The organism is Rhizobium sp. YS-1r (assembly GCF_000757525.1).
GTDB lineage: Bacteria > Pseudomonadota > Alphaproteobacteria > Rhizobiales > Rhizobiaceae > Neorhizobium > Neorhizobium petrolearium.
Map to the genome: position 1 here is coordinate 920,472 of NZ_JPYQ01000056.1, position 40,837 is coordinate 961,308.

Annotated in this window: 42 protein-coding genes and 1 tRNA gene (1 of these 43 running past the window's edge); 13 read left to right on the plus strand and 30 right to left on the minus strand. The window is 61.7% G+C overall.

What is annotated here, in order from left to right; translation table 11 throughout:
* A protein-coding gene (lepA, locus tag JL39_RS30130; protein WP_037159524.1) for a translation elongation factor 4 crosses the window boundary here: on the plus strand, positions 1-983 show its 3' portion. The gene continues 844 nt to the left of window position 1, outside the view; 983 of the gene's 1,827 nt are visible here — the last part of the coding sequence; its start codon lies off the left edge, out of view; it ends in the stop codon at positions 981-983.
* A 135-nt stretch (positions 984-1,118) separates the two neighbouring features.
* On the opposite strand, the gene JL39_RS30135 is transcribed toward lepA, so the two are convergent.
* Positions 1,119-2,189, minus strand: coding sequence for a class I SAM-dependent methyltransferase (locus JL39_RS30135; protein ID WP_037159527.1), 1,071 nt, complete (start codon positions 2,187-2,189; stop codon positions 1,119-1,121).
* Between the two features lie 292 nt (positions 2,190-2,481).
* On the opposite strand from JL39_RS30135, the gene JL39_RS30140 reads away from it, so the two are divergent.
* Together JL39_RS30140 and JL39_RS30145 are read left to right on the plus strand one after the other, a co-directional pair.
* Positions 2,482-2,709 carry a type II toxin-antitoxin system CcdA family antitoxin gene (locus JL39_RS30140; protein ID WP_037159530.1) on the plus strand — a complete coding sequence of 76 codons (228 nt, stop codon included), beginning with the start codon at positions 2,482-2,484 and terminating at the stop codon, positions 2,707-2,709.
* Positions 2,709-3,002 (plus strand): CcdB family protein, encoded by a 294-nt coding sequence (locus JL39_RS30145; RefSeq protein WP_037159533.1) that lies wholly within the window; start codon positions 2,709-2,711, stop codon positions 3,000-3,002. The genes JL39_RS30140 and JL39_RS30145 overlap by 1 nt, the downstream gene beginning before the upstream one ends.
* A 59-nt stretch (positions 3,003-3,061) precedes the next feature.
* Here JL39_RS30145 and JL39_RS30150 read toward each other — a convergent pair whose 3' ends face one another.
* From JL39_RS30150 to JL39_RS30195, 10 genes are all read right to left on the minus strand, one after another.
* Positions 3,062-3,460, minus strand: coding sequence for a RidA family protein (locus JL39_RS30150; protein WP_037159536.1), 399 nt, complete (start codon positions 3,458-3,460; stop codon positions 3,062-3,064).
* 937 nt (positions 3,461-4,397) lie between these two features.
* The gene (locus JL39_RS30155; RefSeq protein WP_037159539.1) at positions 4,398-5,189 is read right to left on the minus strand and encodes a crotonase/enoyl-CoA hydratase family protein; all 792 of its coding nucleotides are present in this window, start codon (positions 5,187-5,189) and stop codon (positions 4,398-4,400) included.
* Positions 5,189-6,046: a hydroxymethylglutaryl-CoA lyase gene (locus JL39_RS30160; protein WP_037159542.1), complete on the minus strand. Its 858-nt coding sequence runs from the start codon at positions 6,044-6,046 to the stop codon at positions 5,189-5,191. The genes JL39_RS30155 and JL39_RS30160 overlap by 1 nt, the downstream gene beginning before the upstream one ends.
* Positions 6,039-8,033 (minus strand): acetyl/propionyl/methylcrotonyl-CoA carboxylase subunit alpha, encoded by a 1,995-nt coding sequence (locus JL39_RS30165; protein WP_037159544.1) that lies wholly within the window; start codon positions 8,031-8,033, stop codon positions 6,039-6,041. Before JL39_RS30165 ends, JL39_RS30160 begins: the two co-directional genes overlap by 8 nt.
* A 327-nt stretch (positions 8,034-8,360) precedes the next feature.
* Positions 8,361-9,968: a carboxyl transferase domain-containing protein gene (locus JL39_RS30170; protein WP_037159547.1), complete on the minus strand. Its 1,608-nt coding sequence runs from the start codon at positions 9,966-9,968 to the stop codon at positions 8,361-8,363.
* Positions 9,968-11,116, minus strand: coding sequence for an isovaleryl-CoA dehydrogenase (locus JL39_RS30175; protein ID WP_200884027.1), 1,149 nt, complete (start codon positions 11,114-11,116; stop codon positions 9,968-9,970). Before JL39_RS30175 ends, JL39_RS30170 begins: the two co-directional genes overlap by 1 nt.
* 144 nt (positions 11,117-11,260) lie before the next feature.
* The gene (locus JL39_RS30180) at positions 11,261-11,629 is read right to left on the minus strand and encodes a hypothetical protein (RefSeq protein ID WP_037159553.1); all 369 of its coding nucleotides are present in this window, start codon (positions 11,627-11,629) and stop codon (positions 11,261-11,263) included.
* Between the two features lie 99 nt (positions 11,630-11,728).
* A complete protein-coding gene (locus JL39_RS30185) occupies positions 11,729-12,577 on the minus strand; it encodes an NlpC/P60 family protein (protein WP_037160123.1) in 849 nt (282 codons plus the stop codon).
* 6 nt (positions 12,578-12,583) lie between these two features.
* Positions 12,584-12,934 carry a MarR family winged helix-turn-helix transcriptional regulator gene (locus tag JL39_RS30190; RefSeq protein ID WP_037159557.1) on the minus strand — a complete coding sequence of 117 codons (351 nt, stop codon included), beginning with the start codon at positions 12,932-12,934 and terminating at the stop codon, positions 12,584-12,586.
* A gap of 68 nt (positions 12,935-13,002) precedes the next feature.
* Positions 13,003-14,397: a leucyl aminopeptidase family protein gene (locus JL39_RS30195; RefSeq protein ID WP_037159560.1), complete on the minus strand. Its 1,395-nt coding sequence runs from the start codon at positions 14,395-14,397 to the stop codon at positions 13,003-13,005.
* A gap of 150 nt (positions 14,398-14,547) precedes the next feature.
* On the opposite strand from JL39_RS30195, the gene JL39_RS30200 reads away from it, so the two are divergent.
* Positions 14,548-15,378 (plus strand): tetratricopeptide repeat protein, encoded by an 831-nt coding sequence (locus tag JL39_RS30200; RefSeq protein ID WP_037160126.1) that lies wholly within the window; start codon positions 14,548-14,550, stop codon positions 15,376-15,378.
* 21 nt (positions 15,379-15,399) lie between these two features.
* A complete protein-coding gene (locus JL39_RS30205; protein WP_320443045.1) occupies positions 15,400-16,002 on the plus strand; it encodes a dual specificity protein phosphatase family protein in 603 nt (200 codons plus the stop codon).
* Between the two features lie 364 nt (positions 16,003-16,366).
* Here JL39_RS30205 and JL39_RS30210 read toward each other — a convergent pair whose 3' ends face one another.
* The 9 genes from JL39_RS30210 to JL39_RS30250 form a co-directional block, all read right to left on the minus strand.
* A complete protein-coding gene (locus JL39_RS30210) occupies positions 16,367-17,344 on the minus strand; it encodes a type II secretion system F family protein (protein ID WP_037159563.1) in 978 nt (325 codons plus the stop codon).
* A gap of 9 nt (positions 17,345-17,353) precedes the next feature.
* Positions 17,354-18,367: a type II secretion system F family protein gene (locus tag JL39_RS30215; protein ID WP_037159567.1), complete on the minus strand. Its 1,014-nt coding sequence runs from the start codon at positions 18,365-18,367 to the stop codon at positions 17,354-17,356.
* 19 nt (positions 18,368-18,386) lie between these two features.
* The gene (locus tag JL39_RS30220; protein WP_037159570.1) at positions 18,387-19,886 is read right to left on the minus strand and encodes a CpaF family protein; all 1,500 of its coding nucleotides are present in this window, start codon (positions 19,884-19,886) and stop codon (positions 18,387-18,389) included.
* 3 nt (positions 19,887-19,889) lie between these two features.
* Positions 19,890-21,185: a hypothetical protein gene (locus tag JL39_RS30225; RefSeq protein WP_037159573.1), complete on the minus strand. Its 1,296-nt coding sequence runs from the start codon at positions 21,183-21,185 to the stop codon at positions 19,890-19,892.
* A gap of 21 nt (positions 21,186-21,206) precedes the next feature.
* On the minus strand, positions 21,207-21,932 hold the full coding sequence (locus JL39_RS30230) for a CpaD family pilus assembly protein (protein WP_081953034.1): 726 nt from the start codon (positions 21,930-21,932) through the stop codon (positions 21,207-21,209).
* Between the two features lie 6 nt (positions 21,933-21,938).
* Positions 21,939-23,492, minus strand: a complete 1,554-nt coding sequence (locus JL39_RS30235) for a type II and III secretion system protein family protein (protein WP_037159576.1) — start codon at positions 23,490-23,492, stop codon at positions 21,939-21,941.
* Between the two features lie 13 nt (positions 23,493-23,505).
* Positions 23,506-24,321, minus strand: a complete 816-nt coding sequence (gene cpaB / locus JL39_RS30240) for a Flp pilus assembly protein CpaB (protein WP_037160135.1) — start codon at positions 24,319-24,321, stop codon at positions 23,506-23,508.
* Between the two features lie 114 nt (positions 24,322-24,435).
* Positions 24,436-24,951 (minus strand): prepilin peptidase, encoded by a 516-nt coding sequence (locus JL39_RS30245; RefSeq protein ID WP_037160139.1) that lies wholly within the window; start codon positions 24,949-24,951, stop codon positions 24,436-24,438.
* Between the two features lie 124 nt (positions 24,952-25,075).
* Complete coding sequence (locus tag JL39_RS30250) at positions 25,076-25,264, minus strand: Flp family type IVb pilin (RefSeq protein ID WP_037159579.1); 189 nt, start codon at positions 25,262-25,264, stop codon at positions 25,076-25,078.
* Positions 25,265-25,665: 401 nt separating this feature from the next.
* On the opposite strand from JL39_RS30250, the gene JL39_RS30255 reads away from it, so the two are divergent.
* From JL39_RS30255 to JL39_RS30285, 7 genes are all read left to right on the plus strand, one after another.
* Positions 25,666-26,100, plus strand: coding sequence for a pilus assembly protein N-terminal domain-containing protein (locus tag JL39_RS30255; protein WP_081953035.1), 435 nt, complete (start codon positions 25,666-25,668; stop codon positions 26,098-26,100).
* A gap of 99 nt (positions 26,101-26,199) precedes the next feature.
* Positions 26,200-26,811: a TadE/TadG family type IV pilus assembly protein gene (locus JL39_RS30260; protein WP_037159583.1), complete on the plus strand. Its 612-nt coding sequence runs from the start codon at positions 26,200-26,202 to the stop codon at positions 26,809-26,811.
* Positions 26,811-27,407 carry a TadE/TadG family type IV pilus assembly protein gene (locus tag JL39_RS30265; RefSeq protein WP_052183186.1) on the plus strand — a complete coding sequence of 199 codons (597 nt, stop codon included), beginning with the start codon at positions 26,811-26,813 and terminating at the stop codon, positions 27,405-27,407. Before JL39_RS30260 ends, JL39_RS30265 begins: the two co-directional genes overlap by 1 nt.
* A gap of 108 nt (positions 27,408-27,515) precedes the next feature.
* Entirely contained in the window at positions 27,516-28,736 is a 1,221-nt protein-coding gene (locus JL39_RS30270) for a phosphopentomutase (protein ID WP_037159586.1), read from the plus strand.
* Positions 28,733-29,737: an adenosine deaminase gene (locus tag JL39_RS30275; RefSeq protein WP_037159590.1), complete on the plus strand. Its 1,005-nt coding sequence runs from the start codon at positions 28,733-28,735 to the stop codon at positions 29,735-29,737. Before JL39_RS30270 ends, JL39_RS30275 begins: the two co-directional genes overlap by 4 nt.
* Before the next feature lie 61 nt (positions 29,738-29,798).
* A complete protein-coding gene (upp, locus tag JL39_RS30280) occupies positions 29,799-30,428 on the plus strand; it encodes a uracil phosphoribosyltransferase (protein ID WP_037159594.1) in 630 nt (209 codons plus the stop codon).
* Positions 30,429-30,546: 118 nt separating this feature from the next.
* Positions 30,547-31,059: a TIGR02281 family clan AA aspartic protease gene (locus JL39_RS30285; RefSeq protein ID WP_037159597.1), complete on the plus strand. Its 513-nt coding sequence runs from the start codon at positions 30,547-30,549 to the stop codon at positions 31,057-31,059.
* Here the strand turns inward: JL39_RS30285 and deoA are convergent, their stop codons facing one another.
* The 9 genes from deoA to JL39_RS30330 all read right to left on the minus strand — a co-directional run bounded on the left by deoA (position 31,060) and on the right by JL39_RS30330 (position 39,797).
* Positions 31,060-32,370, minus strand: coding sequence for a thymidine phosphorylase (deoA, locus tag JL39_RS30290; protein ID WP_037159600.1), 1,311 nt, complete (start codon positions 32,368-32,370; stop codon positions 31,060-31,062). It lies immediately after the preceding gene.
* 10 nt (positions 32,371-32,380) lie between these two features.
* The gene (gene deoC / locus JL39_RS30295) at positions 32,381-33,151 is read right to left on the minus strand and encodes a deoxyribose-phosphate aldolase (RefSeq protein ID WP_037159603.1); all 771 of its coding nucleotides are present in this window, start codon (positions 33,149-33,151) and stop codon (positions 32,381-32,383) included.
* Between the two features lie 120 nt (positions 33,152-33,271).
* Complete coding sequence (locus tag JL39_RS30300) at positions 33,272-34,060, minus strand: purine-nucleoside phosphorylase (protein ID WP_037159606.1); 789 nt, start codon at positions 34,058-34,060, stop codon at positions 33,272-33,274.
* On the minus strand, positions 34,057-34,449 hold the full coding sequence (locus tag JL39_RS30305) for a cytidine deaminase (protein WP_037159609.1): 393 nt from the start codon (positions 34,447-34,449) through the stop codon (positions 34,057-34,059). Before JL39_RS30305 ends, JL39_RS30300 begins: the two co-directional genes overlap by 4 nt.
* 3 nt (positions 34,450-34,452) lie before the next feature.
* Entirely contained in the window at positions 34,453-35,424 is a 972-nt protein-coding gene (locus JL39_RS30310) for an ABC transporter permease (protein ID WP_037159611.1), read from the minus strand.
* A 15-nt stretch (positions 35,425-35,439) separates the two neighbouring features.
* Entirely contained in the window at positions 35,440-36,546 is a 1,107-nt protein-coding gene (locus JL39_RS30315) for an ABC transporter permease (RefSeq protein WP_037159614.1), read from the minus strand.
* Positions 36,547-36,622: 76 nt separating this feature from the next.
* Positions 36,623-38,146, minus strand: coding sequence for an ABC transporter ATP-binding protein (locus tag JL39_RS30320; RefSeq protein WP_037159617.1), 1,524 nt, complete (start codon positions 38,144-38,146; stop codon positions 36,623-36,625).
* A 74-nt stretch (positions 38,147-38,220) separates the two neighbouring features.
* Positions 38,221-39,213 carry a BMP family ABC transporter substrate-binding protein gene (locus JL39_RS30325; RefSeq protein WP_037159620.1) on the minus strand — a complete coding sequence of 331 codons (993 nt, stop codon included), beginning with the start codon at positions 39,211-39,213 and terminating at the stop codon, positions 38,221-38,223.
* Positions 39,214-39,470: 257 nt separating this feature from the next.
* Positions 39,471-39,797 carry a hypothetical protein gene (locus JL39_RS30330; protein WP_037159624.1) on the minus strand — a complete coding sequence of 109 codons (327 nt, stop codon included), beginning with the start codon at positions 39,795-39,797 and terminating at the stop codon, positions 39,471-39,473.
* Positions 39,798-40,020: 223 nt separating this feature from the next.
* Between JL39_RS30330 and JL39_RS30335 the strand changes: the two genes are divergently transcribed.
* A tRNA-Ser gene (locus tag JL39_RS30335) sits at positions 40,021-40,110 on the plus strand.
* 54 nt (positions 40,111-40,164) lie between these two features.
* Here the strand turns inward: JL39_RS30335 and JL39_RS30340 are convergent.
* Complete coding sequence (locus JL39_RS30340) at positions 40,165-40,494, minus strand: hypothetical protein (RefSeq protein ID WP_037159626.1); 330 nt, start codon at positions 40,492-40,494, stop codon at positions 40,165-40,167.
* Positions 40,495-40,837 lie beyond the last annotated feature (343 nt).

The window sequence follows — 40,837 nt, forward strand, 5'->3', positions numbered from 1 at the left end:
GCGACACGATCACCGAAGACAAGCGCCCGACCGCGCATGCGCTTCCCGGCTTCAAACCGGCCCAGCCGGTGGTCTTTTGCGGCCTCTTCCCGGTCGATGCAGCCGACTTCGAGGATCTGCGCGCCGCCATGGGCAAGCTCCGCCTCAACGACGCCTCCTTCTCCTTCGAGATGGAAAGTTCCGCCGCGCTCGGCTTCGGCTTCCGCTGCGGCTTTTTGGGCCTGCTCCACCTCGAAATCATCCAGGAGCGGCTGGAGCGCGAGTTCAACCTTGACCTCGTCGCGACCGCCCCTTCCGTCGTCTACCAGATGACACTGACAGACGGCACCGAGAAGGAACTGCACAACCCGGCCGACATGCCGGATGTAGTCAAGATCGACGAGATCCGCGAGCCGTGGATCAAGGCGACGATCATGACGCCGGACGACTATCTCGGCTCCATCCTGAAGCTCTGTCAGGATCGCCGCGGCATCCAGACCGAGCTCACCTATGTGGGCAGCCGCGCGATGATCACCTACGAACTGCCGCTCAACGAAGTGGTCTTCGATTTCTACGACCGGCTGAAGTCGATCTCGAAAGGCTACGCCTCCTTCGACTATACGATCATGGATTATCGGGCGGGCGACCTCGTGAAGATGTCGATCCTGGTCAACGGCGACCCGGTCGATGCGCTGTCCATGCTCGTCCACCGCACCGCCGCCGACCGGCGCGGCCGCGGCATGGTGGAGAAGCTGAAGGAGCTCATCCCGCCGCATATGTTCCAGATCCCGATCCAGGCGGCGATCGGCGGCAAGGTGATCGCCCGCGAGACGGTGCGCGCGCTGCGCAAGGACGTGACGGCCAAGTGCTACGGCGGCGACGCCACCCGCAAGCGCAAGCTTCTGGAAAAGCAGAAGGAAGGCAAAAAGCGCATGCGCCAGTTCGGCAAGGTCGAAATCCCGCAGGAAGCGTTCATCGCTGCGCTGAAGATGGGCGATGAGTGAATAGCAGCTTGAATCGCAGCCTGCCTCCGCCCTGCACTGGCCAGTCACTCTAAAACAGGCCCCGATCGTGGGCTGGCTCTCATAGATCGACACGGCACCGCATCGAAGGCCATCTCGACGGGCTTCGTCCAACAATCAATGTGTTTGTGTTCGCACCTCGAACACCATGTTGAACGGCGTTTCCGCCGCACGGCGGAAATGCGTAAACCCGGCGTCCAGCGCAACTTTCCTCAGTTTCATTTCGCCTGCCTGGGCGCCCAGTCCAAGCCCAACCTCCTGCGAAAGCGATGCCGGCGTGCAGATCATCGTCGATGCGCCATAATATACCCGGCCGACCGGATTGAGGTTGTCTTTCAGGCGATCATGGGCGAAGGGCTCGACAATCATCCATGTTCCATCTCGCGCGAGGGTATCCTTGACGTGCCGCCCGGCACCGACCGGATCACCCATGTCGTGGAGACAATCGAACATGGCCACCAGATCGTAATCGTGCCCGGGATATTCTCCCGCCGCACTCTGGCGGAAGGTGACCCGATCGGCGACGCCCGCGTCCTTTGCTGCGGCGGTTGCTCTTTCGACCGACGGTCCATGATAATCGAAACCGGTGAACCGGGACGCAGGGAAGGCCTGTGCCATCAGGATGGTCGATGCCCCGTGGCCACAGCCAACATCGGCGACATTGGCGCCCTTCTTCAGCTTTTCCTCGACGCCATCAAGAGACGGTATCCATTCGTTTACGAGATGAGCGTTGTAACCTGACCGGAAGAAGCGCTCCGTTCCCCGAAAGAGGCAGGTGCTGTGTTCATGCCAGCCAACGCCCTTGCCGGTACGGAAGGCTTCCGCAATCCTCGGTTCATCCATCCACACGGATTGTACGACCTCGAATGCACCCACGAAAAATGCCGGGCTGTTCTCCTCGGCAAAGATCATCGCCTGCTCCGGCGTCAGGCTGAACTGATCCGTCTCCTCGTGAAAGGTGACATAGCCCGCGGCAGCTTGCGCGCTGAGCCATTCTTGCATGTAGCGCTCTCTCACCTTTGTCTTCGCAGCGAGATCCGCAACGCTTCTCGGCGTGCCGTCGGCCATCGCCTTGAAGATCCCGATTTGATCGCCGAGAACCACAAGAGCACCCGACATCGATGCACCGATATCATTGACCAGGCGACCCACCAGCTGATCGAGCTTCTGCATATCCGGCTCACGCATGGGCACCTCCCAGGGCTCATGATGGGGGCGTGAACGGTAAGTCATCTCCTCCTATCGTTTCAATTCCACCATCCGGCGTATTATGGGCTCTGGATATCCGTCCAAAGGCGTAGCGTATCCTCCTTTTTGTCTAGGTTGAGGACAGTTTAACTGCCGCGTCCTCGACCTCTCCTGTGGCGCGTCGGCAGTGCCATACTCCGGTCATTCCTGATCTTGTCACCGGGAAGGCGCCGGCGACGCTTGCGATTTTCTGCGACCAAGGCATACTTCGCCTGAGCCATTGGAGGCACGCATGTCCACCGCCCGCAAAGCTGCCAGTCTTTCGCTTGATGCCTCGCTTCTGTCGGAAGCACGGGAGCTGAAGCTCGACGTCAGCCGGGCGGCCGAGGAGGGCCTTGCTCGCGCCGTCAAAGCCGAAAAGGAACGGCTTTGGAGGATCGAGAATGCGGAAGCGATAAAAGCCGCCAATGATTATGTCGAAAAGCACGGTCTGCCTCTGGCAAAATACCGGCAATTTTGATGGCCCGCTTCCACGTCTATCAATTCGGAAATGAGATAGCGCTGGATATACAGGCCAACCTTCTGGATGCGCTTCACACCCGCGTGGTGGTGCCGTTGGTTCCCGAAAGCGAAATGAAGCGCATTGCCGTTCGCCTCAACCCTCGCTTCGAGATCAACGGCGTAGACTATGTCATGATGACGGAATTCCTTGCCGCGGTTCCTGCCACCGAGCTCGGTGCCAGGATCGCCGATCTCTCCGCCCGAGCCGACGAGATTGTCGCCGCGACCGACTTCCTCTTTCAGGGCTTTTGATGCAAGAAACAGCAAGGCGGCGGCCAGCCTGATCTCTACCGGCCACCGCCCTGCCTCCGTCACTCGCCCTGCGGAATACGTGCAATCACCTTGATCTCGAAATCGAAGCCGGCCAGCCAGTTGACGCCCACGGCGGTCCAGTTCGGGTAAGGTTTTTCGGTAAACGTGGCGTCCTTCACGGCAAGAACCGCTTCGAACTGCTTTTCCGGATCGGTGTGGAAAGTGGTCACATCGACAATGTCGTCGAACGTGCAACCCGCAGCCTTCAGCACAGCGCGGAGGTTTTCGAAGGCAAGCTCGACCTGTTTCTTGAAATCCGGCTCGGGCGAGCCGTCCTCGCGGCTGCCGACCTGGCCCGAGACGAAGAGCAGATCGCCCGAACGGATCGCTGCCGAATATTTGTGGATCTCGTAGAGCGCCTGCCGGCCGGCGGGGAAGACTGCATCACGCTTGGTCATTTCATTCTCCTGTTGAACAGTGCGGGCCGGATCGCGATCCCGGTCCGCTTTGTCGGGCATCCAATTGCATACGTCCCGTATGTCAATCGATATAAGCCATACATCGCGTATGTCAATTAACATACGCGATGTATGTTTCCTTCTGCGGCCAGATAGGCAAGACCAGATGCCGCAAACGGCGGGAGCAGAACCGGCGCGCCGATCCGATCCTCCCCTTGAGGGGGAGATGCCCGGCAGGGCAGAAAGGGGGTGTGGCGAGGCAAATCAAGGCCTTGGAAAAAATCGGCAGGAAAAATCGCCTCCATTCATCCCCGCCCTCACGCCTCATGCCTACAATTCCCCCGTCCCGCATCGGATACGCTGGCAGGCGTGCCAGTGAGGCGGGGCCGGCGCCGGGTGTCAGGAAACGACGTAAGTCCTTGCATTCGGGGTTCGCGGAAAATGGTCTCCCTCCGGCGACGTGGGGGCGGATGAGACGCTGTCGGGCCGACGTCTCGTTTCGCTTCCTTGCATTATGCGCCGGGCGTGCCTGTGAGGCATTGGAGGGTGACGGGACAGCGCCATGCGGCGTCCGAGGGTTTTTCTAAACCCGGGCCGCGCGGCGCAGGTGGAAGACGTGCCTGGGGTAGTCATGGCCTGCGGCATTGTAAGTACAAGGGCGTGCATGACGCCTTCCTTTCAAGGAGGGACACGCCACCGTTCCCACAAACCCCGTCATCGCAGAGGGACCGGAGTCGCGGGCATAAACCGCCGAACGGGGCGCTGAGAGGTGCTACCCAAAACTAAAACTTAAGAGGCAGCTTTCAGCGCCCCGTCCGATCCTCGGGTCTCTCCTCGAGTTCAACCCGAGGATCGTTCGCCCGAGGATGACGAAAGAAAACCGACCATCACCAAGGGACGAGTCTGCCCGATGATATCGCCCGGCAGCAATCGGGTCTCACTTCGGTGCCCAGGGCATCGGACGTCTGTTCAGGAAGGCATCGATGCCGGCGCGGCCTTCATCGCTTTCCCAGCGGTCGGCGAGCAGGCCGATGCTGCAGGCAAGCGGATCGCCGGCGGTTCCCCTGGCAAGGCTCCGCACGAGGCTCTTGGCGCTGGAAACCGCGCCGGGCGCACAATCCAGAAAGGCCTCGACCTCCTCCTCGACCGGCACATCGAGTTCACCCGTGGGGTGGACAGCCGAGACGAGGCCGATCTCGCGGGCCATGACCGCGTCAAAACGGCGGGCGTTGAGGAAGAGATGGCGCGCATGGCCCTCGCCGATGCGGCGCACGACATAGGGGCCGATCGTCGCCGGGATCAGTCCGAGCCGCGTTTCGGTGAGCGCGAACTCGGCACCTTCCACAGTGATCACGATGTCGCAGACCGCCATCAGGCCGATGCCGCCGCCGAAAGCGTTGCCCTGCACCCGGCCGATCAACGGCTTTGGCAGCTCGTCCAGCGCCTTCAGCATCAGTGCCAGCGCCGTCGCGCCCTCGATCTTGCCCTGCCGGTCCTTCCGCGCCTGATCGCGCATCCATTGCAGATCTCCGCCGGCGCAGAAGGTCGGGCCGGAGGACGCCAGCACCACGACCCGCACCGCCTCGTCCGCCGCAAGCCTTGTCGCCGCATCGGCAAGTTCCGCGATCATCGCGGCGTTCATCGCATTGTGCTTGTCCGGGCGGTTCAGCGTCAGCATTGCTACGCCGCGCGCATCCGTCTCCAGCATCAGCGTGTCGTAGCCGCTCATCAGCGCGCTCCCCTCAAGCTGCGGGCAAAGGCTTCCGCCTCCGCCAGCCGGTCGCGATCGATCCCCGTCTCGAAGCCGAGAGCCACCAGATGATCGACCGTCTTGCCTGTCGCGACATTGCCTTCGGCGCCCGGCGCATACGGGCAGCCGCCGAGCCCGCCCGCCGCCGCATCGAAGACCCTGAGCCCCTTTTCGAGCGCGACCGTGATGTTGTCGATGGCGCGGCCGTTGGTGTCGTGGAAATGCCCTGCCAATTCCAGCGCCGGCAGCCGCTCCAGCACGGCGTCGAGCATGGCGGCGACACGTTCCGGCGTGCCCGTGCCGATCGTATCGCCGAGCGAGATTTCGCAGCAGCCGAGACGCCGCAACCGCTCGGCCACCTCCGCGACCTGCGCCGGCGGCGTCGGGCCGTCATAGGGGCAGTCGACGACGCAGGAGACGTAGCCGCGCACCGGAACGCCATCCGCCCCTGCCCTCCAGATCAGCGGCGCGAAACGCTCGAAGCTCTCGGCGATGCTGCAATTGATGTTCTTCCGGCTGAAGCCTTCCGAAGCGGAGGCGAAGACCGCGACTTCGTCCGCCCTCGCGGCAAGTGCTGCCTCGTAGCCGCGCAGGTTGGGCGTCAGCACGGTGTAGCGCGTGCCGGGCCGGCGGCTAATGCCGGCCATGACGTCCGCGCCATCCGCCATCTGCGGCACCCGGTCGGCGCGCACGAAGCTCGTCACCTCGATCCTCTCGAAACCGCAGGCGGAGAGCATGTCGACCAGCCGGATCTTGTCGGCGGCCGGGATGATCCGCTCTTCGTTCTGCAACCCGTCGCGCGGTCCGACTTCGTGGATGCGGACGAACTCAGCCATGGTCTGTCTCCGGGGGTGGCTCCAGCACCAGCAGGACCGCTGCTTCCAGCACCTGCTCGCCTTCCGCGACCAGCACTTCGGCAATCCTGCCGTCGCGGGGGGCGGAAAGCGCCAGTTCCATTTTCATCGCCTCCATCACCGCCAGCGTCTCTCCCCTGGAGACATCGGCTCCCACCGCCGCCCGCAGGAGCTTCACAAGTCCCGGCATGGGCGCGACGATCCGGTCGCCTGCCCCCGCCTCCTCCTGATCGCCGGCAAGCGGATCGACAAGACTGAAATGCCAGCTCTCGCCACCCTTGAAAACGGTGACGTCACGGTCGCCCCGGATCGCATGCAGCCGATGTTTTCGACCATCGGTTTCGGTGAGATACGCGTCGCCCGAACGGCCGGGATGCAGGTCGATGTCTCTGCCATCGACGGTCGCGGCATAGGCGCCCTCGCCTCTCCTGCTGAACGAGACCGCAACGTGATGCCCGCGATGGTCGAGCGTCACGAAATCGGCCGCTTCGGACCACAGGCGGAAACCTGGCAGTCTTGCCCAGGGATCATTGGGAGCGGCCGGCTCCAGGGCACCCGAAAGGCTGAGCGCGGCCAATGCGACGACCTCGGAAGGGGCAGGATGCGCCATCGTCAGTTCGGCCAGATGACGCTCGATCAGGCCGGTATCGGGATTGCCTTCCGCGAAATCCGGCTCGTTCGCCAGCCGGCGGAGAAAGGATGCATTGGTCGCGACACCGGTGGCGCGGACTTCGGCCAGGGCCGTCGAAAGCCGGGACAAGGCTGTGGCGCGATCCGGTCCGTGCGTGATCACCTTGGCGATCATCGGATCGTAGAAAGGCGAGATATGGTCGCCAGCGTGCACGCCGCTGTCGATGCGAGCCAGATCCTCCGGCAGATCGAGATGGGCCAGCATGCCGATGGCGGGCAAAAAACCGCGTTCGGCATCCTCGGCATAGAGCCGCGCCTCGAAGGCCCAGCCATCGATCGAAAGCTCGTCCTGCCGCTTCGGCAACGGCTCACCGGATACCACGCGCAACTGCCACTCGACCAGATCGACCCCGGTGATCGCCTCCGTCACCGGATGCTCGACCTGAAGCCGCGTGTTCATCTCCATGAACCAGAAGCCGTCGGGTTTCAGGCCCTCGGAACTGTCCGCGATGAACTCGATCGTGCCGGCGCCGGAATAGCCGATCGCTTGAGCCGCCTTGACCGCCGCCTCGCCCATGGTGCGGCGCATATCCTCCGGCATGCCGGGGGCCGGCGCTTCCTCGATGACCTTCTGGTGACGACGCTGGAGCGAGCAGTCGCGCTCGAAGAGATGCACGACATTGCCGTGGTCGTCGCCGAACACCTGAATCTCGATATGGCGCGGATGAGTAATGTATTTTTCGATGAGGCAGGAGGCATCCCCAAAGGCGGCCAGCGCCTCGCGCTGGGCAGACGCCAGGGCATCCCTGAAGGCCACCGCGGTTTCGACCCGTCGCATGCCCTTGCCGCCGCCGCCGGCGCGCGCCTTGATGAGGACGGGGAAGCCGATGCGCTCGGCCTCGCTCAACAGGAAATCCGGGTTCTGATCGGTCCCGTGATAACCCGGCACCACCGGCACGCTCGCCTGTTCCATTAGCGCCTTGGCGGCATCCTTCAGGCCCATGGCGCGGATGGCCGCGCCGGAAGGACCGATGAAGCGAAGGCCGGCAGCCGTGGCCGCTTCGGCGAAGTCCGGGTTCTCCGAGAGAAACCCGTAGCCGGGATGGATGGCATCGGCGCCGGCGCAAAAGGCCGCTTCGATGATCCTGTCGCCGCTCAGGTAACTTTCCGACGCAGGCGACGGGCCGATATGCACCGCCTCGCCGGCAAGCGCGACATGCAGCGCATCGCGATCGGCATCCGAATAGACGGCAACCGTCGCAACACCCAAACGATGGCAGGTGCGGATGATCCGACAGGCGATCTCGCCGCGATTGGCTATGAGGACCTTTTTCAGCATGGAGTGGTCCTCACGTATCGTCGCTGGATATCCTTTCCCTCAGCCTTTCTCCGCCGGAGCACCGCACTTGCATATGGGATATGGACGTTGCCGCGGTCTCCCTGCGATCTCCCCCCTTGAGGGGGAGATGTCACCGAAGGTGACAGAGGGGGGTAGCGGCGTTGCGGCGGAGCCAGATCTCGGTGAGTATGCCAAAATACCCCCCTCTGCCTTGCCGGGCATCTCCCCCTCAAGGGGGGAGATCGGTATGCCGCCACGGTTTCACTCCCCTCGTGAGGTCGACGGCGGCCAGGCCCGAAGAAGTTTGTGTAATCCGTCATCCGCGCCTCACATGCGGAACACGCCGAAGCGTGTGTCCTCGATCGGCGCGTTGAGCGCGGCGGAGAGGCTGAGAGCCAGGACTTGCCGCGTCTTCGCCGGATGGATGATGCCGTCGTCCCAAAGCCTTGCGGAGGCATAGAGCGGGTGGCTCTGCTCCTCGAACCGGTCGAGCACCGGCTGTTTGAACGCCGCCTCCTCTTCGGCACTCCACGACTTGCCGCCGCGTTCGATCGCCTCGCGCCTGACCGTCGCCAGCACGCCAGCCGCCTGCGGGCCGCCCATGACCGAGATGCGACTGTTCGGCCAAGTCCAGAGGAAACGCGGCGAATAGGCACGTCCCGCCATGCCGTAATTGCCGGCGCCGAAAGAGCCGCCGACCAGGATCGTTACCTTCGGGACCGATGTGGTGGCGACAGCGGTCACCAGTTTGGCGCCGTGCTTGGCGATGCCTTCCGCCTCATAGCGCCGCCCGACCATGAAGCCGGTGATGTTCTGCAGGAAGACGAGCGGGATTTTCCGCTGCGAGCAGAGTTCGATGAAATGCGCGCCCTTCTGCGCGCTTTCGGAGAAGAGCACGCCGTTGTTGGCCACGATGCCGACGGGAATTCCGAAGACGTGGGCGAAACCGCAGACCAGCGTCGTGCCGTACCGCGCCTTGAATTCATCGAAACGGGAGCCATCGACGATCCGGGCGATCACCTCACGGATGTCATAAGGCGTCGAAAGAGAGGCCGGTACGATCGCTGCAATCTCTTCCGGGTCATAGAGCGGATCCTCCGGCGTTGCGAGAACGACCGTTTCCGGCTTGCGGATATTCAGGCCGGCGACCGCGCGGCGGACCAGCGCCAGCGCATGGGCCTCATCGCGGGCGAGATGGTCCGCAACGCCGGAAAGCCTTGTATGGACATCGCCGCCACCGAGCTCTTCGGCGCTCACCTCCTCGCCCGTCGCCGCCTTCACCAGCGGCGGGCCGGCCAGGAAAATCGTGCCCTGGTCCCTGACGATGATCGCCTCGTCAGACATGGCCGGCACATAGGCTCCGCCCGCCGTACAGGAACCCATGACCGCGGCGATCTGGGCAATGCCCCTGGCCGACATGTGCGCCTGATTGTAGAAGATGCGGCCGAAATGATCCCGGTCCGGAAAGACCTCGTCCTGGTTCGGCAGGTTGGCGCCGCCGGAATCGACCAGATAGACGCAAGGCAGGCGATTTTCCTCGGCGATCTCCTGGGCGCGCAGATGCTTCTTCACTGTCATCGGATAGTAGGTGCCGCCCTTAACCGTCGCATCGTTGGCGACGATCATCACCTCGCGGCCCTCGACCCGGCCGATGCCGGTGACGATGCCGGCGGACGGACTGGCGCCGCCATAAAGCCCGTGCGCCGCGGTGGCGCCCACTTCGAGGAACGGCGAGCCGTGATCCAGAAGCCTTGCGATGCGCTCGCGCGGCAAAAGCTTGCCGCGTTTGACATGCCGCGCCCGCGCTTCCTCGCCGCCGCCTGCTTCGGCGAACACCACGGCCGCCTCGATCTCCACGAGTTTCGCATGCATGGCGGCGCGATTGGCTTCGGCCAGCTCGCTCCTCAAATTGACCTGCGAGCGAATGACGGCCATCAGGCGGTCTCCCTGAAGAGTTCGCGGCCGATCAGCATGCGGCGGATTTCGGACGTGCCGGCACCGATCTCCATCAGCTTGGCGTCGCGCAGCAGCCGGCCGGTCGGATTGTCGTTGATATAACCGTTGCCGCCGAGCACCTGGATTGCCTGGAGCGCCTGTTGCGTCGCCTGTTCCGAGGCATAAAGGCAGCAGGCGGCGGCATCCTGCCTCGTTACCTCGCCGCGATCGCAGGCGCCGGCGACCGCATAGACATAGGCGCGGGCGGAATTCATCGCCGTATACATGTCGGCGACCTTGGCCTGGATGAGCTGGAACTCGCCGATCGGCTGGCCGAACTGCTTTCGCTCATGGACATAGGGCATGACCACATCGAGACAGGCATGCATGATGCCGACACCGATGCCGGCGAGCACGACGCGCTCGTAATCGAGGCCGGACATGAGAACCCTGACGCCGCCGCCTTCCATGCCCATGACGTTTTCGGCCGGCACCTCGCAATCCTGGAACACCAGTTCGCAGGTATTGGAACCGCGCATGCCGAGCTTGTCGAGTTTCTGGGCGGTCGCGAACCCCTTGAAGCCTTTCTCGATGAGGAAAGCGGTAATCCCCTTCGGTCCCGCAGCCGGGTCGGTCTTGGCATAGACCACCAGCACATCCGCGTCCGGGCCGTTGGTGATCCACATCTTGCTGCCGTTCAGTACGTAACGGTCACCGCGCTTTTCCGCCCTGAGCTTCATGGACACGACGTCCGAGCCGGCGCCGGGCTCCGACATGGCGAGCGCGCCGACATGTTCGCCCGAGCAGAGTTTCGGCAGGTAGCGCGCCTTCTGCTCGGCATTGCCGTTGCGGTTGACCTGATTGACGCAGAGGTTGGAATGGGCGCCATAGCTGAGCGAAGTCGAGGCGGAAGCACGGGCGAGTTCCTCGACGGCCACGACATGGGCAAGATAGCCGAGGCCCGAGCCGCCGAAATCCGGATCGGCAGTGATGCCGAGCAGGCCGAGGCTCCCAAGTTGCGGCCAGAGATCGCGGGCGAATTCGTTGCTGCGATCGATCTCTTCGGCGCGCGGCGCCAGTTTCTCCTGCGCGAAACGATGAACCGTCTCGTGCACGGCCTCGACCTCCTCACCAAGGGCGAATTTCATGCTTGCGTGGAACACCTCGTCTCCTCCCGGTGCACCAAATTTACTATCAGAAGGTTGTGGGGCAGCCGCGAGACATCGTCAATGACCTCGCGAGAGATCGCAATATCCGGTCTTTTCCGAAGCGGGCTTTGAAAAAAGATTGCCCTATTCGGGCAGATGGCGCGGGTTCAGGCCCGGAACCCATTGGGTATTCGGCAGATCGGTTCCGGAAAAGGTCGCGCCGCCTTCCGTCCTGCAACGATAGATGCGGGTCGGTGCAACGTCGCCATAGAGGATGTCGTATCTGCCGCGCGGCCGATAGACATATTCGATATCGCTGGAGCAGGTGTAGGAATCACGCCTTACGCGCTCTTCTTCCGGCACCACGCCCGGAAGGTTCCTGAAATAGGTCGGCTGGCTCCTGCGGAACTCGTCGCGATCCGCGGCAAAGACATCCATGGGGAAAAGCGCGGCAACAAGCAGTGCCACGAACATCACGGCCGGCAATATCCACGCACCTTTGAGCATCATCATCCCACTCCTCATCCGCGGAACCCACGGATGAATCCAAGATATGGACGGCAAGGTTTTCATTCCATGGGACTGTTCCCACGTTTGCGTGATCATCGCCGGTTATCCCAAACGGCGATAGCCTGTCGGCTGTTCGTACAGCCAGCCGATACGCTTCACCGCCTCTTCGAAGCCTTCGCGGGCGACGCTCATTGTGTGGCCATTGGCGTGGAGAAGGGTTTGCTCGTTCTCCATGATGCCCACATGGCCCTTCCAGAAAACCAGGTCGCCGCGGCGAAGTTCCTCGCGGGTGATGGCCGAGCCGATCGAAACCTGCATGTCGGAATCGCGCGGTGCGGATTTTCCGACCATCATCAGGGATAGTTGCACCAGGGCCGAGCAATCGAGGCCGAAACCGGAACGGCCACCCCACAGATAGGGGGTCTCGATGAATTTTTCCGCCACCGCGACGTAATCGTCCCCCATGGTCTCGGCGACAGGCAGGCAATGACGTGCAATCACCGCCCCGCCGGTCGAAAGCACGAAATAACGGGTGCCACGGGTCTCCACCTCGCCGACCACCGTGATGCGACTGCCCATGGAGAGGGTTGCGGTCGGTGGCTTTCGCAATTCCGGCTCGGGATAAAGGAACGTTCGCTGGACGGCGATGCGATGGGTCGGCTCCTCCGGGCTGCCGAGCATCGTTTCCGGCAGGTAACCGACATAGCGGTCCTGATCCGCCTGAACCCAGGCAAAACCGCCAGCGCGGTCGAAAACCCGCACAGTTTCACCGAACAGAAGTTCGGTATCGATGCCGCGAGCAAGATCAGGTCCGGGACGCAGTTGCGCCACCGGCACTGCAATACGAGCCGGCTCGCCACGAACGAAATTCGCGGCCTCGACACTTCCTTTCAACGTCTCGTCGGCGAGATCGGTGCGGAAGGCATGCAGGCGTCTGTCGAGTATTTCCATCATTCTTCAAGCTCCAGGCTTGCGGCCTTCCCGGATGATCAGGTCACCCAGTTTTTCAAGAAACAGTGCACCAGCCACCGTGCGCTTGATGACGACGTTGCGGCGGTCGCGCTCGTCGCGTTCGCGGTCCACCAAGCCCATCTCGCCCATCGTATCCAGCGCGCGGGTAACGACTGGCTTGGTGACGCCCAGCGTGGCGGCGAGCCCGCGCACCGTATGCGGCGGCGGCACGAGGTAAATATGCAGCAGGATAGACATCTGGCGCAATGTCAGATCGCGCCCGTCATGCCGCACCTGCTCCAGCGAGACCCGGCGCCAGAGGCCCAAAGCTTCCGTCGCCGTCAGTTCAACCGGCATTTTCGCCCTCTGATCCAAATCCCGCGAATTTTAAAGCGAAGGTCTTACCGGTTCGTTTCGCTAGCGAATCATCTTGCCGCTATGCCGCGGATCACCTTGTAGAGTGCACGGATCGCGAAAGCTTCACCGCCGACGGGTACATGCGGCTTGTCGGCCAGAACCCAGGCATAGATATCGAAATGCGCCCAGCTCTTCGTAGCCGTGACGAACCGCTTCAGGAAAAGTGCCGCGGTAATGGCGCCAGCCATGCCGCCCGAAGGGGAGTTGGTGATATCGGCGGCGCGGGAGCGGATATCCTTGTCGTAGCCCATCCAGAGAGGCAGGCGCCACATGGGATCGGCTTCCTCCTTCGACGCCTCCATGAGCTTCGCCGAGAGCGCTTCGTCATCCGTGAAATAGGGCGCAAGCTCCGTGCCGAGCGCGACGCGGGCAGCCCCCGTCAGCGTAGACATGTCGATCATCAGGTCCGGCGGGTTCTCGTCCGCATAGGCGAGCGCATCGGCGAGGATGAGCCGGCCTTCGGCATCGGTATTGTCGATCTGCACGGTGACGCCCTTGCGGCTCCTGTAGATATCACCGGGACGGAAGGCATTGCCGGAAATGGAGTTCTCGACCGCCGGCACCAACACCTGCAGATCGATCTTCAGGCCGGCATCCATAATCATCAGGGCAAGGCCCATGACATTCGCCGCGCCGCCCATGTCCTTCTTCATCAGGGCCATGTTCGCGGCGCCCTTGATGTCGAGGCCGCCGGTATCGAAGCAGACGCCCTTGCCGACCAGCGTCACACGCGGATGGCCCTTTTCGCCCCAGCGCAGCTCGAGCAGCCGCGGCGGCGAGGCGCTGGCGCGACCGACCGTGTGGACCAGCGGAAAGTTCTGCTTCAAGAGGTCTTCGCCGACGATCGAGGTGACGGTTGCACCATAGTGCTCGCCAAGCGCCCGGAAAGCCGCTTCCAGCTCGGCCGGGCCCATTTCGTTCGTCGGGATGTTGACGAGGTCGCGGGCCAGGAAGACGCCCGCGAGCTGACGCTCGATATCGGCGGAATCGGCCGCTTCCGATACGGAAAACCGGACATCCTTCTGCTTGTCGGACTTGTAGCGGTTGAAGCCATAGGTGCCGAGACCATAGCCGAGAGCGAGATGATCCGCGGCCAGCGCCGTCGTCTCGACATGCCAGTCGCCGGGCGGAAGGAGTTTTGAAAGCTTGCCGGTCATGAAGGGCGCTTCCGTCGGATCACTGCCGAGGCCAAAGAAGGCACTGGCGACCTCCCCATCGCCACCCGGCACGAGAAGAAGCGCGCCAGCCTCCGCCTTGAAACCCGCCGCTTTCGCCCAGGCAAGCGCTGCGGGATTGAATTTCCCCGCTTCTAGATCTGCGGGCGTGACGGCATGAACCGGCTTTGTCACCGCGCCTTTCGCGCTGAAGGGAGACGGACGTTCGATATACTGATAGGGGGTCATGGGGCGAGCCTTCGGAAGCGTCTGGAATCGTTGGGTTTAACGGTCTGTTAGGGTTAACAGTTTATTGCTGGAGTGGAAATGCGCCATATGCCCGCCGCCGGATCGAAAAACGAAAAAGCGTCGGCACCGGACCACCACGAGACCCGCACGATGACCGCTCCTGCCGCCCCGACATTCCGCAAGACCTGCTTCGCCCGGACGGCCGCAATGGCACTTCTGGCGCTTTCGGTTGCAGGTTGTGCCACAAAGCCGGACGCGCGGACGACCGGCTCGATCCCGCAGATTTCCGCCGCATCGCTGGAAGGGATGAACGCAACGGAGCTTTCGAACACGGAGAAATCGATCGGCGCCGCCTATGTCCGTGATCCGAAAAACAAGGAGATCGGCCTCAGATACGCAACCGTGCTCGGCATGACGGGCAAGACCTCGCAGGCGCTTGCCGTGATGCAGCAGGTGGCGATCGCCCATCCGGCCGACCGCGACGTGCTTGCCGCCTACGGCAAGGCGCAGGCCGCCGCCGGCCAGCTCGAACAGGCACTCGCGACGATCAACCGGGCCCAGACGCCGGATCATCCCGACTGGAGACTCTATTCGGCGGAAGGCGCCGTGCTCGACCAGCTCGGCCGCTCGGAAGAGGCGCGCCAGAAATATCGTCTGGCGCTCGATGCACAGCCGAACGAGCCGAGCGTGATCTCCAATCTCGGCATGTCCTACGTGCTCTCCGGCGACCTCAGGACGGCCGAAACCTATATGCGCAACGCCGCCGGCCAACCAGCCGCCGACAGCCGGGTGCGCCAGAACCTTGCGCTCGTCGTCGGCCTGCAGGGCCGTTTTGCGGAAGCCGAAGAGATCGCCCGCCGGGAGCTCTCGCAACAGCAGGCGGATGCCAACGTCACCTACCTGCGCGCAATGCTTTCGCAGCGGAGTTCCTGGGCCAAGCTCGCCGACAAGGACAACAAGGCAAAAACCGCCACAAATTAATATTCAAGAACCATTCTAAAATTGCCGCAATCCATTACGATGGTCGTCGCCAAAGGGACGGTGGCCATGTGGAAATTCTTCAAGCGATCTGCAATGCTGTCTGCAGCAATCCTGCTGTCGACCGGCGCTTATCTCGGCATTCTCCAACTGACCGGCAACTTCCATGAAGTTCTGCCCGGGCAGCTCTATCGCTCGGCACAGCCCACGGCGAGCGCCCTCACCGACTATATCAAGCGGTACGGCATCAAGACCGTCCTCAATCTGCGGGGCTCCAGCCAAAGGGAATGGTACAAGGACGAGGTTGCCGCTACCGACCGTCTCGGCGTCCAGCATATCGATTTCCGCATGTCGGCCATGCGGCAGCTCTCTCCCGAGGAGAGCGAAAAGCTCATCGCCCTGCTGCACGATGCACCGAAGCCGATCCTGATCCATTGCCAGGGCGGCGCCGATCGCACCGGCCTCGCTTCCGTGATCTACCTGCAGCAGGTCGCCAATATCGATGAAGAAACAGCGGAATGGCAGCTCTCGCTTCTCTATGGCCATGTGGGCCTGCCCTTCCTCGGAGCCTATGCGATGGACGAGACCTGGGAAGGGCTTGAAAAGATCTTCGGCCTGCCGAGCTAGGATCAACACACCACACGGACAGGCAGCGAGACCCTGGCAATGCTCCGGCCGAGTCCCGCAGGCGATCATATTGGCAGGTCCTACCGATCTCTTCTGCCAACGCTCACGTGGCGCCGCCGTCAGAGAAGACGCGAGACCACGGTGACGATGCCGCCGATCAGGACGAGGTTTATGCAAAGCCTTGTCAGCATGAGTGATTCCTCCGAATTCGATGTCGCGTTCAACGGCTCTGGCCGATGGGACCGGGATTGCCGCGACCTGTGAGGACACTAGCAAGACGCTCCTGAATGCGTTCTGAAACCGGAATTCAGCTCATGTTCAGGCGACCCGGCAACCGGGATGCAGGGGCATAGGGCCGAAAGGGTCAGAATTTGTCGGCAACCTGGATGCCGGCAGGACCGAGAATGACAGCGATCAGCACCGGCAGGAAGAACAGGATCATCGGCACGGTGAGCTTCGGCGGCAGGGCCGCCGCCTTCTTCTCCGCCTCGTTCATGCGCTCGTCGCGGCCCTCCTGGGCGAGCACACGGAGCGCCTGGGCGATCGGCGTACCGTAGCGTTCCGCCTGAATGAGTGCCTGGGTGACAGACTTCACGATATCGAGCTGGGTACGCAGCCCAAGATTTTCCAAAGCGGTACGACGGTCCTGCAGGAAGGAGAGCTCGGCCATCGTCAGCACCATTTCCTCGGCAAGCGGCGGCGACTGCTGCGCCATTTCCTCTGCGACACGGCGCATGGCCGCTTCCATGGAAATCCCCGATTCGACGCAGATCAGCATCAGGTCGAGCGCATCCGGCCAGGCGCGCTTGATGGAATGCTGGCGTTTGTTCATGAGGTTGGTGACGTAGATGTTCGGTGCGTAGAAGCCGACATAGGCGAAGCCGATCGCCGCCAGCATGCGAATCGGGAACGGGCGTGAGGCAAGATTGCCAAGCACGAAGATCCAGATCACCGCTGCCGTCAGAAAGACGAAGGGCAGCAGGAAGCGCGCCACCAGGAAGATGTTGAGGGCATTCTGCGACCGGAGACCCGCGGCGCGCAGCTTGTTGACCGTGTTGTCATCGACCAGCGCCTTGCGCAGGTTGAAACGCTCGACGATCTGGCGGACGGATTGGTTGTTCTGTGCACGCAGCGACGTCTTCGATTGCTCGGCATTCATCCGGGCCCGCTCGCGGGCGCGGATCTGCTCTCGCTCGGTGGAAACGGCTTTCATGCGCTTTTCGAGATTTCCCTTTTCAAGGAACGGGCTCGCCAGCGTGTAGAGCGTCGCGAAAACCGCAACCGCCACGAGGACGGCCAGAAGCAGGGTCGGATCGGTCAGCGTGGTCGCAAGTCCCTTCATGGCCCCTCCTCAGATGTCGAAATTGATCATGTTGCGCATGACGAAAATGCCGATCGACATCCAGACACCGGAAAACAAGAGGATCAGGTGGCCGCGCGGATCCGTGAAGAGGATCGCGATATAGTCGGGCGACGTGAGATAGACGAGCAGCGCCACGATGAAGGGCAGCGCGCCGATGATGACCGCCGAGGCTTTCGCTTCCATGGAAAGGGCGCTGACCTTGGCCTTCATCTTCTTGCGGTCGCGCAGCACCCTCGAAAGATTGCCAAGCGCTTCGGACAAGTTGCCACCTGCCTGGCTCTGGATGGTGATGACGATGGAAAAGAAATTCACCTCCGGCAGCGGCATGGTCAACATCATGCGCGTGCAGGCTTCGGGAATGCTCAAACTCACCTGCTGGGATTCCACCACCCGGCGGAATTCCGCCTTCACCGGCTCCTGGCCGTCGGATGCGATCAGGCGCAGCGCATCGTTGAGCGGCAGGCCGGATTTGATCGAGCGCACCATGACATCAAGCGCATTCGGGAATTCGTCGAGGAACTTCCGCTGGCGGCGCTTGACCAGGTAGCCGATCACCCAGCGCGGCAGACCGACGGTCGAGACGAAAGCCGCTCCGATCGCCGCCAGCATGGGCAGGCCCGCTATCAGGGTCACCAGAAAGACGAAAACGCCGAAAAGGGCGCTGAACACATAGAAGCGCCCCACGGTCAGCGGCAGACCTGTCTGGGCGAGCCTGGATTTCAAGCTGCCATCGCCCAGCTTCCTGCTCTTCTCTTCCTGCTTCTTCTCGAGATCCTTCAGCGAATCCTGCACGGATTTGCGGCGCTTGGAGAGTTCCTGAACGCGATCGCGGGCCGCGTTGGCTTTGGCAAAGTCCGTCTCGGCGGCCTTGACCCGGCTCAGCCGCGTATCGGCCTTCTTTTCCACTTCCATGCGGGAGAACAGAAGGCCGTAACAGACCGCAGCCGCAGCGATCGCCACGAGGGCGATGATCGCTACGACAGTGATATCCAGCCCGAACATGGCGTGTTCTCCTCTGCCTTCAGTCCTTGGACCGTTCCATCGCGTCGAGCGCCGCGGCCAGGCGCTTTTCCTCATTGAAATAGCGGGCGCGATCCCAGAAATGCGGCTTGGCGATGCCCGTCGACACATGCTGGCCGATCAGCCGGCCATTCGCATCCTCACCCTCGATCTCGTAGCGCATCAGATCCTGGGTTACGATCACGTCGCCTTCCATGCCGATCACCTCGGTAATCTGGGTGATGCGGCGCGAACCGTCGCGGAGGCGGGCGGCCTGGATGATAACGTCGATCGAGCCGGTGATGATCTCGCGCACTGTCTTGGCTGGCAGCGAATAGCCGCCCATGGCGATCATCGATTCCATGCGGCTTAGACATTCGCGCGGCGTGTTGGCGTGGATCGTACCCATCGAACCGTCGTGACCGGTGTTCATCGCCTGCAGCAAGTCAAAGACTTCCGGTCCACGCACTTCGCCGACGATGATGCGTTCGGGACGCATGCGCAGGCAGTTCTTCACGAGGTCGCGCATGGTGATCTCGCCCTCGCCTTCGATGTTCGGCGGACGGGTTTCCAGACGCACCACATGCGGCTGCTGCAGCTGAAGTTCGGCCGTATCCTCGCAGGTGATGACCCGCTCTTCCTTGTCGATGTAGTTGGTGAGGCAGTTCAGAAGCGTCGTCTTGCCCGAGCCCGTGCCGCCGGAGATGACGATGTTGCAGCGAACCCGCCCGATGATCTGCAGCAGGACCGCGCCTTCCGGCGTGATCGCCCCGAACTTGACGAGCTGGTCGAGGTTCAGCTTGTCCTTCTTGAACTTGCGGATGGTGAGCGCCGGGCCGTCGATCGCAAGCGGCGGCGCGATGACGTTTACGCGCGAACCGTCCGGCAGGCGCGCGTCGCAGATCGGCGAGGATTCGTCGACACGACGGCCCACCTGGCTGACGATGCGCTGGCAGATCGACAGAAGCTGGGCGTTGTCGCGGAAGCGGATATCGGATTCGATCGTCTTGCCGCCGACTTCGATGAAGGTCTGGCCGGCACCGTTCACCATGATGTCGGCGATGTCGTCACGGGCGAGCAACGGCTCCAGCGGACCGTAGCCCAAAACGTCGTTGCAGATGTCCTCGAGCAGTTCCTCCTGCTCGGAAATCGACATCGCGAAATTCTTGATCGTGATGATGTCGTTGACGATGTCGCGGATTTCCTCGCGCGCACTCTCGGCATCCAGCTTGGCAAGCTGGGAAAGGTCGATCGTATCGATCAGCGCCGAAAAAACCTGGCTCTTCGTATCGTAATAGAGCTCGGTGCGAACCGGCTTCCTGCGGGCCGGAGCCTGGGGAGCGAGCGTCGGCGATGAAACCGGCTGGCGCTGGACGGCCGGGTCCCGCATGGGTTCGGCGAGGACTTCCGGGGCCAGAGGCCTTGCCATTGCGGGCGTGGCCGGAGTGGACGTGACAGTCGGCGGCGGCGCAAGCCCGGCCGCACTTTTCCCAAACCCCTCGTTTCCGCGTTTTCCGAACATGCCTTATGCCTTCCTGCGGGACAGCATCCCGAGAATATTGCCGAGGCCGCCCTTCTTTGCCTTCTTCATCGCTACACGACCCGTGACGATATGAGCGATCTGCGAGAAGGTTTCGGCGGCTGGCGATTTCGCATCGATCTCGGAAATCATCCGGCCGCTATTGGCGGCGTTGCCGAAAAGCTGCACATCGAAAGGCAGGATGGCGATCGGCTCGATCTCCAACGGCTCGATGAAGTCGACGGGCGCAATTTCCGGGCGCTTCGGCATGCCGACCTGATTGAGGATGAGGTGCGGCGGGCGATCATTCGGCCGGAGCTTCTTCAGCGCGTCGATCATGTTCTTGGTATTGCGCAGGTTGGCGAGATCGGGAACGGCGCAGATCACCACTTCGTCCACTTCGGACAGGACGGCGCGCGTCCATTCCGTCCAGCCATGCGGGAGATCGAGCACCGCGACCGGCGCGCTGCGCTGCAGCAGCTCGATGATCGGCGTGAAGGCGCCTCGCTCGAAATCGTAGGCGCGATCAAGCAGCGAAGGCGCGGCCAACAGAGACAGATGCTCGGAGCATTTGGTGAGCAGACGGTCGAGGAAGACCTCGTCGAGGCGTTCGGGCGCAAAAACGGCTTCCGCAATACCCTGGGCCGGGTCCTGGTCAAAATCGATATTGGCCGTGCCGAAAGGCAGGTCGAGGTCGGCGAGAATGGTCTCGGTCGAGAAGAGGTTCGAAATACCGAAGGCGCAGTTATGGGCAATGGTCGAGGACCCCACGCCGCCCTTTGCGCCGATGAAAGCGATCGACCTGCCGAGCGGCTCGGCTTCCGGATCGACGAAGATCGCAGAGATCGATGCCAGCATGTCCTGCATCTGCACCGGCCCGACGAGATATTCGGAGATGCCGTTGCGGATAAGCTCGCGGTACAGAGCTATATCGTTATAGCGGCCGACGATGATGACCCGTGTCGAGGGATCGCAGACCTCGGCAAGCGGCGTCAGTTCATCGAGCAGGTTTTTCGGATCGGTCTCGGTTTCGAGGATGATCAGGTTCGGCGTCGGGGTGGACGCGAACATGTTGGCCGCGGCGTCGGTGCCGCCGATCGTCACGCGCAGATTGACCTTGGCCATGCGGCGATCGCGCGCCATGCGGTCCATCATCCGCTGCATGGCCTCGCTTTCGCAGAATGCATGGATCGATATGCGCGGAAGCGGACGCAGCGTGTCCAGATCTCCCTGGCGCTCGGCTTCCTCGGCAAACCGTTCGTCTTCACCGGGAGTTCGGATCTCGTAGTTGATCGGACTCATCTTCTTCTCCGGTCTCCTGGCCTACGGTGTCGTGCTGCTGGTCGATTCGCCGCGATAATCGCTGATGACCTTTGCCCGCTGCGTCGCATCGATCGGGGTCATGCCGCGCGGCGCGATAAGGTCTGTGGGATTGGCGACCTGGGCGGCGAGGTTATTCTGGCTGGCGCAGCCGAAATTGTACCAGTTCTTGTTGCCGAACGTGCTGTCCGACAGATCCGCCGGCCACTCGCCGCACTGGTTCGTCATCGGCTTGGTCGTCACATAGGCGAGCCGGATGGGCGCGGCGTCGCCATTCGGAGAGGCCGCATAGCTGCTCATCAGGATCTTGTGGGGCTGGACGCCCGCTGCTGTCAGCGTGCGACGGATTTCAGCCGCCAGATGCTGGGCCGCACCCGCATTGTAGGAGCCGTGCGGCACCTGGATCTGCATTATGCCGGCCGGCGAGGACGCAAAACTCTGCGCAAACCCCCGCACCGTGTCCTTCATGCCCGTCGAAAGCCGGGCATCGCCGGAAGCCACGGGGATATCGAGGGTATATTCGCCTTCCGCGAGCACGATCGGATGACGGGTGCGATAATCATCGGGGATCGAGCCTGTGGTGAGCTGGCTGTTGCCACAAGCCGAGAGGAGTATTGCAGATGCCGCAAGCACGGCGGCGGCGGCAATCCTGCTACGATGGGACCTCACCGTGCCCTGGGTCATGACATCCTGTCCTTCGGCGGAGATTTTCTTCGTTTCAATAGCCATGACCGCTCACTTGTAGATGAAGCCGACCGCCCCGTGGTACTGGCCCGCCGCGACGGGTTCCTTGCGGCCGTAGATCTTGTTCACGCGATTGAGGAAATACATTGCCGCATCGTTTTCCGGGTTGAAGTTGTCATCCGGCCGGGCGATTTCGCTGCGGGCAACGGGACGGACGAGATAGGGCGTCGCGATGATGACGAGTTCCGTCTCGTTGCGGACGAAATCCTTGCTGCGGAACAGGGTGCCGAAGACCGGAATCTTGGAGATGCCCGGAAGGCCGGACATGGCCTGGCGGATATTGTCCTGCACCAGACCGGCGATCACGATCGAGCCGCCGGACGGCAATTCGACGGTGGTCGAAGCCTCGCGCTTGCGGATCGACATATAGGTGTTGCCCTGAACGCTAAGCGAGCTGCCATTGCCGGTGACGGCCGAGCCTTCATAGGTCGGCTCGGAGACATTGGTCTCGATCACCAGGCTAATGCGGCCCGGAGACAGCACAACCGGCTTGAAATTGAGTTCGATGCCGTAATCGACCGAGTTGGTCGTGCGGGTCACGGTCAGCGCGCCGGTGTCCTCGTCGCGGCCGACCTCCTGTTCGGCAGGCAGGCGGAATTCGCCGCCGACATAAAATTTCGCCTGCTGGCCGGAGATGGCCGTCAGGCTCGGCTCGGCAAGCGTGCGCATGACACCCGCCTGCTCCATGGCGTTCATATAGGTGGCAAGGCTGGTGTTGCCGATCGTGCCAGCGAGGGAGGCCATCCCGAAGGTGTTGATCGCATTGCCGAGGTTGGAAGGATTGGAGAAGGCGATCGAGCCGTCAGGCCCCGATACCGACCCGTTGAAACCGAGCTGTTTCAGCACCTGGCGGCTGACTTCGGCGACGGTGACCTTCAGCGTGACCTGATCCTCGCCTTCGATCGTCAGGAGATTGACGATCTGCGAGACCTGCCGGTCTTCGGCGAAGATGTCCGCATCACCATAGTTACCCTGGGCGGTGATGTTTCTGGTGGTCGCCTCGCCGCCCCTCAGGAAGGCGGAGGCAAGCTTTTCCGCCTGGGCCGAATCCTGCGGCGTCCGGACCGTGCCGGAGAGCACGATGTTGTCGGAGATGATTTCGACCTTGATATCGGAATCCGGCAGGAAGCGGCGAAGGTTCTGCTGAAGGCCGGAGATGTCGCGCTCGATTTCCACGTCCAGGCTGACGATCTCCTCGCCATGCGACCCGAAAACGAAGATATTGGTCTGCCCCACTGCCTTGCCGAAAAGATAGATGCGCCGCGAGGTGCGCGTCACTGCATCGGCCATGGAGGGGTCGGCGACGAGAATGTCATGAGCGTCCGACGGCAGATCCACCACCAGCGCCTTGTTGAGGCCGAGTTGCAGTCGCTTGCGGGTTCCGGGTCCGCCATCGGTTATGCGAACAATGCTGGCATCTGCCGCAAGAGCCCGAGCCGGCGCGAGGCTGACCGGCGCGACATCGGCCGGAACGCCGGAAAAGGCAAGGCAGAAAGCCATGCCCGCCGCTGCCGAGCTGCGAATCCTGCGTTTCAGATTTCCCACGTGACCGCTCCGTTCATTTCGCTTGCGCCGCCGCCGTCGCCGTGCTCCCGACGATCGCGCCCGATTTGATGACCTGGATATCCGCCTTGCCATCGCCGCCATGCAACAGGTAGTCGGCCGCGGCCGTATCGGCTTCCTGCGAATCCGCCACGGAGCGCAACGCGAGCGTCAGCCGCGACGCCATCTGCTGGGCAACTGCGATGACCTTGGCCTGATCCGGCGTGAGCTCAAGCGTCGCAGTCGTGCCGACAACCGCCTTCTTGCCGTCCTCGCTCTCCTGGATCTGCTGGTCGATCGCCAGCACACGGATATTGTTCAGGATGTTTTCGGTGATGTAGCCGCCACCTTCCCTGCCCTCGCGCACCATGATGATGTCGACGCGGTCATTCGGCAGGACGAAGCCGCCGGCGCCCGTGGCGACCGAAATTTCGGTGGCGACGGCACGCTTCCCGGAGGGCAGAAGCGAAGACATGATGCGGCTCGATGAATCGGCGATCTTTTCGGCGCGGACGGGCTCGCCCTTGAACAGCGGCATGCGCACGACCACGCCCTGCAGTTCCGTGATGGCATCCGGCCGCTTGTCGTCGGTGATGAAGCCTTCGACAATGCCGTTCTTCGGCCAGGAAAGCCAATGGACCGCCTTCTCGGTCAAACGGCTGCCGACCGGCAGGTTCTCGGCGGAAACCAGAACCCTGACCGTCGGCTCCTTCTGGATCACGGTTTCCACCAGCTCGGAGCCTTTTTTGCCGGCAAGGCGCACGGCCAGCAGGCCGGCGAGGCCCGCCGCCACCACGGCGACCGCGAGAATGATGATACGGGTTGGCTTCATGGCCATTCCTTGGGGGAACATTAATTCCTCCGGAGAATGGCCTCCAATGGTGTAATTATGGTTAATGAGAAGCTTACAATTCTGGTTAACGCGATCTTTCCATCGCACTAACCTTTACTGGAAAGCATTCATGGCCAGCGAATAAATGGGCGCCTGTTCAAAAGTCAGGAAGCCGGCAATCGCAATAGCAATGCCATAAGGGATTTTCTTCGCCGTCACCAGCGAGGCCGGCAGCGGAATTCCCATCGCCATGACCGAATTCGCCCGCACGCGCAGCAGAAGGAAGATCAACGTGACGGCGCCGCCGACATAACCGACGGTCACCAGGAAGGCCAGAAGCGAATGATTGAAGCCGTACCAGACGGCCGAGGCAGTCAGGAGCTTGGCATCCCCCCCGCCCATGACATTCAGCGCGAAAAGCGCGAAACAGCCGCCGAAGACGGCAAGACCAGCGACAAGGCTCATGCCGATGTCCGGCCAGGCAAGGCCCGAGAGCGGCGCAAGGATCAAAAAGCCTCCCAGCAACACGATCGATATCCGATTGGGGATCGTCATCGTGAAAAGGTCGCTGATGGCGGCAAGCGCCAGTCCCAGAGGGAGGATACAAAAGACCAAGGCTGCAACAACCATGCTTGCCATAGGTACGCCCTCCTTCAAGAATGCGTCTTTGTCCAAACCGGAGGATTGGTCCGGCGTCAAATGCAGTAAAGCCGCCCAATGAGGGCGGCTCTGAATTGCGATGGATCTGCTGGGCTTAATCGGCAGCAGCAGCTTCAGGGTCAGCCACAATGCCTCCGAGACGCTCGAACTGCGCATCAAGGCTATCACCAAGCGTGGATGCACCGGCAATCAGGGCGACGGAGATGAGAGCAGCGATCAGACCATACTCGATGGCAGTCGCGCCAGACTCATCTTTCAAAAAACGAGCGAAAATCTTGGACATGGAACTCTCCTATACTCGACGATTGTTGTTCAGCACTTCCCGACAACTGTTTCCGTTGTTCGGATGGACGCAATCTAGACAGCGACGATTTCCAACGGCTTAAGGAACAGTGTTACCATCCGGTTAACGGCGGATTTGCCCTTCGGGTGGTAAATGAAGGAAGAAGAAAAAAGGCGGCATTCGAGCGGTGGGAATTGACTATCGTCACTTCTAATATCAGTTGTTTTACAGCGACTTAACGAACTTTTTCCGATCAGGATCCGGTGCGACTTGCTCCGGTCAATTGGCCATTCGGAAAGTTAAGAAGATGTCAAAGTCGCCCAGATGTGCCGCTTAACTCTTCATTCACCAATCGCATCCATTCTTTGCGAACCATAAACTGCATCCAAAGGCCGCCTTCCATGCTGTTCCGTAGCGTCATGCTTCGACTTGCCGTCCTTGGCGGCCTGGTCTCTGCCGTTGCGGGACAAGCCGCTGCACAAGAAGAGCAGGAAAGCGGCCTGCTGCGCGTCTTCATGAATCACGCGCGCGTGCTGAAGCTCGACCGGCCGGTCAGCAAGGTCATCGTCGGCAATTCGAACGTCGCCGACGCCACGGTTGCGGATCCCACCACGATCGTGCTCACGGGCCGCAGCTTCGGGACGACGAACCTCGTGCTGCTCGATACGGAAGGCAATGCGATTGCCGACGAGCGCATCCTCGTTTCGATCGACGAGGGAAATACCGTGCGCGTCTACCGGCAGACAGCCCGTTCCGTCCTGTCCTGCACGCCCAATTGCGAACAGCACGCGGAGTTCAAGAACGACACCAGCAGCAACAGCAGCGCCTCGCCCTGATCGGGGACAGGTCGTTAAACTCCCAGCCATCGCGGCAACGGAATCTCAACAATCCCCACGTACGATCCGGACGCTCAAAAGGGCTGTCGGGCGGAAAGCATGTGCCAGGATCATGACGAGACCAGAGAGGGTGCGCCTGTGCCGGCGAGGAACAGGCGCAAGGGAGCGTGGCGGCGGATCCTCCGCTCGCGGGACGGTGCGGCGGCGATCGAATTCGCCCTGCTCGCCATCCCCTACTTCATAATCATTTTCGCGATCATCGAGACCTTCATCGCCTATACCGGCGAGCAGCTCGTCGGGAACGCCGTCGACACGATGGCGCGCAGGATCAGAACCGGCAGTATCACCGCGGGCAACACCAGCAGCACCGAATTCCGGCGCGCTTTCTGCGACGAAGTGTCGATCATGATCAAGTGCAGCGAGGCGGAGATCGGCACGCCAAACAAGCTATGGCTAGACGTCCGCAGTTTCACGGACTTCGAGGATGTACCGGACTCTGTCCCTCTCACGCCGGACGGTGACCTGGATACATCCGCGTTCGCCTATTCGCCGGGCGCGCAGAAGACCATCAACATGGTGCGCGCCTACTATCGCTGGGACGTCATCACAGACCTGATCCGGCCCCTGATAACCAATGTCCAGCCCGCCAGCGGCGACAACTATTTCCTGATCGTGCAGACATCCACCGTCCGAAACGAGGACTATCCGTGATGGAAGGGCAAAAACCGCAATCGCAGAAGCGGCCACAGGGCTTCCTCATCGCGCTCAGGCAGTTCATTGCCGACCGGCGCGGCGTCGGAGCCGTCGAATTCGCGCTTATCGCGCCGCTTCTCTTGAGCCTCTACATCACCTCCTTCGAGCTGACGATCGGATTCAGCGTCTCGAAGAGAGTGACGCACAGTGCCGACACCATTGCCGACCTCGTGGCCCGCGAGGCGAGTGTGAACACGGCCTTTCTCGCGACGATGCCGCATCTGGCCGCAAGCATTTTCGTGCCCTACACACCGAACAATTTGAGCATCAAGATTACCGGCGTCACAATCGATGCCGACGGCAACCCGATCGTCGCATGGTCCTGGCAGAACGGCGAGGGCGTACCCTATGCCGTCGGCTCGCCCGTCGATGTCCCCGAGAAGATGCGCCTTGCCAGCTCCTTCCTGATACGATCCGAGGTTCTGGTGAAACACGACCTCCTGATGTTCATGTCCGGCCTCGTGCCGACAAACCTGCAGGAAATCCCGATCGGCCAGGAATTTTTCTATCGCCAGCGTTTCGGAGACAGCATTTCCTGTACCGATTGCGGGTGAGAGGGAAACACCATCCCCTTTGCCAAGCCACGTCTGCGGTTATATGAGTCCCAGTTCATGCCGGTTGAGAAATGCCGGCCGAATTGCATCCCAGTACCCAGGTGACCAATGGCACGTGCCTTCCTGTTCGTTCTCGACTCCTTCGGCGTGGGCGGCGCCCGCGATGCGGAAGACTACGGCGATCTGGGTTCCAACACACTCGGACATATCGCGGAATTCTGTGCCGCCGGCGCCGGCAACCGGGCCGGCCTTCGGGAAGGTCCGCTGCACCTGCCGAATATGTCTTCGCTCGGACTTCTCGAAATCGCCAAGCTTGCCAGCGGCAACTATCCGGACGGCATGCCGATGCCCGAGCGCGTTTTCGGCCTCTATGGCGCGGCAAACGAGGTTTCCCACGGCAAGGATACGCCATCCGGGCATTGGGAGATCGCCGGAACTCCAGTGATGTTCGACTGGGGTTATTTCCCGGGCGAGGGCGATGCGTTTCCGCCCGAACTGATCGAGGCGATCTGCCGGGAAGGCAATATTCCGGGCATTCTCGGCAATTGCCATGCTTCAGGCACGGAGATCATCGCACGCCTGGGAGAGGAACATATCCGCACCGGAAAACCGATCTGCTATACCTCAAGCGACTCCGTGTTCCAGATCGCCGCCCACGAGACCCATTTCGGCCTCGACCGGCTCATCAAGCTCTGCCAGGTGGTGCGCGAGTTGCTCGACCCGCTCAACATCGGCCGGGTGATCGCGCGCCCCTTCGTCGGCGAGACGGCGGAAACCTTCGAGCGCACCGGCAACCGCCGCGACTTTTCCGTTCCCCCGCCCGAACCGACACTCCTCGACCGATTGATCCAGGAGGGACGATCGGTACACGCCATCGGCAAGATCGGCGATATCTTTGCCCATCAAGGCGTATCGCGCGTGATCAAGGCAAACGGCAATGCGGCCCTGATGGACGCGACGCTTTCCGCGATGGACGAGGCAGCCGTCGGCGATCTCGTCTTCACCAATTTCGTCGATTTCGACATGCTTTACGGCCATCGCCGCGACGTTCCCGGCTATGCGGCGGCGCTCGAAGCCTTCGATCGCGCATTGCCGGACATTCACCGACGGCTGAAGCCCGGCGATCTGGTGATCCTCACCGCCGACCACGGCTGCGATCCGACCTGGCGCGGAACCGACCATACCCGCGAACGGGTGCCGATCATGGCATTCGGCCCCGGAATACGCTCCCGTTCCATCGGGCTGAGGTCGACCTATGCGGATATCGCGGAGACGATCGCCGCCCACCTCTCCATCCCGCCGGGACCGCACGGACGGAGCTTCCTTTGACTGCGCACCTTCTCAAGGCCGAAATCCATTGCCACATCGAAGGCGCGGCGCCGCCGGCACTTGCCGCAGCGCAGGCCAAAAAATACGGCGTCGATACGAGCCACATTTTGCGCAACGGCGCCTATGTCTGGTCGGACTTTGCCGAATTCCTCATCTGTTATGACGCAGTCGCTGCCCTCTTCAAGACGGCCGACGACTATGCACTGCTGACCGAGACCTACCTGACGGAGCTTGCCGACGCCAATGCGATCTATAGCGAGATCATCGTCTCGCCGGACCATGGCGACCGGATCGGGCTCGGGGCCGACGCCTACCTTGCCGGCATCTCGGACGGTATCCATGCCGCGCGTGAAAAGACCGGTATCGAGGCGCGCATCATCGTCACCGGCGAACGGCACTTCGGTCCGGACCGGGTAATCGCCGCCGCAGAATATGCCGCACGGGCAAAGAACCCGCTGGTGACGGGCTTCAACATGGCCGGCGAAGAGCGCATGGGCCGAGTCGCCGACTATGCGCGCGCTTTCGACATCGCCCGCGATGCGGGACTCGGGCTGACGATCCATGCCGGAGAAGTCTGCGGTGCCTTCAGTGTCTCCGATGCACTCGATCTCGTAAAACCTTCGCGGATCGGGCATGGCGTGCGTGCGATCGAAGACCCGGTGCTGGTGGCGCGTCTTGCCGATCTCGGCATCGTGCTGGAGGTCTGCCCGGGCTCCAACATCGCTCTGAACGTCTTCCCGGACTTCGACAGTCATCCGCTGAGGCGGCTCAAGGCCGCCGGCGTGCGTGTCTGCCTCAATTCCGACGATCCACCCTTCTTCGGTACGTCACTGGCCCACGAATACGAGATTGCCTCGAAAATCATGGGATTTTCGGATCAGGAGATCGATACCATGACACGCACGGCGCTCGAGGCCGCCTTCGTCGACGAGGATACGCGCTGCAGGTTGCTGGCGCGTTTCGACGCACAGGCTGGGGACGAGGCCGCAAAACGCGCCTGACGGCTTGCGGAACGTGGCTTTTTCCTCAAAAGAAGGAACAGGCAGGAATAAGGGGAAGCTCATGGACGGCGTCACTGTCATCGATCATCCGCTGGTGCAGCACAAGCTGACGATCATGCGCAAGAAAGAAACCTCGACGGCCGGCTTCCGACGGCTGCTGCGCGAGATTTCCATGCTGCTCTGCTATGAAGTGACCCGCGACCTCGAACTGACCATGGAGACGATCGAGACGCCGCTTACCGAAATGCAGGCGCCCGTCGTCGAAGGCAAGAAACTCGTCTTCGCCTCCATCCTGCGCGCCGGCAACGGCCTTCTGGAGGGCATGCTCGAACTTGTGCCTTCGGCACGCGTCTCGCATATCGGCGTCTATCGCGACCACGAAACGCTGCAGCCGGTCGAATATTACTTCAAGGCGCCGGAAGACATTGCCGAACGGCTCATCATCGTGGTCGATCCGATGCTGGCGACCGGCAATTCCTCGATCGCGGCGGTGGACAAGCTGAAGGAGCGCGGCGCTCACAACATCCGCTTCCTCTGCCTGCTAGCCGCTCCGGAAGGCATCAAGAATTTCCAGGGCGCCCATCCGGACGTCAAGATTTATACCGCTGCGATCGACAGCCATCTCAACGAGAAGGGTTATATCGTGCCCGGCCTCGGCGACGCCGGTGACCGCATGTATGGCACAAAGTAGACTTCAGAGTTTCCTTACCAAACTTTGAAATGAACGGTCCGTGGAAGCTCCATGGGCCGTTTTCTTATGGATTTCGCGCTATCGGAAGACGATACCGATTCATGCCGAGGGGACGGTCATGCTTCTGCGCACAGTCATTTTCGCAGCCATCGTAACGCTCATCGCCACCCAGATTCCCGCGATGATCAAGTTCGACGGCCAGCCGCAGGAGGCCCCGGCAGTCGAGGTGCCGGCGAGGCCCGAGCCCGTAGCGATCGCGCCGGGCAGCGTCTCCCTGAAGGCCGACGGGCGTGGCCATTTCATCGGCATGTTCCGCATCAACGGCAAATCCATCGACGGTCTGGTGGATACCGGCGCTTCCCTGGTGGCGATCAACGAAAGCACGGCGAGAAGGCTCGGCTTCGGCGTGAACAGCCTGGATTTCCGCCATACCGCCAATACCGCCAACGGCGGCACGGAAGCCGCGCATGTCGTGCTCGACCGGATCGAGATCGGCAGCGTGCGGGTGAAGGACGTCGATGCCTTCGTGCTGCGCGACGAGGCACTCTCGGGCACGCTGGTCGGAATGAGCTTTCTCAAGAGGCTGAAAGCCTTCCAGGTGGAACGCGGAATCCTGAAGCTCACCCAATGATCAGCCGATGCGCTCGATGACGACCGGCGATGGTTCAGGCGGCGTGTCGGCGATCGTGTAGAAACGAGCCACGTCCTTCGCGATCCGCTCCGCATCCTCCCGGGTTTTCGCATGCACCATGGCGATCGGCTCGCCTTTTGAAACCCGTGTGCCTAAAGGCAGAAGTTCGCTGATGCCGACACGATGATCGATCGCATCCGCCGCGCGCCTGCGTCCGCCGCCGAGTTCGACCACGGCCAGACCGAGAGCACGGGTCTCGCAAGCCGTAAGATATCCGTCCTGCGGCGCCTCAACGCGCAGCCGCACCGGTGCACGCTCAAGATAGGCATCAGGGCGCTCGCAAAAATCAGATGGCCCGCCCAGCGCATGCACCATGCGGGCGAAACGCTCCATCGCCTCGCCGGATGCCAGAACCTGCCGGGCATTCTCCCCCGCTTCCGGCCGGTCGCCGGCAATGCCGGCCAGAACCAGCATTTCGGCGGCTTCCGCGATGACAACCGTTTCCAGCCGCGTGCCAGGCTTCAGCCCAGCCAGAAAATCGAGGCAGTTGATGACCTCGAGCGTGTTACCGGCCGCATCGGCAAGCGGTTCATTCATGTTGGTCAGCAATGCGGCGGTCCTGACACCTGCACCGTTCGCCACCTCGACCAGAGAGCGGGCGAGTGTCTCGGCTTCCTCCAGACTTTCCATGAAGGCGCCGTTGCCGACCTTGACGTCGAGCACCAGACTGCCAAGACCCGCGGCAAGCTTCTTCGACAGGATGGAAGCGGTGATCAGCGGCACGGACTCCACCGTCGCGGTGACGTCGCGGATCGCATAGAGACGCCGGTCTGCAGGCGCAAGCTCGGCGGTCTGTCCTATTATGGCACAGCCAATCTCATCGACGACCTTCCGGAAGAGAGCCTCTTCCGGCATGACATCATAACCGGGGATCGACTGCAGCTTGTCGAGCGTGCCGCCCGTGTGTCCCAGCCCACGGCCAGAAATCATCGGGACCGCAAGGCCGCAGGCCGCGACGATCGGCGCCAGCATCAAGGAAACGTTGTCACCGACGCCGCCTGTCGAATGCTTGTCCGCCACGGGACGATCGAGGCCGCGCCAATCCAGAACCGTGCCGGAATCACGCATCGCGAGCGTCAACGCCACTGTCTCATTACGGGACATGCCCCGAAAGAAGACAGCCATGGCGAAGGCCGCCGCCTGACCCTCGGTGATTTCCTCCTTCGTCAGGCCTGCGATGAAGGCTCCGATCTCTTCAGCGGAAAGAATCTGCCCGTCGCGTTTGCGGCGGATGATTTCCTGCGGGATCATGATCTTCTCTTCAGTAGCCGCCCGACGCGCGAATGGCGGTGCTGCCGCTCAGGAGGCCCAGGATATCGTCGAGCAGGCCGGATGCCCCGAAACGGAATGTCGACGGCATGATCCAGTTCGGACCCATGATGGTTTCGGCAAGGCGCAGATAGAGATCGGCATCCGCAACGCTGCCGATGCCACCCGCGGGCTTGAAGCCGACGCGCCTTTTGGAATCCCGGATCGCCTGCAGCATGATGTCGGCCGCTTCAAGCGTCGCATTGACGGCGACCTTGCCTGTCGAGGTCTTGATGAAATCCGCGCCGGCGGCGATTGCGAGCTCGGAAGCGCGGCGGATGAAGCCGCTGTCCTTCAGTTCCCCCGTCTCGAGGATCACCTTCAGGCAGGCATTCGGGCATGCGGCGCGCACAGCCTCGACCATCTCCGTCACGGCAGCCTCGTCGCCGGCCAGAAACTTGCGATAGGGGATGACCATGTCGATTTCGTCGGCACCGTCCTCGATCGCCTTCTTCGTTTCCTCCACGACATTCGCGACGGCCAGGTCGCCCGATGGGAAATTCACCACGGTGGCGATGCGGACCGCATGCTCAGGCCCCAGGATGGCGCGCGCATGCGCAACGAAACGCGGCCAGATGCAGATGGCCGCGGTATGGCCGTAGGGCGTCTCGGCGCGCAGGCACAGTTTCTCGATCGCGGCATTGTCGCAATCGTCGCGCAGGTTCGTCAGGTCGAGAAGCGAGAGCGCGAAGGCTGCCACCTCGCGTGGGCTCAGGAGTTCCATTTCGTGTGCCTCCCCGGCTTAAATCAGCCGGTATATTTATCGTTCAAACGATTAGATGCAACCCGCAGCCTGGGGGCAGATCGCCACACGGAACGTATCCGTTTGAAATCTATCGTGTAATCAAGCCAAGATTTCTTTCAGGATCGCGGCCAATCGCTGCCCGCCGACGGGCGCCATGTCCTTGGTCTCCTCGTGGCTCAACTCCGCGCCGGTCATGCCCGCACCGAAATTGGTGATGACCGAAGCCGCCGCAACCTTTAGCCCGAAATAGCGCGCGAGAATGACTTCCGGCACCGTCGACATGCCGACCGCGTCGGCACCCAGGATTCGCGCCATGCGGATCTCCGCCGGCGTTTCGAAACTCGGGCCGGAGAACCACATATAGACGCCGGAAAACAGGGGAATACCGCAGCGAATGGCCGCATTGCGCATGTCCAGAGCAAGGCCCGCGTCATAGGCACTGGTCATCCCGACGAAACGGCGGTCGCCCTTCTCTCCAATCAACGGATTCATGCCGGAATAGTTGATGTGGTCGGTGATCTGCATGACCGAACCGGGCGGCATGTCTTCGCGGAGCGATCCCGCCGAGTTCGTGAGGATCAGCGACCGGACGCCGAGCCCTTTCAAGACCTCGATCGGAAAGCGCATCGCCTTCGCGTCGCCATGTTCATAATAATGGGCCCGGCCCGAAAGCATGATGACCGGCGTGCCGCCCAGGCGGCCGGCGACCAGTTCGCCCGCGTGACCGGTGACACCGCTGACCGGAAAGCCTTCCAGCATTCCGTAGGGAATGCGGACCTGCCCCTTCACCTCATCGACCAGCGAACCCAGGCCGGAGCCAAGCACGATCGCATGGCGCGGCATGAGGCCACCAAGGCGATCCACGAGCAGGTCGACAACCTCTCTCATCCGATCACATCCGTTTCGAAGGCGTAGGGCAGAAGCTCGGCCATGGTGACCGCCTTCTGAACGCCGGCATCGTCGCAAAGATAGATACGGGTATCGGCCGCCGCGAATTCCGAAATCTTCTGCCGGCAGCCGCCGCATGGCGTGCAGAGCGGCAGCTTTTCAGCGATCACGGCGAGTTCCTCGATCTTCTTAGCTCCACCCATGATCATCGCACCGATCGCGGTCGGCTCGGCGCACCACCCCTGGGGAAAGGAAAGGTTCTCGATATTGGCGCCGAGATAGACCTTTCCATCGTCGGCCCGGATCGCCACGCCCACCGGGAATTTCGAATAGGGCGCATAGGCCTTGGTCATCGCCTCGCGAGCGGCTTCGAAAAGCTCATGAGACATCGATCAACGCTCCTTCGTATAGGGCACGCCGCCCGCCTTGGGCGGACGGGCGATGCCAATGAAGCCCGCCAGCAGCACGCAGGTCAGAATATAGGGCAGCGCCTGGAAAATCTGAACCGGCACTTCGCCGACCAGCGGCACCGATTTTCCCTGCATGAAGTTCGCGAAGGCATCCAGGAAACCGAAAAGCAGGCAGGCCAGCATGACCGGCACCGGCTTCCACTTGGCGAAGATCAGCGCGGCAAGCGCAATATAGCCCTTGCCGGCCGACATGTTGTTGATGAAGGCAGCCGATTGGGCAATTGCCAGATAGGTCCCCGAGAAGCCGCAGAGGAAGCCCGCCACGATCAGCGCGCGATACCTGAGCCAGCTCACGGAAATGCCGGCCGTATCCACCGCGCCCGGATTTTCGCCAACGGCCCGCAGCCTAAGACCGAAGCGCGTGCGATAAAGCACCCACCAGGAAACCGGCACCATCAGGAAGGCGATATAGGTCAGGATATTATTGCCGGAAATGACGTTGGCATAAAGCGGCCCGATGATCGGCACCTCACGCATGGCATCCGCACCGGGCAGGACGATGGAGGAGAAGCGACCTTCGGGCGGCACCTGCCCCGTTCGTCCTCCCTGGTTGAACCAGGCCTGGCCCAGCACGATCGTCAGACCTGCGGCCACGAAGTTCAGGGCCACGCCGGAGACGATCTGATTGCCGCGATTGGTGATCGAGGCAAAGCCGTGCACGAGCGAAAAGACGATCGATATGCCGATGCCCGCAAGGAGGCCGAGCCAGGCATTGCCGGTCCAGTAGGCCACGCAGGCGGATGCGAAGGCGGACGCCAGCATCTTGCCTTCCAGCCCGATATCGAAGATGCCGGCGCGTTCGGAAAACAGTCCGGCAAGCGCGGTGAACAGCAGCGGGACCGACAGGCGGATCGCCGAGCCGAGAATGCTGATGAGAATATCGAAATAATCCATGAGCCTCGTTCCCGCCTATTTGCCGCCTACGGCCTGCTGGTAGAGCCGGACGATGGCCGGGCGGAGCATATATTCCAATGCACCGGCGAACAGGATCACCATGCCCTGGATGACGACGATCATATCACGGGTGACTTTCGGCATGTCGAACGAGAGTTCCGCGCCACCCTGATAGAGAATGCCGAAAAGCAGCGCCGACAAGATGATGCCGACGGGATGGTTTCGGCCCATGAGCGACACGGCGATGCCGACGAAACCGGCGCCACCGACGAATTCGATCTGCAGGCGGGCGGACGCGCCCATGACCGGATTGAGCGCCATCATGCCGGCCAGGCCACCGGAAATCAGCATGGTGATCATGACGATCTTCGCATAGGGGATGCCGGCGTAGCTCGCAGCACTCGGGCTGATGCCGAGCGTGCGCATCTCGTAGCCCAGCCTGGTGCGCCAGATCAGCACCCAGACCAGGAAGCACATGACGAGCGCAATCAGGAAGGAAAAGTTGAGGGGTGCCGCCCCCAGCTTGCCGCCGAACATGGAGATCAGCCAGTCGAGCTTGGGGAGTTGCCCGCCGGGCAGAAAGGTGCGGGTTTCAGGCGCCATCTTGCCCGGTACGATCAGCACGCGCACCAGCACGTAATTCATCAGCGACGAGACGATGAAATTGAACATGATCGTGGTGATGACGATATGGCTGCCCCGCTTGGCCTGAAGCCAGGCGGGAACGGCGGCGCAAGCCGCGCCGAACAATGCCGCTCCGATCACCGCAAACGGCATGGTGACGTACCAGGGGACGTAATGGTCCAGCGAGAGCGCCACCAGGGCCGCCCCCAGACCACCGAGATAGGCCTGCCCTTCCGAACCGATGTTGAACAGACCCGCATGGATGGCGACCGCTACGGACAGACCGGTGAAGATGAAGCTCGTCGTGTAGAACAGGGTAAAGCCTATGCCCTCCCCGCGGCCAAGCGCGCCGATCAACAGAAGCTGCAGCGCCTCGAACGGATTTTCGCCGATCGCCCAGACGACAAGTCCCGAGAAGAAGAAGGCAAGGACAAGATTGAGGAGCGGGATGACGCCGTAATTGATCCAGGCAGGAAGCGGAACGGATGCGGTGCTCATATCTCCTCCCGCACCTTTCCGGCCGCCGTCATGGCGCTCAGCATCTCATGGTTCAAACAGATCGATCCTTCAAAGGTCATGCGGCAATCCCGGCCATCATCAGGCCCAGTGTCTGCTCACCCGCCTCGCCCGACTTTTCGCCGACGACCTTGCCGGCAAACATCACCAGGATGCGGTCGGAGAGAGAGCGTATCTCATCGAGCTCGACCGAAACCAGGAGCACCGCTTTGCCGGCATCGCGCATCTCGATGATGCGCTTGTGGATGAATTCGATCGCGCCGATATCGACGCCGCGGGTCGGCTGACCGATGATCAGGACGTTCGGATCGCGCTCGATCTCGCGCGCGACGACGATCTTCTGCTGGTTGCCGCCGGAGAAATTCGCCGTCCTCAATCGCGGGTTCGGCGGACGGATATCGTATTTGGCGATCTTCTCCTCCGCATCCTTGCGGATGGCATCGAGGTCCAGCAACGCACCACGCCCGTAACGCTGGTCGCGGTGATAGCCGAGGATCGAGTTCTCGTATTCCTCGAATTTCAGCACAAGGCCCATGTGGTGACGGTCTTCCGGGATGTGGGCAAGGCCGAGACTGCGCAATTCGGCCGGACCGACGCCGGCAACCGGTTTGCCATCGAGGAAGATCTCGCCGGAGGCCGGCTTGCGGATACCGGCAATCGCCTCCAGAAGCTCCGACTGGCCGTTGCCGGCAACACCCGCAATGCCGACGATCTCGCCGGCGCGAACCTCCAGAGAGACATTATCCACCATGGTGACGCCGCGGCTGTCCTTGACCGTCAGGTTCCTGACGGAGAGCAGGACCTTGCCGGGCTTGGCCTCGCCCTTTTCGACCCGCAACAGCACCCGGCGGCCGACCATCAGCTCGGCGAGTTCTTCCACCGTCGTCCCGGCCGTCTTGCGGGTCGCAACCATTTCGCCCCGGCGCATGACGGAAACCGTGTCGGTGATCGCCATGATCTCGCGCAGCTTGTGGGTGATCAGAATGATCGTCTTGCCCTGGTCGCGCAGTACCCGCAGCACCTTGAAAAGGTGGTCCGCCTCAGCCGGGGTGAGCACGCCCGTCGGTTCGTCGAGAATGAGGATCTCGGCGCCGCGATAAAGCGCCTTCAGGATTTCGACGCGCTGCTGGCTGCCGACCGGCAGTTCCTCGATGACCGCGTCCGGATCGACCTCCAGGCCGTAGTCGTCCTCCAGGCGCTTCAGCTCCTGGCGGGTACTCGCAACGCCCTTGCGAAGCAATTGGCCGCCTTCGGCGCCGAGCATGACGTTTTCCAGGACCGTGAAGTTCTCGACCAGCATGAAATGCTGGTGCACCATGCCGATGCCGGCGGCGATCGCCGCCTGGCTGTCGCGTATGGTGATCGGCTTGCCCGAAATGCGGATTTCACCCTGGTCGGCATGATAGAAGCCGTAGAGGATCGACATCAGCGTCGATTTTCCGGCACCGTTTTCCCCGATGATGCCGTGGATCGAGCCCTTGGCAACCGTCAGATTGATGTTCTTGTTTGCATGCACCGCGCCGAACCGCTTGTCGATGCCGACAAGCTCGATCGCGGGCTCATTGGAAGAGTCGAGGCTCAATCGTCCGCCTTTCCGCTTGATATGCAAAAAGGGCGCATGGCGATTCCCGTCGCCATGCGCCCCTGCAACCGTCCTTAGTTCGGGCAGGAATTGTCCGACATGTAGTCGTGCACCTTGACGGCGCCCGAGATGATGTCGGCCTTGGCCTTTTCAACGGCGGTTTTCATTTCCGGCGTGATGAGCGACTTGTTGTTGTCGTCGAGTGCGTAGGCGACACCGTCTTCCTTGACGCCCAGAGCCTGGATGCCGGCCGAGAACTTGTCGTCCTTGGTATCCTTGAACGCATTGTAGACAGCAAGATCGACGCGCTTGACCATTGAGGTCAGGACGGAACCCGGATGCAGGTGGTTCTGGTTGGAGTCGACACCGATCGAAAGCTTCTTGTTGTCGGCCGCCGTCTGCAGCACGCCGAGGCCTGTCGCACCGGCTGCCGCATAGATCACGTCGGCGCCCTGGTCGATCTGGTTCTTGGTGAGCTCGCCGCCGCGGACCGGATCGTTCCAGGCCGCACCCGTCGTGCCGGTCATGTTCTGGAAGACCTGAGCATCGGCCTTGGCGGCCTTGACGCCCTGGACATAGCCGCAACCGAACTTGCGGATCAGCGGGATGTCCATGCCGCCGATGAAGCCGACCTTGCCGGTCTTGGAGGCCATGCCGGCGAGAAGGCCGACGAGATAGGAGCCCTCTTCTTCCTTATAAAGGACGGAGCGGACGTTCGGCAGGTCGACGACGGAATCGACGATCGCGAACTTGGTGTCAGGATATTCGGCTGCGACCTTTTCCATGGCCGAGGTCCACGCAAACGAGACGGCCACGACCGGATTGAAACCACGGCTTGCAAAGTTGCGGATGGCCTGTTCGCCCTGGGTGTCGTTGGTGGGCTCGAAATCCCGGAACTCGATGCCCGTTTCCTTCTTGAACTGTTCGGCGCCCGCAAAGGCGGCCTCGTTGAAGGATTTGTCGAACTTGCCGCCGGTACCGTAGACCAATGCCGGCTTGACCTCTGCGGCAAGCGCCGTTGCCGACATGGCAGCCAAGGCAATGAGGCTCAAAAAGGTTTTCTTCATTGTGCAGCCCTGTTTTTTAGCTGTTTGGATCCTCCCGCAAGCCCGTTCCCCGGTACATCTGCGGCCACCTGCCCTCTTTTCCAAGGGTCCGGCTCCGGCCACTCTTGCACGGGTTTCGGAAAAATTCACGAGATTTTTTTCAACTGGTAAAAAACGAACGAATTGCCGAAAACTTATCCAAAGAGTTGACGAAACTGCATAAATTCGCAGCTCCGGGCGACTTTCATGGACCATCGATAGGCAGGGCGTTATCCCCGTCAGGCGGAAAACCGCCCGGCGAAGCGCGGCTTGCGATATCCGGCCATCCAGAAAAGAAGCGCCAGCACCAGGAACACGGCAAAAGCCGGCTGGGCCAGCACCGGTGTCACGAAGGGCCGCCAGATATCGGGGCTGACATAGGTCTCGGCGGAGATCTCGGCGAGCGTCAGGCTTTCCGGATCAAGATTGAGCCAGGCGTTGCCGAGGCTCGTCACCACGACCGACGAAGCTGAAACCGACTGGATCGAATCCAGCACGCCGGCAACGATCGCGGCCAGAAGCGCAAAAGCACTCAACAGATGGAAGATACCCCGGACGATTCTCATTCCAGACAAAGCCGTTCGTTATCTGCGGCCCACCCGATACTGTCCGGCCGCAATCCGCCCCGCAGAAATAAGGCAGGTTCGGCGGGCTTGGCAACGAGGCGGCGAAGCTTTTGTGGGCCGGTGTCAAAAATCGTTCAGATTCCGGTTGATCCCTGAGAATTCATCGGTATATATCGCGCCCGACCGCTGCGTTGCCCCGATTTCAATGCAGCCCTTACTCCAAGGACAGGTGGCCGAGTGGTTGAAGGCGCACGCCTGGAACGCGTGTATACGTGAAAGCGTATCGAGGGTTCGAATCCCTCTCTGTCCGCCATTCTCCCTTTATCCGCTACTGAAGATCCGGGCGCCCGGGAGTCCTCGGCGCGGTCTAACGCGTCATCGAAAAGCCGGCCTGCTGCCATCGGCGCGCTTGCGGATCGAAAGCCACCAAGAGTTCGAAACCCAGGCGGTCCGGACCTGCGCCGGTCTCGACATCTGCATAACCATTCATGGCGAAACGGCAATCGTCCACCCACCGAAAGCCTTTCAAGGACATGTCGATCACCTCCGGGCGGTCTTCCATAAGCTGCCGTGCCTTCTCGAAGGCAAGAGTTCCGGAGCAGGCACTCTCATCCGTCTTCTCTCCGAACTCCATGAGAAACGCTAGGCCGGCAAGCGGGACGACGAAGGCGACAGACTTGAAGACATTCAGTCCCATAGGGTTCCATCCCTGGAAAGCCGAAGCAGTGCATTCGGCCGACATCAATCAGTCAGGCAATCCTGATAGGCTTATTTACAAAAACAAGATAACACCATTATCCGAATCCGGCCAAGCGCTGCGGGAGAGGGAAGACTGATTGGCACTCATGACGGTATATATAATGATTTCAAAGACAATCCTGGTATAGATTAGGTCAGTAATGACAGTTTACGGCGTCGCGAGTTTCGGCTTTATTTCCATGCGAAACGAACCCTGGAATGATGAGGGCTGTAATTTTCATATGGGTACTTCATGAAGTTCGGCACAAGTGGTCTTCGTGGACTTGTGACGGCCCTGGAGG

Coding starts and splice junctions, on each gene's coding strand:
- JL39_RS30135 (WP_037159527.1), bottom strand. CDS start 2,189: ATGCGTGAGCCGGATATGCAGAAGCTCGATCAGCTGGTGGGTCGCCTG.
- JL39_RS30140 (WP_037159530.1), top strand. CDS start 2,482: ATGTCCACCGCCCGCAAAGCTGCCAGTCTTTCGCTTGATGCCTCGCTT.
- JL39_RS30145 (WP_037159533.1), top strand. CDS start 2,709: ATGGCCCGCTTCCACGTCTATCAATTCGGAAATGAGATAGCGCTGGAT.
- JL39_RS30150 (WP_037159536.1), bottom strand. CDS start 3,460: ATGACCAAGCGTGATGCAGTCTTCCCCGCCGGCCGGCAGGCGCTCTAC.
- JL39_RS30155 (WP_037159539.1), bottom strand. CDS start 5,189: ATGAGCGGCTACGACACGCTGATGCTGGAGACGGATGCGCGCGGCGTA.
- JL39_RS30160 (WP_037159542.1), bottom strand. CDS start 6,046: ATGGCTGAGTTCGTCCGCATCCACGAAGTCGGACCGCGCGACGGGTTG.
- JL39_RS30165 (WP_037159544.1), bottom strand. CDS start 8,033: ATGCTGAAAAAGGTCCTCATAGCCAATCGCGGCGAGATCGCCTGTCGG.
- JL39_RS30170 (WP_037159547.1), bottom strand. CDS start 9,968: ATGGCCGTCATTCGCTCGCAGGTCAATTTGAGGAGCGAGCTGGCCGAA.
- JL39_RS30175 (WP_200884027.1), bottom strand. CDS start 11,116: ATGAAATTCGCCCTTGGTGAGGAGGTCGAGGCCGTGCACGAGACGGTT.
- JL39_RS30180 (WP_037159553.1), bottom strand. CDS start 11,629: ATGATGATGCTCAAAGGTGCGTGGATATTGCCGGCCGTGATGTTCGTG.
- JL39_RS30185 (WP_037160123.1), bottom strand. CDS start 12,577: ATGGAAATACTCGACAGACGCCTGCATGCCTTCCGCACCGATCTCGCC.
- JL39_RS30190 (WP_037159557.1), bottom strand. CDS start 12,934: ATGCCGGTTGAACTGACGGCGACGGAAGCTTTGGGCCTCTGGCGCCGG.
- JL39_RS30195 (WP_037159560.1), bottom strand. CDS start 14,397: ATGACCCCCTATCAGTATATCGAACGTCCGTCTCCCTTCAGCGCGAAA.
- JL39_RS30200 (WP_037160126.1), top strand. CDS start 14,548: ATGACCGCTCCTGCCGCCCCGACATTCCGCAAGACCTGCTTCGCCCGG.
- JL39_RS30210 (WP_037159563.1), bottom strand. CDS start 17,344: ATGAAGGGACTTGCGACCACGCTGACCGATCCGACCCTGCTTCTGGCC.
- JL39_RS30215 (WP_037159567.1), bottom strand. CDS start 18,367: ATGTTCGGGCTGGATATCACTGTCGTAGCGATCATCGCCCTCGTGGCG.
- JL39_RS30220 (WP_037159570.1), bottom strand. CDS start 19,886: ATGTTCGGAAAACGCGGAAACGAGGGGTTTGGGAAAAGTGCGGCCGGG.
- JL39_RS30225 (WP_037159573.1), bottom strand. CDS start 21,185: ATGAGTCCGATCAACTACGAGATCCGAACTCCCGGTGAAGACGAACGG.
- JL39_RS30230 (WP_081953034.1), bottom strand. CDS start 21,932: ATGGCTATTGAAACGAAGAAAATCTCCGCCGAAGGACAGGATGTCATG.
- cpaB (WP_037160135.1), bottom strand. CDS start 24,321: ATGAAGCCAACCCGTATCATCATTCTCGCGGTCGCCGTGGTGGCGGCG.
- JL39_RS30245 (WP_037160139.1), bottom strand. CDS start 24,951: ATGGTTGTTGCAGCCTTGGTCTTTTGTATCCTCCCTCTGGGACTGGCG.
- JL39_RS30250 (WP_037159579.1), bottom strand. CDS start 25,264: ATGTCCAAGATTTTCGCTCGTTTTTTGAAAGATGAGTCTGGCGCGACT.
- JL39_RS30255 (WP_081953035.1), top strand. CDS start 25,666: ATGCTGTTCCGTAGCGTCATGCTTCGACTTGCCGTCCTTGGCGGCCTG.
- JL39_RS30260 (WP_037159583.1), top strand. CDS start 26,200: ATGTGCCAGGATCATGACGAGACCAGAGAGGGTGCGCCTGTGCCGGCG.
- JL39_RS30265 (WP_052183186.1), top strand. CDS start 26,811: ATGGAAGGGCAAAAACCGCAATCGCAGAAGCGGCCACAGGGCTTCCTC.
- JL39_RS30270 (WP_037159586.1), top strand. CDS start 27,516: ATGGCACGTGCCTTCCTGTTCGTTCTCGACTCCTTCGGCGTGGGCGGC.
- upp (WP_037159594.1), top strand. CDS start 29,799: ATGGACGGCGTCACTGTCATCGATCATCCGCTGGTGCAGCACAAGCTG.
- JL39_RS30285 (WP_037159597.1), top strand. CDS start 30,547: ATGCTTCTGCGCACAGTCATTTTCGCAGCCATCGTAACGCTCATCGCC.
- deoA (WP_037159600.1), bottom strand. CDS start 32,370: ATGATCCCGCAGGAAATCATCCGCCGCAAACGCGACGGGCAGATTCTT.
- deoC (WP_037159603.1), bottom strand. CDS start 33,151: ATGGAACTCCTGAGCCCACGCGAGGTGGCAGCCTTCGCGCTCTCGCTT.
- JL39_RS30300 (WP_037159606.1), bottom strand. CDS start 34,060: ATGAGAGAGGTTGTCGACCTGCTCGTGGATCGCCTTGGTGGCCTCATG.
- JL39_RS30305 (WP_037159609.1), bottom strand. CDS start 34,449: ATGTCTCATGAGCTTTTCGAAGCCGCTCGCGAGGCGATGACCAAGGCC.
- JL39_RS30310 (WP_037159611.1), bottom strand. CDS start 35,424: ATGGATTATTTCGATATTCTCATCAGCATTCTCGGCTCGGCGATCCGC.
- JL39_RS30315 (WP_037159614.1), bottom strand. CDS start 36,546: ATGAGCACCGCATCCGTTCCGCTTCCTGCCTGGATCAATTACGGCGTC.
- JL39_RS30325 (WP_037159620.1), bottom strand. CDS start 39,213: ATGAAGAAAACCTTTTTGAGCCTCATTGCCTTGGCTGCCATGTCGGCA.
- JL39_RS30330 (WP_037159624.1), bottom strand. CDS start 39,797: ATGAGAATCGTCCGGGGTATCTTCCATCTGTTGAGTGCTTTTGCGCTT.
- JL39_RS30340 (WP_037159626.1), bottom strand. CDS start 40,494: ATGGGACTGAATGTCTTCAAGTCTGTCGCCTTCGTCGTCCCGCTTGCC.